The organism is Actinoplanes sp. NBRC 103695 (assembly GCF_030269485.1).
GTDB lineage: Bacteria > Actinomycetota > Actinomycetes > Mycobacteriales > Micromonosporaceae > Actinoplanes.
This window is the reverse complement of record NZ_BSTL01000001.1, coordinates 238,234-295,904: the sequence shown is the minus strand read 5'-3', so window position 1 is coordinate 295,904 and position 57,671 is coordinate 238,234. Positions and strand designations below refer to the sequence as shown.

Here is a 57,671-nt window from a genome sequence, read left to right as displayed (position 1 = left end):
GCTACCCGCGCTACCAGGAGCGGGCGGTGCGCAAGTTCCCGCAGCGCGGCGACATCTCGGCCCGCTCGGCCCTGACCGTCCACCGCGGCACCAGGAACCTCTCGCGGCACGCCCGTCCCGTGCTGGTCCTCGGCGTCGACGCCCCGGGCGCCGGCAACGGCGACAAGCACGACATGGCCGTCACCCGCGCCTACCGGGAGTCGCTGCCCGCCGCCGCACGCGACCACCTGGTCTGCCCGGTGGTCGACAAGCTGGAGCCGATCACCCAGAAGCACACCATCGAGGGCCTGGTCATGGGCGAGGCCTGAGGTCCGGCTCCGGTCGGCGCCGGACTCGATCGACGGCGGGCTCAAGTCGACGGCGGGGCGGCCGATGAGACGGCGGTGACGGGTCGGCGGAGGCAGATGACGGCGCTGGTCGCGCTGTGCCTCGCGGCCGGCGTGCCCGTCGTCCTGCTCTCGCACACCGCGGCCGCGACCTACACGCAGCTCGCCAGCAGCGCGCTCGCCTGCGCGGCCGGGGTGCTCGGCTTCCTCGCCGCGCGGCGCCTCACTGGCAACGCCCGCCACGGCTGGGCGCTGCTCGGCGGCGGCTGCCTCAGCTGGGGCCTGGGCAACTTCTACTGGTCCTGGAACGAGCTGGTCGTGCACGCCGAGGTGCTGTTCCCCTCGCTCGCCGACGCCGGCTACCTGGGCCTCCCGGTGCTCGGCGCGGCCGGCCTGTGGCTGATCTCCGGCTTCAGCTCGGTCCGCGCCCGCACGACGGTGCTGCTCGACGGCCTGATCGTCGGGTGCGCGCTGTTCGTCGTCGGCTGGGTGATCACCGTGCGGTCGGTGTGGGAGGCCGGCGCCGACTCCAAGCTGGCGTTCGTGGTGTCCCTGGCGTACCCGGTCGGCGACATCGTGCTGGCCACCATGGCCGTCCTCGTGGCCGCCCGCGCCCGGGGCGGTGGCCGCGGCATCGCCATCCTGATCATCCTGGGCCTGGCCGGCATGACCGCCTCGGACTCCATGTTCCTGCTGGACACCTCGGCCGGGACCTACTTCACCGGCCAGTCGTCGGATGCCGGCTTCTTCATCTGCTTCACGGCCCTCGGCGCGGCTTCCTGGGCGGCGGCACGATGGCCGGCCGAGCAGAACGACGCCGGCGTGCTGACCCGCTGGCGGATCCTGCTGCCGTACGTGCCGTTCGGGCTGGCCGCGTCCGTCGTGGCCGGGCAGACGATCGGCGGCGGGCGGGTCGGCGCGCCCGAGGTGGTGCCGCTGCTCGCCGGGCTGGTCCTGATCCTGCTGCGGCAGCTGTCCACGCTGCTGCACAACTCGACGCTCACCCGGCGGATGCGGTACCAGGCGTACCACGACCCGCTGACCGGGCTGGGCAACCGCGCGCAGTTCACCGAGCGGCTCGAGGTGACGCTCGCCGCCGGGACTCCGGTCGCGGTCGTGTATCTGGACCTCGACGACTTCAAGCTGGTCAACGACTCCCTCGGCCACGACGCCGGCGACGTCGTCCTGCGTACCGTCGGCGACCGGCTGCGCGCCTGCTTCGAACCGGACGACACCATCGCCCGCCTCGGCGGTGACGAGTTCGCCGTGCTCACCGGCCGGGTCGACGGGCTCCCCGCGCAGGCGCGGCGGCTGCTGGCGGAGTTGCACGCGCCGTTCCAGGTCGGCTCCCGCACGGTCCAGGTCGGCGCCAGCGTCGGCGTCGCGGTCGCCACCGGCCCGATGTACGCCGAGGACCTGCGCAAGAACGTCGACCTCGCGATGTACGCGGCCAAGGCGCAGGGCAAGAACACGTACGCGATGTTCGAGCCGTCGATGCGGCAGGGCTTCGACCGGGAGATGATGTTCCGCGCCGAGCTGCGCCAGGCGCTGGCGCACGACCTGCTGGACGTCGTCTACCAGCCGATCGTGACGCTGGCCGACCGGCAGGTGATCGGCGTCGAGGCGCTCGCGCGCTGGGAGCACCCGTACCTCGGCTCGGTGCCGCCCGAGGTGTTCATCCCGGTCGCCGAGCGGGCCGGCGTGATCGCCGAGGTGGGCGTGTCCGTGCTGCGGCGGGCCCTGGCCGAGTTCGCGGCGTGGCCGGGCGCGGGCGACGCCTACCTGTCGATCAACGTCTCGCCGTCGCAGATGCTCGACCCGTCGTTCCCGGCAACCGTGGCGACCATGCTCGCCCAGGCCGGGCTGCGACCGGAGCAGCTGGTGCTCGAGGTGGCCGAGAGCGCCCTGGCCGATGAGTCCGACGTGATCGGCACGCTGGCGCTGCTGCGGTCCACCGGCGTACGGATCGCGATCGACGACTTCGGCACCGGCTACGCCTCGCTGCGGCACCTGCACCGGTTGCCCGCGGACATCGTCAAGATCGACGGGACGTACGTGCGGGACATCGCCCGCGACCCGGCGGCGGCACGGATCGTCGGCACCCTGTGGCAGCTGTTCGGCGCGATCGGGCTGACCGCGGTGGCCGAGGGCCTCGAGGATCCGGCCCAGGCGCAGATGCTGCTGGAACTCGGCTGCCCCGCGGGCCAGGGCTTCCTGTACGGCTACCCCGCGCCGCTGGCCTCGATCGCCCTGAGGAACCCGCTGACCGCCGCGTAGTACGGCTCGACCGTGGTGACGTCGAGGTACTCGGCCGGCCCGTGCTGACCGTCCCCGCCCGGCCCGAAGATCACCGCGTTGACGCCGCGCGCCGAGTAGAACCGGCCGTCCGCGGCCCCGTGCTTGCGCAGCAGGTCCCCGCGCCGCGAGCCGCCGCCGTGCGCCTCGGCGTCCGGCGGGTCGCTTCGCTGCAGCAGCTTGACCTCGGCGCATTGCGGGTCGGCGTGGTGCGGGGGCGCGACCGAGTCGACGATCACCTCGACGCCGTCGCCGGCCAGCCCGTCCAGGTGCGCGGCGATCTCGGCACCGCTCCGCCCGTCCTCCGGCGGGAACCGCACGTCCAGCCACGCCGTCGCGTCCGCCGGCACCTGGTTGACCGCCGCGTTGCCGGTCACGATCCGGGCCACGTTGACGGTGGTCACCCACTCCTCGGCCGCCGGCACCGGGTAGTGCCGCAGGATCTCCTCGACGGCCCGGGTCACCTTGATCAGCGCGTTGTCGCCGAGCCACGGATAGGCCGCGTGCGCCGCCCGCCCGGTCGCGACGAGCCGGACCTGGAGCAGCCCTTTCGACTCGGCCACCACGCGCAGGCCGCTCTGCTCGCCGATCACCACGAAGCCGGCCGTGACACCCCGCTCGATCTGGTGTGCCGTCCCGTCGAACCCGCCCACCTCCTCGTCACAGACCAACTGCAGACCCAGGGGGTACGGGAGGACGGGCGCGAGTTCGCGGAACACCTCGGCGAGAACGAGCGCGGCGACCTTCATGTCCTGGGCGCCGCGGCCGTACAGGCGGTCGCCCTCGCGTCGCGCCACGAACTGGTCGGGGGAACCGGGCACCACGTCGAGGTGTCCGTTGAGGATCACCCGGAAATCGTTCCGGCCGGGCGTTGTGGACACCAGCGCGCTCGGCTTGCCCCGCGAGGTGAAGCGGCGGACGGCGAACCCCGGACCCACCGAGTCCAGGACCAGGTCGAGGGCCCGTGCCAGGTCGTCGGGGCGGTCCGCGGTGGACGGGATCGCGATCAGGCCGGCGGCACGGTCCAGCAGCGCATCGAGCTCCACCGGCCGAGCCTACCGAGCCGTCACAAAGAGAAAGAACGCTCGTTCCCAGGGGAACGAACGTTCTTTCTCGGGCCGTCAATTGTTACTGCTCGGCCTCAGTACTACTTCTTGGCCTTCGCGGCGCCCTCGTCGGCAGCGCCGGCCTCGTCGCCGGCACCGGCCTCGTCACCAGCACCCGCCTCGTCGCCGGCACCAGCCTCGTCACCGGCCTCATCACCAGCACCAGCCTCATCACCGGCACCCTCTTCGCCGGCACCGGCGCCCGCACCGGCCGCGGCCTTCGCCACGGCCAAGTCCAGGCAGGACTGCAGCAGCGTGGCCCGAGCGGCGTCGACGTCGGCGGCAGCGGCGTCGCCGCCCTCCTCGCCGGCTCCGGCCTCGTCACCAGCACCGGCCTCGTCGCCGGCGCCCTCGTCGCCCGCGCCGGCCTCTTCGCCCTTGCCCTTGCCCTTGCCGGCCTTCTCGGCTTCCTTGGCGGCCTCGCGGGCCGCCTTACGCGCTTCCTTGGCCCGCTTGACGGCGCCACGCAGCGAATTCTTCAGCTCGCCCATCTTCGGCTTCGCCTTCGCGGCCGGCGGCTCCTCCGGCGCGGCGGACGCGTCGCCCGCGCCCTCGGCACCCTCTTCGGCACCTTCCTCGCCCTGGCCGGCGGCCTCCGCGTCGGCGGCGGCCTGGTCGATCGCGAACGTGTCGCAGGCGGTCTCGAGCGCGGCGGCCGAAGCCGCGGCCGCCTCGGCGGCGCCCTGGTTCTCGACCGGCGCCAGTTCCTCGCCGTCACAGAGCACCACGCCACCGTTGATCGCCAGCTCGGCGCACTGCGAGACGTCGAACTGCTGACCGTCCACGACCACGACATCCGCGGCCTTCGTCTCCCCGGCGGACGCGAGCTGCACACCCGTCAAGCCGCCGGCCACCAGCACGCCGGCGATCACAACCGCGCCGATCGCCTTGCGATTGACCCGGGTGCCCCTTCGGTAACGCAGACTCATCATCACTCCTCGTCGCTGGACGTCGATGTCTTCGCTGGGGACTTACGGGGCTGCCCGCACAGTGGTTCACCGATTCCAGAAACGGAAAATCGGCGCCGATCCCGCCCGGCGCCCGCCGGGCGTCACCCGACCGGTTGCATCGTTCCTGCTCAGGAAGGGCGTACGCGGACGCGGCAACACGGGTCGATGGGCGTCGAAATTTCATGGAGAAGAAAGGTTCGCCGGCCACTCGTGGAGCGCCGCCGCCCATTCGGGGAACACTCCCCGGCCGGCCGTAACCGGTTTCCCGCTTTCCGGCCGGCGCGCAATGCGATTCTCCGGACGCAATTCCGTGCAGTTTCCGCTGGTCACGGCGCGATGGCATGTGCACCGATACGGGCCGGTGCTCCCTTTCGTACCCATCTGCGGGTGATCTTGAAGGCTCTCGTCAGGTGGCGACGGTGCGGCGGGACGTGGACCGGCCCCACCGGACGGTGCGGTCGAGCAGGGCGCGGGCGGCGATCGTGATGCAGACGGCGCCGTTGACGAACGAGGCCGTCACGTCACTCGGGTGGTGCATGCCGCGATAGAGGCGGGAGAAGGCCACCGCGACCGGGATCAGGACCAGCAGCCACACCGCCGCCTTGAGCCAGGTCCGGTTGAGCAGCAGAGCCAGAACCAGGGCGAGGCCGGCGTAGAGCGCCACCGCGGCCGAGGTGTGCCCGGACGGGAAACTGCTGGTGGGCGGCGACACGTCCATCTTGGCCACGGCCGGGCGGGCGCGGTCGATGACCAGCGTGGTGAAGAAGAAGACCACCGCCTGGCAGGCCACCGCGAGGCACAGGAAGATCGATTCGTTCCAGCGGCGCAGGCGCCACCGCAGCACGAGGGCCGCGACCACGGTCACCCCGATGATCACCGGGGTGCTGCCGACCAGGCTGAAGAACCCGGTTATCCCGTTCCAGTCGCCGGTGCGGTCCGCGGCGAAGTCACGGTTGACGCCGTCCTCGATCGTGAACGGCCAGTCCCGGTTCAGCACCTTCGTCACCAGCAGACCGATCCCGATCATCACCAGCAACCAGACCGCGATCGGCACGATCACCCGTTTGAGAGCTTGCAGCGCGACTGTCACGCGGCGTTCTTACCCATGAGGATCTTTCGTTACGCGTACGCGTGTGGAAGGCGGCCGTCGTCGCGGTCACCATCGCCAGCCCGAGGAGCCATCCGGCCACCACGTCGCTGGTGAAATGCACGCCCAGCCCGATCCGGGTCAGGCCGGTGACCACGGTGATCACCACGGCCCCGGTCCACAACGCCGGGCGCCACCGGCCGAGCGGCAGCAGCACCAACAGGAAGACGCCGCAGGCCAGCGCGGCGTTGGCGGCATGGCCGGACGGGAAGGAGTACCCGGCCGCGCGCGCCACCGGGTCGAGGAACTCCGGGCGGTCGCGTTCCACGAGCAGTTTGAGCAGGGCGGCGAACACGCCGCCGGCGGTCATCGTGGCGATCACCCACCAGGCGAGCCGGACCGCGCGCCGGCGGAACAGCCAGACGATCAGGACGAGCGCGGCCGCCCGCAGCGCCATCGGCGAGAAGACCAGGCTCCACACCTCCATGGCGTCCACCACGGCGGGGTGACCGACGGCCCACACGTGCACCGCGTTCGAGACCGAGGCGTCGAAGGCGTGCAGCGGGGTCCAGCTCCCGGCCACGAAGATCGCGAGCAGGGCGAACGGGCCGACCAGGAGCACGGTCAGCACGGAGGCGACGCCGAGGCGCAGAGGAAGTCGCACACCCGCCATCTACCCCTTATTCGCCTCTCGTTCACCTTCGGCGACCAGATTGCCGAGAATCCGGGCCAGGTCGGCGCGGTCACCGGGGCTCAGCCGGGCGAAGAACCGGTCGGCCTCGATGATCCTGGCCGCGCGGATGTCGTCGGCGGCCGCCCGGCCACGGTCGGTCAGCACGATCAGCGTGGCGCGGCGGTCGGCCAGGTCGGGCCGGCGCTCCACCAGGCCCCGCCGCTCCAGGTGGTCGACGACCTCGGTGGCCGAGCGCGGCGCGATGCGCAGCCGCTCGGCCAGGTCGCCCAGCCGGTGCGGCTCGTCGTGCAGCAGCACGCCCAGCGCGCGGGACTGAGCGGGCGTGACCGCCCACGGCTCCAAGGCGTCCCGCGTGCGGAAACGCAGCTCCCGGGCCACCGCCCAGAAGAGCTCGCCCATCCCCTCGTCCGACACGGGAATACCGTAGCAGGAGGAATCGCTGTACCCTCATGTTGAGGTAACCTCAGCTTTTTGGAAGGATCCTATGACCAAGACCAAGGACATGACCAGGGTCAAAGAAATCGAAAAGGAGCAGGCCAAGCACGTCTCGCTCCGACGCATCCGGCGGCTGTTCCGGCCGCACCGGGCCCCGCTCGCCGTCGTCACCGCGATCATCGCGGCGTCGTCCGTGATCGCCATGGCCCAGCCCTTCCTCCTGCGCGAGGTCATCGACGTCGCGCTCCCCCACTCCGACGTCCGGCTGCTGAGCTGGCTGGTGGCGGGCATGGTCGCCGTCGCCGCCGTGACCGCCGCGCTGGGTGTCGTGCAGACCTGGATCGCCACCACCGTCGGCCAGCGGGTGATGCACCGGCTGCGCATCGACGTGTTCGCGCACCTGCAACGGCAGTCCGTGGCGTTCTTCACCCGCACCCGCACCGGCGAGGTGCAGTCCCGCATCACCAACGACATCGGCGGCATGCAGTCCGTGGTGACCTCGACGGCCACCTCGCTCGCCTCCAACCTGACCACGGTCGTGGCCACCGTGGTCGCGATGATCGCGCTGTCCTGGCAGCTCACCCTGATCTCGCTGGTGGTGCTCCCGCCGTCGGTGATGCTCTCCCGCCGGGTCGCCCGGATGCGCCGGGCCATCACCGCCCAGCGGCAACGCGAGCTGGCCGACCTCAACGTGACCGTCGAGGAGGGCCTGTCGATCAGCGGCATCCAGCTCAGCAAGACCATGCACACCGGCCCCGAGCTGGTCCGCCGGTTCACCGGCTCGTCCACCCGCCTGATCGACCTCGAGCTGCGCTCGGAGCTGGCCGGCCGCTGGCGGATGGCCACCATGAGCATCATCTTCGCGGCCATCCCCGCCGTCATCTACCTGAGCGCCGGACTGCCGATCGCCGCCGGTGCGATGAGCATCGGCACCCTGGTCGCCTTCACCGCCCTGCAGACGGCGCTGTTCCGGCCGCTCACCCAGCTGCTCAACGTGGGCGTCTCGGTGACCGCGTCGCTGGCGCTGTTCGCCCGCATCTTCGAATACCTGGACCTCCCGGTCGAGGTCGACGACCCCGCCGATCCCGCGGACGTCTCGCACGTCACCGGCCACCTGCGCCTCGAGGACGTGACGCTGACCTACCCCGGCAGCTCCGCGCCCGCCGTGTCGGGCGTCAGCCTGGACGTGCCGGCCGGCACCTCCCTGGCCCTGGTCGGCCAGACCGGTTCCGGCAAGAGCACCATCGCCGGCCTGATCGCCCGCCTGCAGGACCCGACCTCCGGCCGCGTCACCATCGACGGCGTCGACCTACGCGACATCCGTCAGGCCGACCTGGCCGCCATCGTCGGCGTGGTCAGCCAGGAGACCTACCTGTTGCACACCACGGTGCGCGAGAACCTGCGGTACGCCCGGCCCGACGCGGCCGACGCCCAGATCGAGCAGGCGGCCCGAGCCGCGCAGATCCACGACCTGATCACAGACCTGCCGGACGGCTACGACACGGTCGTCGGCTCCCGGGGTCACCGCTTCTCCGGCGGCGAAAAACAACGCATCGCGATCGCGCGCACCCTGCTGCGCGACCCCAAGATTCTGGTGCTCGACGAGGCCACCAGCGCCCTCGACACCACCACCGAGCGAGCCGTGCAGCGCGCGTTCGACGAGCTGGCGAAGGGCCGCACCACGATCACCATCGCCCACCGCCTGTCCACCGTCCGCGACGCCGACCGCATCGCGGTCCTGCACCACGGCCGCATCCTCGAGTCCGGCACCCACGACACCCTGGTCCGAGCCGACGGCCGCTACGCCGCCCTGGCCGCGTAGCGGACACCGCGCGAGCGACACGGCCGCATAGCGGGGTCACCGCGCGAGCGACACGGCCGCATAGCGGTCACCGCGCGAGCGACGCCCGGGCCCGGCTCGTCAGCAGCCCGTTGTATCCGCTGAGAACGGGAAGACGGTCCGGGCTGAACCACCCCAGCTCCGATCCCTCCTGCCCATCAGCCACGGCGGTGCCGGTCACGCCACCCGCCAGAAACGTCACCCCGACGACGAAGACCTGGTCCCCGTTGGGATACGTGAGCCGAAACTCCGGACCCGAGTACACGTCGATCTGACGCAGCGACTCGACGGTCAGGCCACTCTCCTCGAAGAGCTCGCGCCGGGCACCGTCCTCGAAGGACTCCCCGAGCTCCAGAGCTCCACCGAGGAGTCCCCACCGGCCGTCGTCGGCCCGCCGCTGGAGCAGCCAGCGGCCCCCGTCGTCGGCGACGACGACACCGGCCGCGGCGAGCAGCAACGGCCGGTGCCCCACCAGATCGCGCAGTTCACTGACGTACGTCACGGACGCACCCTAGGTTCTGAGTGGCGGGGCTGCGAGACCATCGGGCCATGGAGGTATCTCGATGAAACGGATACTCGCTCTGTCCACCGTGGCCGCCGTTCTCGTGACCCTGGTGCCGGGCACCGCGGGAGCGGCCGATGCTGGACGATCTGAACCCGGTCTGAGCTGGGCGCCCTGCGCCGCCGCTCCCGACTCCGGTCTCGAATGCGCCGACCTGCGCGTGCCGCTCGACTACCGGGCCCCGCGCGGCAGGTCGATCACCGTCGCCGTCTCCCGGCTCCGGGCGGCCGATCCCGCGAAGCGCCGCGGGGTCCTGCTTCTCAACCCGGGCGGTCCGGGCGGCAGCGGCTTGGACATGCCGCTCTTCCTGGCCGAGACCCTGCCCGCCGACGTCCTCGACCGCTACGACCTGATCGGGTTCGACCCTCGGGGCGTCGGCGCCAGCACGCCGATCAGCTGCGGCATCCCGGAGACCACACCGCTCGAGCTGATCCTGCCGTACCCGGCGCCGGACGGCTCGATCGACCGCAACGTCGCCTTCGCCCGGACCACCGCGCGCGACTGCGCCGCCGTCGCCGGCGACCTGCTGCCGCACATCACCACCGCCAACACCGCCCGCGACATGGACAGCATCCGCGCCGCGCTCGGGGAGCCGAAGATCTCGTATCTCGGGTACTCCTACGGCACGTACCTGGGTGCGGTCTACGTCTCGCTGTTCCCTCGGCGCACCGACCGGATCGTGCTGGACAGCGCGGTCGACCCGGCCCGGGTGTGGTCCGGCGTCTGGAGCAGCTGGGGCGAGGCGGTGGCGCTGCGGCTGCCCGACTTCACCAAGTGGGCCGCGGCCCGCGACGACACCTACCACCTCGGCGCCACGCCGCGCGCGGTCGAACGCACCTTCTACCGGATCGCCCGGCGGCTGGACCACTCGCCGGTCGAACTGCCCGACATCACCGTCACCGGCAACCTCTTCCGCGAGGAGACGCGCCGGTCGCTGTACGACGACCGGGCGTTCAGCGGTCTCGCGGAGATCTGGCAGGCGTTCTCCGATCCGGCGGACCCGCCCGCGGCCGAGACCGCCAGAAGAGCCGGACTCGCGGAGCCGACCTGGGACAACTCCCTCGCCGTGCTGTACGGGATCGTCTGCGGTGACGTGAGCTGGCCGCGGGACACCGGCGTGTACGCCCGCAACACGGCCGCCAGCCGCCGCGCCTACCCGGCGACGGCCGGCATGCCCGGCAACATCTGGCCCTGCGCGTTCTGGGCACACCGCCCGGTCGAGCCGCCCGTCAAGGTGACCGACCGGGGCCCGCGCAACATCCTGATCCTGCAGAACCTGCGCGACCCGGCAACATCCTGGCGCAACGGGTACGGCCTGCGCCGGGCCCTCGGTGACCGGGCCGCGTTCGTCACCGTGAACGCCGGCGGGCACGGCATCTACGGCATCCGCTCCGGCCCGTGCACCGACGCCATCGCCACCGGATTCCTGGCGGACGGCCGGCTTCCCGCCCGGGACCAGTTCTGTCAGGGCCCGTCGCCGGAGGACCAGCCGGCCGGCGGCGCCCGATCCGCCACCGGCGACTGGCGGCCCGGCCCCTGGCTGTGACACCCGGGAATGTCGGCCCGGGCGGCGACGTTCCGAGTGCGGTGCCGGCTTTGCGCCGGCCAGGATCGAGGTCAGTGATGAAGGTACGAAACTCACTCAGGTCGCTCAAGAACAAGCCCGGTTCGGTCCTCACCCGCCGGCGTGGCCGCCTCGTGGTGATCAACCGCAAGAATCCCCGCTGGAACGGCCGCCAGGGCTGATCCACGGAAGCACACGAGGGCGCAGCGCGGAGACTCTCCGCGCTGCGCCGCTGCCGGCCCCCTCAGTCCTGCCGGTCGGGGTGCCCGTCCCGGAGATCAGGGGGGCGGCGGAGGGTGGCCAGGACGACCGCCGCGCAGGCGAGTGACAGCGCGGCGAGGACCGCGAGCAGCACCGGATAGCTGACGCCCGTGCCGGCGATCGCCGCCAGCACCACCGGGAACGCGAAGCCCACGTAGGTGATCGACCAGTAGACGCCGGTCAGCGCCGCCAGGTTCCGCGGTGACGCCAGCGCCTGCACCTCGACCAGGCCGGAGACGATGGTGACGCCGTAGGCGATGCCGAACAGCAGCGCCGCGCCGACCACCGCGAGCGGGCCCGTCTCGACCGCCAGCAACGCCGTGGCCAGCGCGAACACGCCGAGGCCGGCGACGCCCTGACGGCCCTTCAGCAGTCGTGCCAGGCGGGGGACCAGTGGCTGCACGCCCGCGCCGGTGAGCAGGGTGAGGACCGCCAGCAACGTGGCGAAGGCGATGCGCAGATCACCTGTTCGGTCGGCCACCAGGGACGGGCCGATCACGAAGGCCAGCGCCGGCGCCCCGAACACCCACGGCGCCATCGGCAGCACCACACCCGCGAATCGCCGCCACCCGCCAGGCGGCAGCCGCAGATCCAGCCGGCTCTGCTTACCCGGAGGAAGCAGGCCACCGGGAGGCGAGGCGATCGGAGACGACCCAACCGGATGCGGGCCGGTGGGGAGCGCCCGGGCGAGAGGCACGGCGGCCACGGCGGACAGGGCGATCTGCACCGCGTACGGCAGAATCGTCGGCGCCGGGCCCCACTGAGCGAGCGCGCCCGAAACGCCCGCGCCGAGCCCGAAGCCCGCGGTGAGCGTCAGCGAAGCGCGCCGAGCCCTCGTGGGCGGGTCGGCGTCGTGCTCGGACAACTCCTTGATCCAGGTCGTGCCCGCGACCATCGCGGCGGCGACACTCACCCCGCACACGAGCCGGCCGGCGCACATCCACAGCACGCTCGCGTGACCAGCCATCAGGATCACGCTGCCCAGCACACCCAGGCCGAGCGCCACGGCGACGGTCCGGCGACGGCCGTACCGGTCGGCGAGCGGGCCGGCCACCAGGAAGCCGGGGATCAGGCCGAGGATGTAGAACGCGAAGAACAGGTTCACCTCGACCGTGCTGTAACCGTCCACCCGCCGGTAGAGCAGCAGCAGCGGCGAGAAGTGGTTGCCGCCCCACGCCGCCATCAGCACCGCGGGGGCGGCGAACCGCCAGATCGCCTTGGTCACCGGGACAGTGTCGCCCAGTCCCTGTCTCGTGGATCGTCCCAGTGCGAGGCGGAGTGATCCACGAGACAGGGCCTACAGGCCGAGGCGGGCGAGCTGTTCGTCGTACCTGATCTCGACGTCACCGAGGTCGGCGTCGGTCTCCCAGATGGCGTCCAGCATGGTTTTGGTCTCCGCGTCCAGCGACTCGTAGCGGTCCCGCCACTTCTCGGCGCCGTCGGTCCAGTAGCCCACCGTCTTGTAGGCGGACGACGGCAGCCCCAGCTCGCGCCGCAGGTATTTGCGGACGCCGCGCAGTTCCTTGGTCTCGCCGGCCACCCAGATGTAGCCGACGCCGCCCGCCGGCCGCGGCAGCGACCGCACCACCTGCTCCAGCCGCGACGGCCCGTGTCCGTTCCCGCCGTGGATCCAGGTCACTTCGACCCCCGGCGCCGCGGCCAGGTCCAGGTGGTGTGCGGGGCCGGGCACTTCCAAGATCGCCCGGGTACGCACGCCCGCCTGCGCGTTCTCGATCAGGCGGGCGGCTGCCGGGATCGCGGCACAGTCGGCGACGAGGAACTGCCAGGTCAGACCGGCCGGCGGGTCGTACATGCCGTCAGGGGTGTTGAGCCCGATGCGGTCACCGGGCCGGGCGGCCCGGGCCCACTCGGCGGCCACTCCGCCGTCGTGGATGACGAAGTCGATGGTCACCTCGCCGGTGGCCGGCTCGAACGCCCGGACCGTGTAGGTGCGCATGGTGGCCAGGTCGATCGAGTTGTAGTCGAGGCAGCCGTTCGTCACGGTCGGCAGGATCGGGTCGCTCGCGCGGTCGACCGGGAAGATCAGCCGGAGGTATTCGTCCCCGACCCCGGTGCTGGCGTAGCCCGCGAGCCCCTCCCCGCCGAACACGACCCGGCGCATGGTCGGCGTGAGGTCCTGGGCGCGCACCACCGTGCCGGTCCAGACCCGCATCGGCAACGTGGTTCCGCTCATCGAAGTACTCCTCCGTCGGGGGCCGTCCCTACGAAGAGTAGGTTAGGCAACCCTAAAGCGCCCCGGCGGACGGGGGCGGCGGGTGATCGTGCATCATCGGCCGGGTGAGCGTGGCCGGCCTGAACCGTTTCGGAGGAAGTGCCGTACTAGGTACGTGCGGCACATGCCCGGCCGTACGAGTGCTCGTACCGAAGGATCTGGTTCTGTGTCTGTCCTGCACGCCGAGCGGTCCGAGGATCGGATGACGCCGGCAGCCGACAAGAAGAAACCCGTCTGGCGCCGCGTCGTCGCGGGCCTGCTCACCGCCCTCGCCGGCGTGCTCGTCTTCCTCGCCCTGGCCACCCCGAACAACGTCAGCCGGCTGCCCGAGGGGTCGAACACGGCTCAGGCGTTCATCCGGATCCCGATCGAGGCGCTGATCGGTGTGGCGGTGCTGCTCGTGCTGCCGGCCCGGATCCGCAGGGCCGCGGCGATCGTCGGTGGTGCGCTGCTCGGCCTGCTGACCATGGTCAAGATCATCGACATGGGCATGTACGCGGCGCTGGCCCGGCCGTTCAACCCGGTCCTCGACTGGGTGCTGGTCGACGACGGGCTGAGCTTCCTCGGCGACTCGATCGGTGACACGCCGGCCAAGGTCGCCGCCGTCGGCGCGGCGCTCGTGCTGCTGGGCGTACCCGTGCTGATGGCCTGGGCCGTGCTCAGAATGACCCGCTTCGCCGAGCGGCACCGACCGGCCACCCAGCGGACCGTGCTCGCGCTCAGCGCGGCCTGGATCGTCCTCGCCCTGCTCGGCACCCACTTCGTCTCGACCGTCTTCATCTCCTCCGACGCCGCGGTCACGCTGGCCCGGGAGACCGCGGAGAAGATCCCCGACGGGATCCGCGACAAGCAGACGTTCGCGGCCGAGGCGTCGGTCGACAAATTCCGCGCCACCCCGCCCGACCAGCTGCTCACCGGCCTGGAGGGCAAGGACGTGATGTTCGCGTTCATCGAGAGCTACGGCCGCAGCGCGGTCGAGGACCCGGACTACGCGGCCGGGATGGACGCCACGCTCAAGGCGGGCACGGACAAGCTGGCCGCGGCCGGGTACAGCGCGCGCAGTGGCTGGCTGACCTCCCCCACGGCGGGCGGCGGCAGCTGGCTGGCCCACTCCACCTTCCAGTCGGGGCTGTGGATCAACAACGAGTCCCGCTACCGTACGCTCACAGCGAGCGACCGCATGACGTTGACCAGCGCATTCGGCCGCGGCGACTGGCGGACCGTCGGCGTCGAGCCCGGCCTGACCTACGCGTGGCCGGAGGGCAGGTTCTACGGGTACGACCAGATCTACGGCGAGCAGTCCCTGAACTACCACGGCCCGAAGTTCAGCTGGGCCACCATGCCCGACCAGTTCACCCTGCAGCAGTTCGAGAAGCTGGAACACAGCAGGACCGACCGGGCGCCGCTGATGGCCGAGATCACGTTCGTCAGCAGCCACACGCCGTGGGCGCCGATCCCGGACCTGGTCGACTGGGACCAGCTGGGCGACGGCTCGATCTTCGGCCCGATGACCGCCGACGACCCGGGTCCGGGCGAGGTGTGGAAGGACGAGAAGCGGGTCAAGGCGGAGTACCTGCGCTCGGTCCAGTACTCGGTGGACAGCCTGGTGTCGTACGTCGAGAAGTACGGCGACGACGACCTGGTGCTGGTCTTCCTCGGCGACCACCAGCCGTCGCCGATCATCACCGGCCAGAACGCCAGCCGGGACGTGCCGATCAGCATCGTCACCAAGGACGAGGCGGTGCTGGCGAAGACCGGCCCGTGGCAGTGGGCGCCCGGGCTCAAGCCGCTGCCCAGCACCCCGGCCTCCCGGATGGACCAGTTCCGCGACCTGTTCCTCGGCACCTACAGCAGCAAGTGACCTCGCCGCAGCCGATCAGGGACCTCATCCTGGCCGTGCCGTCTCCGCTCGAGGAGCTGGCCGACGATCGGCTGCGTGCCGCCGGCCTGCGGATGCTGCTGAAACGCGACGACCTGGTCCACCCCGACCTGCCCGGCAACAAGTGGCGCAAGCTCAAGCACAACCTGGCGGCCGCGGCGGCCGGGAACTTCCACACGCTGCTGACGTTCGGCGGCGCGTTCTCGAAGCAGATCCTGGCCACCGCGGCGGCCGGGCACCACTTCGGCTTCAACACGGTCGGGGTGGTGCGCGGCGAGGAGCACGTGCCGCTCAACCCGCTGCTGGCCCGGGCGGCCGAGCTGGGCATGTCGCTCACCTACGTCGACCGGGACCGCTACCGGCGGCGCACCGAGCCGGCCTTCCTGCGGCGGTTGCGCCGCGAGTTCGGGCCGCACTACGTGATCCCGGCGGGCGGCGCCAACCGCGAGGGGGTGCGGGGGTGCGCCGAGCTGCCGGGTGAGATCACTTCCGCGTACGACGTGATCTGCGTGTCGTCGGGCACCGGCTGCACGCTCGCCGGCGTCGGGATCGGGCTGCCCGCCGGCCGGACCGCGATCGGCTTCGCGTCGCTGCGGGGCGACTTCCTGACCGGTGACGTGACGGCGCTGCAACGCGAGTACGGCCGCACCACCCAGAACTGGACGGTGAACACCGAGTTCCCCTTCGGCGGCTTCGCCCGGCGCCCGCCGGAGCTGCTCGACTTCCTCACCGACTTCCGCGACCGGCACGGCATCACGCTGGACGCGGTGTACGAGGCGAAGATGATGGCCGGCATCGTCGAGCTGGCCGGCCGCGGCCACTGGCAGCCCGGCACCACGCTGGTGGCGGTGCTGGGCTGAGTCGCGGTGCCGGCTGAGCCGCGGGCGCTCGGCGGCGACCCCCTTCATGCGCCCAATCAGGTCAGGCCGGCGTGCTCTCCCGCTCGCCGGACTCGCCGCCGTGAGCGGCCGCCTCCGCCTCGGCGATGATCGACTTCTCCTCCTCGGCGTTCTTGCGGTACTGCAGGAAGGAGTAGACGACCGCGGCCGCCCAGACGACGTAGATGACCGCGTACACCGTGTAACGGGTGGCGTCCGGGGCGTCGATCCAGTCGCTGCGCAGCAGGGTCCGGGTGTTGGTCAGGATGATCACGCCACCGACCAGCGAGCCGAGCACCCGCGGCGGGATGTGCCGGACCAGCCAGGCGGCGATCGGCGCCGCGATGATGCCACCGAGCAGCAGCGCCAGGACCCAGGCGAAGTTCACGCCCTCGGAGCCGATGCCGACGATGAAGCCGATGCTGGCCGCGATCGCGACCAGGAACTCGCTGGTGTCGATCGAGCCGATCGTCTTGCGGGGCTCGAGCCGGCCGCTGGCCAGGATCGCCGGGGTGCCGACCGGGCCCCAGCCGCCGCCACCGGTGGCGTCGACGAAGCCGGCCACGATGCCGAGCGGGGCGAGGAACCGCTTGCGCAGCGGCTGGCCCAGCCGGCCCTTGGGCAGGCCCTGGGTGGTGAACCGGATGAAGACGTAGAGGCCGAGTGCCAGCAGGATGATCGACATCAGCGGCGCCGCGGTGTCGGTCGACAGGCCGGACAGGAACGTGGCGCCGGCGAAGGCGCCGAGCGCGCCCGGCACGCCGATCTTCAGCACGACCTTCCAGTCGACGTTGCCGAAGCGCCAGTGCGACACGCCGGACACCAGCGTGGTGCCGATCTCGGCGAGATGCACGGTCGCCGAGGCGGCGGCCGGGTTCGTGCCGATGGCGAGCAGGAGGGTGGTGGACGTGACGCCGTATGCCATGCCGAGGCTGCCGTCGACCAGCTGTGCGCCCAGGCCGACCAGGGCCAGAAGGATGAGCTTTCTCATGAATCGGTCCCATCGGTACCGTAGGTTTTCTATTTCCTACCCTGCTGGTCGGCATTGTGCAATAGGGCATCCCGGCTGCTGGACATCCGGTGAAGACTTGTTGACAAGCACATGACATCGGGGACGGATCCCGAATCGGCTCATACACTCGCCGCATCATGCATATCGGTCGCGTCGTCATGCTGGTCGACAACGGTGTGCGGGGCGACTCCCGGGTACAGAAGGCGGCGCGGTCCGCCGCCGCTGCCGGGTGGGACGTCACGCTTCTGGGCTGCTCACCCACCTCGGCCGAGGAGCGCTGGCACCTCGGCGAGGCGCGGGTGCGCCTGCTGCCCTTCGGCGGCGGTGGCGCCGGCAGGGCCGGGGTGCGCGGGCGCCTGCTCGCCCGCGGCGGGACGCCCCTGCGCGTCGCCCGCCTCGCCCGCCGCCCGGTCGAGCACGCGCAGGTCCGGTTCTGGGGCGCGGCCCTCGGCGACCGGTCCTGGCGCCGGCTCGAACCCGGGCTGTGGGCGTACGAGAGGGCCTTCGCCCCGGTCATCGACGAGCTCGAGCCCGACCTGATCCACGCGCACGACACCCGGATGCTCGGCGTCGGCGCCCGCGCCAAGGCACGCGCCCGCGCGGCCGGCCGGGATGTGCGGCTGGTGTGGGACGCGCACGAGTTCCTGCCCGGCGCCAAGCCCCGCCGGGACAACGCGCGCTGGCTGCCCGCCCACCGCGCCTACGAGCGGGAGTACGCGCACGCCGCCGACGCCGTGGTCACCGTCTCGGACACCCTGGCCGAGATGCTCCAGCGCGAGCACCACCTGCCGGCCCGGCCCGAGGTGCTGCTGAACGCGCCCGAGTTCGGCGAACCCGGCGACGACCTGCCCGGCCTGCGCGAGCTGTGCGGGGTGGGCCCGGACACTCCCCTGCTCGTCTACAGCGGGTCGGCGTCGCCGCAGCGGGGCATCGCCACCGCCGTCGAGGCGATCGACGAGCTCCCCGGCGTACACCTCGCCCTGGTTGTCGAAGATCCTGCGAAGGCGCCCGTGCACGATCGCGTGCACGCCGTCCCCTACGTGCCCTACGACCAGGTGACCCGCTTCCTGTCCGGCGCCGACGCCGGGCTGATCCCGATCCACCGCTGGCCCAACCACGAGATCGCCCTGATCACCAAGTTCTTCGAGTACGCGCACGCCCGCCTCCCGATCGTCGTCAGCGACGTCCGCACGATGGCCGCGACCGTGCGGGAGACCGGCATCGGCGAGGTGTTCCGGGCCCGCGACGCCGCCGACCTGGCCCGCGCCGTCCGCGACGTGCTGGCCGACCCCGGCGGATACCGCGCCGTGTACGACGGTCCGGACAGTCCGCTGCCCGCCTGGACCTGGGCGGCGCAGGCGGAGAAGCTGGACGCCCTCTACCAGCGGCTGCTCGGGCCGCCGGACGTCAGCGTCGTGCTCGCCGTCCACGACGTGATGCCCTACCTGACCGAGTGCCTGGACTCGCTGGCCGCGCAGACCATCGGGGCCGGCCGGATGGAGATCGTCGCGGTCGACGACGGCTCCACCGACGGCAGCGGCGCCGAGCTCGACCGGTTCGCCCGCCGGTTCCCCGGCCGGATGACGGTGGTGCACCAGCCCAATTCGGGCGGACCCGCGCAGCCGTTCAACCGTGGCCTGGACGCGGCCACCGGCCGGTACGTGTTCTTCGTCGGCGCCGACGACCGGCTCGGCACCGAGGCGCTGGAGCGCATGGTCCGCGCCGCCGACGAGTGGGACTCGGACGTGCTGCTCGGCAAGGTGGTCGGGGTCAACAGCCGGCACATCTTCCAGGACGTCTTCGCCCGCGACGAGCCCGACCTGGACCTCTTCGACTCGCCCCTGCCGCGCTCGCTGGCCAACACCAAGCTGTTCCGCCGGTCGCTGCTGGTCTCCAAGGGCATCCGGTACCGCGAGGACATGCGGATCGGCTCGGATTTCCCGTTCACCCTCGAGGCGTGCTTCCACGCCCGGCGGATCTCGGTGCTGACCGGCTACGACTTCTACTACGCGGTGCGGCGCTTCACCGGCGGCAACATCACCTACCAGAGCCGGCACACGCTGCGGGTGCAGACCGCGGCCAAGATCGTCGGGTACGTGGCGGAGCTGGTGCCCGCCGGCAAGAAGCGGGACGCCCTGATGGTCCGCCGCTTCGACCACGAGCTGGCCCGCCTGCTCGAGGACGACCTGCTCGGCCTGGACCGGGCCACCCAGCAGCAGGTGCACGACACCATCGGCACGATCGCCGCCGACCACCTGACCGACGAGATCGCCGCCCGGCTGGCGCCGGAGACCCGGATCCGCCTGGCCGTGGCCCGCGACGGCGACCTGGACGACCTGCTGGCCGTGATCCGCCAGGACGCCAGGCACGGTCTGCCCCCGACGACCGAGCGCGGCGGGCGGCGCTACGCCGGCTACCCCGGCCTCGGCCGCCTGCCGGACGAGGACTTCGACGTCACCAGCACCCCCGACTGGGACGCGAAGCTGGACGTCACCGCCGCGGCCTGGCACCGCGACGAGCTGATCCTCACCGCCATGGGCAACGGCGCCGCCGATCTGTCGGCCGGCGCCGAGGAGATCGAGGCCCGGGTGTCCCGGGCCGGCCGGCGCGTGGAGATCCGCTTCGACCTGCAGGCCCTGATCGCCGGCGGCGACCCGACCGGCCGGCGCCGCATCCTGTCCGCTCAGCGCGGCGCCTACGACCCGGCGCTGGCGCCTGGCCGGCTCAACGCGACAGGTGCGGCCGGCGGCGCCGCCCTGCGCGCGTCCAAGCTGGAGAAACCCCGCCCGCGCGTGCTGCTGCACGGCGGCCGCCCGACGGTGGTCGCGCTGGTCACGGACGCGTCCGGCCGGCTGATGCTCTCGGTCGTCCCGCTGAACGCCCGGAGGGTCGCGGCGCGGCTACGTTTTTGACTGATTCGAAACTCTCGCCCTAACTGTTGACAAAGTTAAATGTATTGACGTTTCTTGATGGATACAAGGCCCCCCGCCTCCGTGAAGGAGCGTCATGACCCTCAAGAGAAGACTGGCCGCGCTCGCGGCCGCTGTGCTCGCCGCGCCCCTGATCGCGGTCATCGTGCCGGCTTCCCCGGCCAGTGCGCACGGCTGGATCACCTCCCCGCCCAGCCGCCAGGAACAGTGCAAGACCGGAGCCGTCGCCAACTGCGGCGACATCGTGTACGAGCCGCAGAGCGTCGAGGCGCCCAAGGGCTCCATGCAGTGCAACGGCGGCGGCACCCGCTTCGGTGTGCTGAACGACGACAACAAGGGCTGGCGCGTCACGTCGATCAACAGCTCGACGACGTTCTCCTGGTTGAACACCGCCAGGCACAACACGGCCGACTGGCAGTACTACGTGGACGGCCGCCTGCACCAGAGCTTCAACGGCAACGGCGCGCAGCCCGACGAACGGGTGAATCACACGGTCACCGGCCTGCCCGGTGGACGGCACAAGATCCTGGCCGTCTGGAACGTCAGCAACACGGTCAACGCCTTCTACGCCTGCGTCGACGTGAACGTGGGTGGCGGGACCACCCCGCCGCCGGACAACCCCCCGCCGAGCGGCGGCTGCCCCGCGGCCTGGGGCGCTTCCACCGTCTACGTCGCCGGCAACACCGTCTCCTACAACGGACACAAGTGGACGGCGCGCTACTGGACCCAGAGCGAGACGCCCGGAACCGGTGGCGAGTGGGGCCCCTGGCAGGACAACGGTGCCTGCTGACCCACTGTTCGATCGCGGCCGCCGGCCCGGGAGGATTCTCGGGCCGGCGGCCGCCGCCGTCCTCGCGCTCGCCGGATGCTCGGGCCCGCCCGCGGCGGAACCGGCTCCGATCCCGGCGCCCTCGGAGTCCGGGCATCACCATCACCACGCCGGTGGGCCCGCACCTTCCGGGGCGCCCGGCGGGATCGTCGTCGTGCACGCCGCCGACCCGCTGCGCCCGACACTGACCCGGCTCATCCCGATGTTCGAGGAAGGCTTCCCCGGCATCACCGTGGCCGTCTCGTACGGCGCCGGCACCGAACACGTCCAGCACATCAGGGAGGGCGCCCCGATCGACGTGTTCGTGTCCTCCGAGACGGCCGTCACCGAACTGGTCGGCGACGGGCTCACCCGGGACGATCCCGAGGTGATCGCCCGCAATCCGGTGGTCATCGCCGTACCGGAAACCGGCCGCATCGAAGGGGTCGCCGACCTGGCCCGGGCCCGCGTCGCCATGTGCGCCGAGGCGACCGAATGCGGCCGGAGCACCCGCGCCGCCCTGGCCGCGGCGACCGCCGACGTGCGGCCCGCGACCGTCGAGCCGGACCCGGCCGCCGCGCTGAGCCGCGTACGCGCCGGAGCCGCCGACGCCACGCTGGTCCAACGCACCGACCTGGTATCCGACGGCCCGGTGTCCGGCGGCAAGGAACTGCGCGCGGTGGAGTTCCGGGAAGCCAACCGCGTCGCCGACCAGTACGCCGCGATCCGGCCCACGACCGGCGGCAACGCGGTGGGGGCGGACGCGTTCGTGGCCTTCCTCAAGTCTTCCCTGGTGCGTCACGTGCTCGCCGACGCCGGGCTGTCTCCTGGTTCCCGCTGAGTAAAAGACGCCGGGCTGTCCCCCTGATCCCCGCTCAGCAAAGACGCCGGGCTGTCCCCCGCCTGAGACATACTGTCCGCGTGGACGACACCGAGATCGACCCGGTCGCCGTGATCGCCGATCTGAATCGGATCACCAACCCGGGCGGCATCGACGAGACCCGCGTCGTCGAGCTCGGCGGTGTCCCGCAGGTGGTGTCCATCCGCGGCCGGCGACGCGACAACCCCGTGCTCCTCATGGTCCACGGTGGACCGGGCACACCGCTCGCGCCCACGGCCTGGATGTGGCAGCGCCCGGTCGAGGAGTTCTTCACCGTCGTCAACTACGACCAGCGCGCCGCGGGCCGGACCCACGCGCTCACCGACGCCGAGGTCGTCCGGCCGACGTTGCGGGTCGATCGGTACACCGCCGACGCCGTGGAACTCGCCGCCTGGCTGACCGCCGAGCTCGGCGTCGCACAGGTGGCCGTCTGCGGGCACAGCTGGGGTACGGCCGTGGCGACGCTGGCGGTGATCGCCCGGCCGGACCTGTTCAGCGTGTACATCGGCGTCGGCCAGGTGATCTCGGTGGCCGCGGGCGAGCCGGCCAGCTGGCGGTGGACGCGCGACGAAGCCGTACGCCGGGGTCTCTCCGACGCGGTGGCCGAACTGGACGCGCTGCAGCCGTATCCGGGCGACCCGGCCGCCCTGCTGGAGAAGATCATCGTCGAGCGCGGCTGGGTGCAGCGCCTCGGCGGGTTCGGGGCCGGCCGCGACGGGTGCGCCTTCTACATGGACGGCGACGTGCTCTCGCCCGACTACACCACCGCGGAGCGTGCCGCCCTGGCCGCCGGCAACGCGCTGACCTCCGAGGTGATGATCCCGCAGCTCGGCGACCTCGACCTCGGCCGGATCACCTCGTTCCCGGTGCCGATGGTGCAGATCCTGGGCCGCCACGACGCGATGACGCCGCCCGGCCCCGTGCGGGAGTGGGTGTCCCGCCTCGACGCGCCCAGCGTGGTCGTGGAGTGGTTCGAGGACTCGGCACACATGGCCATGTATGAGGAGCCCGGCCACTTCCTTGTCACGCTGCTCGAACACGCGCGTTAGGTCCCAGTCCTGTTCGCGCTGGTCGGCATCCCGCGGACCTGTCTCGTGGATCGCCCACGAGACAGGACCTATGCGAGGCCCGCCACCTTGGCCAGGATCGCGGCCTGCACCCGGGAGGCGCACGAGACAGGACCTATGCAAGGCCCGCCACCTTGGCCAGGATCGCGGCCTGCACCCGGGAGGCGCACGAGACAGGACCTATGCGAGGCCCGCCTCCTTGGCCAGGATCGCGGCCTGCACCCGGGAGGCGCAGCCGAGCTTGGCCAGCACCCGGGAGACGTGTGTCTTCGCGGTCGCCTCGCTGATCGACAGGGCCGCGGCCAGGTCGGCGTTGGACAGGCCCCGGCCGAGCGCGGCGAGGATCTCCCGTTCGCGGGCGGTGAGATCGCCGAGCGCCGGGTGTTCCGGCCTGGCCGAGGGGACGGCCGCGGCGAAGGCGGTCAGCAGGCGGCGGGTCACCTCGGGGGCGAGCACGCCGTCGCCGCCCGCGACGTGCCGCACGGCGTCGACCAGGTCGCCCGGTTCGACGGACTTCAGCAGGAAGCCCGCCGCGCCCGCCTGGAGCGCGCCGTAAACGTACTCGTCGATGTCGAACGTCGTCAGGATCAGCACGTCCGCCAGGCCCGCCGAGGTGATCGCCCGGGTGGCGGTGATGCCGTCGGTGCCGGGCATCCGAATGTCCATGAGCACCACGTCGGGGCGCAACGCGGTCGCCTGCCGGGTGGCGACGGCGCCGTCCGCCGCCTCCCCCACCACCGCGATGTCGGGCGCCTGCTCCAGCATGAGCCGCAGCCCGGCCCGGATCGCGGCGTGGTCGTCGGCCAGCAGCACCCGGATCGTCATCGGCCCTCACGCTTCGTCATCGGGCCTCGCACTTTCGCCATCGGGCCTCTCGGTCCGTCATCGGGCCTCACGGTTTGCCATCGGACCTCACGGTTTGCCATCGAGCCTCACGGTTTGCCATCGGACCTTGCGCTTCGTCATCGGGCATCGTGCAGCGGCAGCGTCGCGTGGACCTGCCACCCGTCGGCGTCGCGGCCCGCCGTCGCCTCGCCGCCGAGCAGCGCCGCGCGCTCGCGCATCGACGGCAGGCCGCTCCCCGCGGTGAGCGCGTCGTGGTCCAGGTGGTCGGATGGATAGGTCAAGGTGTTCGCGACGGTCACCCTCAGACGGTCTCCGACACGCGACACCTCGACGCGTACGCGGGAACCGGGCGCGTGTTTGCGGGCGTTGGTCAGGGCTTCCCGCACGATCCGGTAGACGCCGTGACCCACCACCACCGGGACGTCCTCCCCCGCCGTCAGGCGCGCGTCCACGGTGAGTCCGCCACTCGTGGCCGCCTCCACCAGCTCGGGCAGGCGATCCAGCCCGCCGGGCACGACCGGGTCCTCCGCCGCCCGCAGCAGCATGATCATGGAACGCATCTCCTCCAGGGCGGCCAAGCTGCTGGCGCGGACGGCACCCAGCGCGCTCCGGTCGCGGTCGGTGTCCGGGGGCATCGCCAGAGCGGCGCCCGAGCGCAGGGCAGTCGTGGAAAGGTGCGCGGCGATGACGTCGTGCAGGTCCCGGGCCATCGCCGCGCGCTCGGCGAGGACCGCCTCGCGGGCCGTCCGCTCGGCGGCGAGGGCGCCCAGCTCGCGTTGCTGCCGGATGTTGGCCGACCACCAGAGCGGCACGAACAGCAGCGTGGTCATCTGCAGGCCGACGAAGACGGCGATGCGGAACTCGCCGGTGGCCAGACCGCCCACCACGCTCGCGGTGCCGATGACCACGAACACCGCGGTCGTCACCACGGTCCGGGCCCGGTCCGAGGCGAACTGGCCGGCCGAGAAGATCAGGTCGAACAGGACCAGGACCATGCCCATGCTGCCGCCGAGCAGCAGGTCGGCGGTGGCCACGGCGGCGCCCGCCACGAGCATCGGCACCGGATGAGCCCGCTTGTGCAGCATCGCCACGCAACCCGCCACCAGCAGCACGGAGTGCCACCACCGCGGCGCGGCCGTCATCGGCTCGAGCCAGAGCCCGGTCAGCCCGACGAGGTTGAACGCCAGCCCCGCCGCGAACGTGGCCGCGGCGGTGGACCGATCCTGGAACGACAGGCTGCTCCGCCAGCGCTCCCGCAATGCCGCCCTCCACATGCGCCCATCCCATCACGGGCCCACCTCCACCGGCGTCCGACGAAAGATGTACTCCGCCGGTCATCCTTTGGCGGACGCGGCTTTTCCCAACCCGCGCGAGGCTCGTTCGCATGGACATCGCACTGCTGGGTTCGCTGGCCGTCCTCGCGCTGATCGACTCCACCAGCTTCGGCACCCTGCTGATCCCGATCTGGCTGCTCATGCACCCCGGCGGCGTCCGGGCCGGCCGCATCCTGGTCTTCCTCGGCACGGTCGCCGGCTTCTACCTGGCCGTCGGGGTGGCCGTGGCCCTCGGCGCCGACGCGTTCCTGCCCCAGATCAGCCGCCTGCTCGACACCCGCCCGGTGGCGTGGGCCCAGCTCGTCCTCGGGGTGGCCCTGTTCTTCCTGAGCTTCCGGCTGGAAAAGAAGAAGGGCGGAGGCCTGCGCATGGACCGCTGGCGCGACCGCGCCCTCACCGGAGGCGGCACCGCCGGCCTGGCACTGGCAGCCGCGGCGGCCGAGGTGACGACGATGCTGCCCTACCTCGCCGCGATCGGCCTGCTGACCACGGCGAAGCTGCCGGCGGGCGCGATCGTGCTGACCATGACCGGCTACTGCCTGCTGATGATCGTGCCGGCCCTGCTCCTGCTGACCATCCGCCTGACGGCGGGCGACCGCGTCACCCCGCTACTGACCCGGGCCGGCGACTGGCTGGCCCGCAGCAACGCCCTGGCGTGGATCGTCGGCATCGTCGGCTTCCTGCTGGCCCGCGACGCCGCCGCCCGCCTCTTCACCGACGTGATCCGTTAGCGCACTGGCCACGAGAGTCAACCGGACCGCGACACACCGGGCCGCAACACACCGGACCGCGACACACCGGACCGCAACACACCGGGCCGCAACACACCGGACCGCAACACACCGGACCGCGACACACCGGACCGCGACACACCGGGCCGCGGTCGCGGGTTGTCCGCAGCAGAGACCGAGTATGCCGGAATTATTGATACGCGACATATTGCCCTCGGGGAGGATCTGGAGCGAATTCATCATTGACTATGGTCAGATGGTGCGACGCGACGGGGATGACAAACCGGCAGTGGATGAAGGAACCGATGGCGGCGAGGCGTCGAGCGATCCAAAACGGAGTCTGTCAAGCTCCACCCACAGCCCTGCGCCGCGGCTGCGGTGGCCGTGGTTGCTATCCGACCGCGGGATCATGACTGTGGTCGCAATCGTAGTTGGTGTCGGGACGTTATGCCTGACTGCAATGTTGTTAATTGCCACAGGCATCAGCACAGAACCCGAGCGCGCCAAACTGCAGATCGACGCCATCAAGTACGGGCTTGGCCTTTTCGCTGCGGGCGGCGCCGTAGCGGCGCTCATGCTTGGTGTTCGCCGACAGCAATTGTCCGAACATGCTCATCGCCTCGAAGTTCGGAAGCAGGATCACATCGAGGCGGACGCAGCGGATCGGCGTGTTACCGAAATTTATACCAAAGCTGCAGAGCAGCTCGGTTCGTCCGACGCCGCCGTTCGGCTGGCGGGCCTGTATTCCCTCGAGCGACTGGCGCAAAACCATGCCGACCAGCAGCAGACAATTGTCAACGTTATCTGCGCCTATCTCCGCATGCCGTACCGCATGCCGAAGGCCGGCAGCCGAGACGAGCCGGCTACAGGATCGGGGGTCATCACCGAGCTGCCTGCACGGATCGAGTCGTCGGCGACGTTCACCGGCCGCGACCCGCAACAGGAGTTGCAGGTCCGCCGTGCGGCGCAGCGAATCCTGATCGCTCATCTGTGCACCCCTTTCCCTGATGAGATGCACGTCAACGCCGCAACCCGGGTAACCCCGAAAGACCTGTGGAAGAACATCGACATCGATCTTTCGGGAGCGACTTTGGTTGATTGGTACCTTCGCGGCGCTCAGGTCAGGCACGCGAACTTCGACGAGGCGCAATTCTACGGAAGAGCATCATTCTTATACACAAGATTCTCCGGTCAGGCAACATTCGAGAATGCTCTCTTCATGAACAGCTCCTCTTTTGCAAGCGTTCAGTTTGAATGCAAGAAGACCTACGGCATCAGTTTCTATGGAACAAGGTTTCTGCATGACGCGTCTTTCCATGAGGCAACGTTCTCAGGAGCGGCATACTTCAATAATTCGAAAGCGATGGACGGAATTAGCTTTTCCCGGGTGAAATTTCTCGAACCGGCTTTCTTCAGTTATGTGGACTTCACGGGCAGCGGAGACTTTTCTAGATCAAGCTTTCTCGACGGCGCCAGATTTGACGAGTCGATTTTCCGCGGGCGGGTATCGTTCAACGAGGCGGCATTGAGGGGTGAGGTGTCGTTCAGGAAGTCGCATTTCAGCGAAACCATAAGCTTCCACGAGGCCACACTCGACAGCGATCCAGCATTCGACCAATGTGAAATAGATGTCAAAGATGATCAAAATAGGCGAGGGTGGCCGCAAAGCTTGATCAATCACTTGGCTAAGGAATGAGTATTGATCAATGCACTGAGATGGTTAACTCACCCGACTGCCATGAACGTGCTTACGCAACGAAAGCCGCCTGACTATCTACACCGGGCAAACGTTCATGGACAACGTCCTCACCCGCGACCGGCCAGTTCGTCGTAGAGGTCCTCGAGGCGGGCGGACTGCTTGGTCAGGTCGAAGTTCTCGGCCACGTGGGTGCGGCCGGCCGCGCCGAACTTGGTGCGCAAGGCCTCGTCGGTCAGGAGGCGGGTGATGTTGGTGGCCAGGGCCGGCACGTCGCCCTCGGTGGAGAGCAGGCCGGTCTCGCCGTCGAGGACGGCCTCGGGGATGCCGCTGTGGCGGGTCGCGACGACCGGGATGCCGTGGGCGGCGCCCTCCAGGATGGTGGTGGGCAGGCCCTCCTCGTCGCCGTCGGCGGCGGTGCGGGACGGGGCCGCCAGGATGCGGGCGGCGGCCAGGTGGGCGGCGACCTCGTCCGGTGGCAGCGCGCCGGTGAAGGTCACGTCCAGGTCGGACGCCTGGGCGCGGAGGCTTTCCAGGAGCGGGCCGTCGCCGATCACGACCGCCGAAGCGGGGGTGCGGCGGAGCGCGGAGAGCAGGTCGGCCACGCCCTTCTTCTCGACCAGGCGGCCGACGAAGGCGACGTCCCAGCGCGGGGAGGCCGGCGGCTGGGCGGGCGGGACGGGGATGCCGGTGTGGTGGACGCGGACCTTCGCCGGGTCGGCGCCCAGGGCGACCGCCCGGTCGCGGATGCGGGACGAGACGGCCAGGATCACGGCGGCGCGGCGGAAGACGTCGCGCAGGTTGCGGCGGTAGCGGATGCCGTGCGGGCCGGGGGTGTTCGGCTGGCGGGTCACGTCGTGGCCGTGCACGGTCACCACCAGCGGCGCGCCGACCGCGGCGGCGGCCCGGGCCACCAGCCAGCCGTCGCCGCCGAAGTGGGCGTGCACCACGGCGGGGTTGAGAGTCCGCAGGGCCGCGGTGAGCCGCGGCGACGAGCCGGTCAGCCGCAGCCGCAGGAAGCCCTTGCCGTCGGGGAACGCGATCACGTCGGTGGGCAGGGACAACGCCGAGGTGATCCGGGTGGCGCCCAGGTACGCGGGCGACCACCGGGTCAGGTGGGCGCCGTGGTTGCGTACGAAAGTCTCCGAACCCGGCAGCAGCGCACTGCGCCAGACCACCACCGGCCGGCCGGCCCGGTCAGCCGACATCGACCCGCTGTCGGGAGGCGGGTGCGGAGGCGGGCGCGGCTGTCCGGCCGAGCACCTTGTCGCGCAGCTGGTGCCGGATGCCCGGCGGCAGCGCCCAGATCTGTAGGTAGGTCACGTAGTCGATGATTCCAGGTCTTCCGTGTCCGCGCGCCTCGGCCAGGATCTCCCGGAAGACGCTGAAGCTGCGGGTGGTCGCGGCCATCGAGGACAGCACGCTCATCGCGAAGGCGGCGTACGCGCGGCGGGTGAACAGCGGGCGGCTGGCGCGCAGCCACTCCAGTTGCTCGCGCCAGGGCGAGTGCAGGCTGATCCGGTCACGGTCCTCGTCCTGGTGCCAGAGGACCAGCGGCTCGGAGGCGAAGACCAGCGCGGCGCCTTCTTGTTGCAGCGCCCGTAGCGTCCAGTCGAGCTCCTGCTGGCGGCGCAGCCCGACGGTGAACGGCACCCGCTGGAACAGCGACGCCGGCGCCATGATCGTCGAGGTCTGGATGAATCCGTCGCCGTAGAACAGGCCGCGCCGCACGGTCAGGTACTCGCTGATCGGCTCGCCGGGGCCGGGCAACCGGCGCGGCATGACCGAGTCGGCGCGCGGTGTCCGGTTGATCAGGCGGCTGGCCACGACCGGGACCGTCGCGCCCGAGGCCGCCGCGGCGGCGAGCTGTACCTCCAGTTTGGACGGCAGCCACTCGTCGTCGTCGTCGAGGTACGCCACCCAGGCGCCGCGGGCGGCCTGCGCGCCCCGGTTCCGGGCGTTCGGCGCGCCACCCTTCTCGGGCAGCGTGAGGACCCGGACCCGGTCGTCGGAGAGGGCGGCCAGCGCGTCCTCGGTGGCCTCGTCCGGCCCGTCGACGACCACGATCACCTCGAGGTCGCGATGTGTCTGGGCGAGCGCGCTGCGTACCGCCCGGACGACGAGGCCGGGACGGAACCGCGTGGGGATGACGACGCTTACGTCCGGGTTCGGAGACATCCGCGAAACACTAGGAAACCCGGACGGCGCGGCGGTGACGCCAAGTTGGACGCTGGGCGGGATTTGGCGACGGGAATGTGAACTTCGCGGAAACTGACAACGGATCAAGGGCCGGCGAGCGTCCAGAAGGTGTGAAGAGACCGCGCTGGGGACTGGTACTGGTTTGGGTGGGCGTGTTGCTCGTGCTCGGGAGCGGCGGGGCGGTCGCCGCGATGAGGGTGACGGTCAACCAGGCGACCAAGACGGTGACCCAGCAGAACCTGCTCGGGTCGGTGCGCCGGGCGCCGGAACGCGAGCGGGTGCAGGTCAAGGGCGCCAAGAACATCCTGCTGGTCGGCGTGGACACCCGGAAGAACCAGGATCCGTCGGCGCTGACCAGGTCCGACTCGATCATCATCCTGCACATCCCGGCCGGGCACGAGACGGGCTACCTGGTCTCGTTGCCCCGCGACAGCTACGTGCAGATCCCGAAGTTCGACAACGGCGCGGTCAGGTACCCCGGCGGCAAAGCGAAGATCAACGCCGCGTTCGCGTTCGGCAGCCGTGGCCTGACCGGGGCGAAGGCGCTGTCGGGTGGCTTCGAGCTGCTGGCGCTGACGGTCAGGAAGCTGACCGGCATCACCCCGGACGCCGGGGCGATCATCGACTTCCAGGGCTTCGCCGGCGTGGTGAACGTGCTCGGCCGGGTCTGCATGTACGTCGACGAGACCACGAAATCGGTGCACAAGGGGCGGGACAACAAGACCGGCAAGCCGGCGGTGCCGTACAAGCTGAACTCCGACGGCACGATCCGCCACAAGATCGCGGGCACGACGCCGAACACGTACGCCAAGGGTGATCGCTGTTTCAATCCGACCGAGGCGCTGGACTTCGTGCGGCAGCGGGACCTCCTGGCGAACGGCGACTACGACTACGGCCGGCAGCGGCACCAGCAGCAGTTCCTGCGCGCGGTGCTGAAGCAGGCGGTGGACTCCGGGCTGAGCTCGCCGCAGAAGCTGCCGGGTCTGCTCCGGGCGATCGGCCGCACGATGACCGTGGACGACGGCGGGATCCCGCTGGAGGACTGGGTCTTCGCGATGCGTGGGATCGAACCGGACGAACTCGTGACGCTGAAGACGAACAATGGCGAGTTCCACAGCCGGAACGTGCCAGGCGTGGGTAGCGTGGAGATCTTGACCGAAACGAGTCTTCAGATGCTCAGGGCCGTACGGAACGATGACCTTGCGGCATTCATCCGGTCGCACCCCGAGGTTGTGGCGCAGACCTGACCGACTTGTCAGCTGGAGTTTGCCCGGACGCCAACCAACCTCGGTCAAGATCAACGCCTGATGGCGGCCCAGCCCCTCAGGCCGCCCCGAGGAGGATACAAAGTGCGGACCCTTGCACGTTCGGCTGTCGCCCTGGTGGCGGCCACGGCCTTCGCCGCCACCGCGGCCTGCGCCCCGCCCGAGGACAAGGACGAGGGCGGCACGTCCGGCACCGCCACCGCCGCCACCGCGGCGTCCGCCGCCGACCTGGGCGGCCTGGACGCCCTGATCGCCGAGGCCAAGAAGGAGGGCCAGCTCAACGTCATCGCGCTGCCGCCGGACTGGGCCAACTACGGCGAGATCATCAAGACCTTCGGCACCAAGTACGGCATCAAGGTCAACTCGGCTCAGCCGGACGCGTCCAGCCAGGACGAGATCAACGCCGCCGACCAGCTCAAGGGCCAGGACAAGGCGCCCGACGTGTTCGACCTCGGCGGCGCCGTGGCCAGCGCCAACACGGCCAAGTTCGCGCCGTACAAGCCGGCCACCTGGTCGGAGATCCCGGACGCTCTGAAGGACGCGAACGGCACCTGGACCAACGACTACGGCGGCTACATGGCGATCGGCTACGACAGCGCCAAGGTGCCCGCCCCGGCGACCCTGGCCGATCTGCTGAAGCCGGAGTACAAGGGCAAGGTGGCGCTGAACGGCGACCCGACCCAGGCCGGCGCCGCATTCTCCGGCGTGGTGATGGCCTCGCTCGGCAACGGCGGCTCGGCCGACGACATCGCGCCCGGCGTCGAGTTCTTCAAGAAGCTGAAGGCGGCCGGCAACTTCCTGCCGGTGGACCCGACCCCGGCGACCATCGAGTCCGGTCAGACCCCGGTGGTCATCGACTGGGACTACCTGAACGTCGCGCAGGCCAAGAAGACCCCGGCGTGGAAGACCGTGGTCCCGGCCGGCGCCGTGGTGGGCTCGTACTACGTGCAGGCGATCAGCAAGGACGCCCCGCACCCGGCCGCCGCGCGGCTGTGGCAGGAGTTCCTCTACTCGGACGAGGGTCAGAATCTCTGGCTCAAGGGTGGTGCCCGCCCGGTCCGCGCCGAGGCGATGGACAAGGCCGGCACGATCGACAAGACCGCGTACGGCGCGCTGCCCAAGACCGAGGGCACCCCGGTGTTCCAGACCGAGGACCAGACCAAGAAGGCCAAGGAATACCTGACCGCCAACTGGGCCAAGGCCATCGGCTGACGTGGCAGGCGTACTGAGAAGGGCGCTCGGCACCGTCCCGTTCTTCGCCTACGTCGCGATCTTCCTGGTCACCCCGACTCTCGTCGTGGTGATCGGGGCGTTCGCGGGTGACCGGGGCGGGGTCACCCTGGCCAACGTCCGGGCGCTCGGCGAGAGCTACGTCCTGGACGCGTTCGGGCGCAGCATCCTGTTGTCCGCGAGCACCGCGCTGATCGGTGCGGTGCTCGGGGCGCTACTGGCGTACGCGCTGGTCACCGCCCGGCCGAACGGGCTGCTCCGGCGCGCGGTGACCGCCGCGTCCGGGGTGCTCGCCCAGTTCGGCGGGGTCACGCTGGCGTTCGCGTTCATCGCCACGATCGGGCTGTCCGGCTTCGCCACCGTCTTCCTGCGCGAGCAGGTGGGCGTGGACATCTACGCCGGCGGCGTGTGGCTCTTCGAGCTGCCGGGGCTGATCCTGGTCTACACGTACTTCCAGATCCCGCTGATGGTGATCGTCTTCCTGCCCGCTCTGGACGGCATCCGGCCGCAGTGGCGCGAGGCGGCCGAGAGCCTCGGCGGCAGCACCTGGGTCTACTGGACGAAGGTGGCCGGCCCGCTGCTGGCGCCGTCGTTCCTGGGCAGCGCGCTGCTGCTGTTCGCCAACGCCTTCTCCGCGTACGCGACCGCGGCCGCCCTGGTCAGCCAGGGCAACCCGATCATCCCGCTGCAGATCCGGGGCGCCCTGACCAGCGAGGTCGTGCTCGGTCAGGCCAACCTGGGCAAGGCGATGGCCCTGGGCATGATCGTGGTCGTCGCCGTCGTCATGGCGCTCTACGCGCTGCTCCAGCGAAGGACGGCCAAGTGGCTCGGCTGAGTTTCAGAAGGAAGCAGTCCATCTTCCGGTGGGTGGTACTGACCCTCCTCGGCATCTTCTTCCTGCTGCCGATCGTGGCGATGGTCGAGTTCACCACCCGCGGCGAGCAGAGCACCTGGTCCACGCTGATCAACTGGCCGGAGCTCAGCGCGACCTACCCGGACCTGGCCGAGGGCATCCTGATGTCGCTCGGGCAGGCGGCGCTGACCGCGGTGCTGATGCTGGCGCTGCTGGTGCCGACCGCGATCTGGGTCCGGCTGCGGCTGCCCGGACTGCGGCGGCTGGTCGAGTTCATCTGCCTGCTGCCGCTGACCATCCCGGCGATCGTGCTCGTGGTCGGGCTGGCGCCGGTGTACGCGTGGGTGAACTACCTGATCGGCGGCTCGTCGCTGACGCTGACCTTCGCGTACACGATCCTGGTCCTGCCGTACGCCTACCGCGCGATCGACGCCGGCCTGTCCGCGATCGACGTCAAGACACTCGCCGAGGCGGCCCGCAGCCTGGGTTCGAGCTGGTTCACCGTGATGGCCCGGGTGGTCCTGCCGAACATCCGGTCGGCGGTGCTCTCCGCGGCGTTCCTCACGGTCGCCCTGGTGCTCGGCGAGTTCACCATCGCCTCCCTGCTGAACCGCACCAACCTGCAGGTGGCGATCAACCTCCTGGGCAAGAGCAGCGCCACCATGTCGGTGGCCGTCTCGCTGGCGGCGCTGCTGCTGGCGTTCGTGCTGCTCCTGCTGTTGTCCCTGGTCGGCGATCGACGAAAGAGAAGCGCGTCATGACCGAGCGAAGCGAGTGTCTTGATCGCTGTTCTGTCACTTCTAGGTTCGGAGGAACGGCGTGAACGGCGGCGTCGCCGTACATCTGCAAGGCCTGCGGCGCACGTTCGGCACCGTACACGCGCTCGATGGTCTTGATCTCGAATTGCACCCCGGCGAGCTGATCGCCCTGCTCGGCCCGTCCGGCTGCGGCAAGACCACCGCGCTGCGGGTGCTGGCCGGCCTGGAGGACGCGGACAGCGGCACCGTGGTGGTGGACGGCAAGGACATCACCGGGCTGCCCGCCAACCGCCGCGACATGGGCATGGTGTTCCAGGCGTACAGCCTGTTCCCGCACCTCACGGCCCGGCAGAACGTGGAGTTCGGCCTCCGGCTCCGCAAGCGCGGCGCGGACAAGAACCGGGCCGCGGAGATGCTCGAGCTGGTCGGCATCGCCTCGCACGCGGACCGTTACCCGCATCAGCTCTCCGGCGGTCAGCAGCAGCGGGTCGCGCTGGCCCGGGCGCTCGCGATCCGGCCCACGGTGCTGCTGCTGGACGAGCCGCTCTCCGCGCTGGACGCGAAGGTGCGGGTGCAGTTGCGCGAGGAGATCAAGCGGATCCAGACCGAGGTCGGGACCACCACGCTCTTCGTCACGCACGACCAGGAGGAGGCGCTCGCGGTCGCGGACCGGGTCGGCGTCATGCGGTCGGGCCGGTTGGAGCAGCTCGGCGCCCCCGCGGACGTCTACCTCTCCCCCGCCACGGCGTTCGTCGCCGACTTCGTCGGTCTGAGCAACCGCCTGCCCGGCGTCCTCAAGGGCGACGGCGTCGAGGTCATGGGCACCGCCCTGCCCCTGGTTACGCCGGCATCGGGAGACAAGACCCAGGTCACTGCTCTGGTACGCCCGGAGTCCGTCGATGTGGTGCCGGACACGGACGGTCCCGGCAAGGTGCTCACGGCGAGCTTCCTGGGACCTTTCAGCCGGGTGATCGTGCAGGTCGGCGATGCTCTGGTAACCGCGCAGGTGGCGTCCGGACGGGTCACCGAGCTGGCGCCCGGCACCCGGGTCCGTCTGGAGATCCGGCCCGTGGCGGTAGCGCTGGAGGGCACTTCCTGAGCAATATCAGGTATGCACTCCGAGGACATCACCCAGCAGCGGCTCGACCGCGCCCTCCGTGACCGCATCAACCCGGCAGTGGCCGTGCCCGTGGCCGAGGTCGAGGTGGCGGCGTGGGAGGTGCGCGGCGAGCCGGTCCCGTTCAAGGTCGCCAGGGAGGCCGACTACCAGCCGTTCCCGATCGGCGGCCGGTGGGGCCGGCCGTGGGACACCATCTGGTTCCGGATCACCGGCACGGTCCCGGCGGAGGCCCGCGGCACACGCGTGGAGCTGGAGGTCGACCTCGGCTGGGCGGGCGAGCAGATGCCCGGCTTCCAGTCCGAGGGGCTGGTCTACGACGCCGACGGCACGGTGATCAAGGCCGTCGAGCCGCGCAACACCTGGATCCCGCTGCCGGACGCGGGCTCCTTCGAGCTCTATCTCGAGGCGGCGGCGAACCCGAAGTTCTTCGGCAACGGCGTCTCCCAGTTCGCGCCCTCCCAGCTCGGCGACCGCCGGACCGCGGGCGAGGAGGAGCTGTACACGCTCGACGCGGCCGCCGTCGTCGTCCGGGACCTGGCCCTCGCCGGCCTCGTGCACGACATCGAGCTCGTTGCCGGGCTGCTCAACGAGCCGGGCGTCGACGTGACGCTGCGGGCGCTGGCGGTGCGCGCCCTCGACCGGACGCTCGATCTCGTCGACGCGTACGGGACGAAGGATGTTGAGCTGCTCCGCGAACCGCTCGTGAAGGTGCTGGAGGCGCCGGCGTCGGCCAGCGCGCACACGGTCAGCGCGGTCGGGCACGCGCACATCGACTCGGCCTGGCTGTGGCCGCTGCGCGAGACGCGGCGCAAGGTCGCCCGGACGGTCGCGAACGTGCTGCAGCTGATGGACGAGAACGACGACCTGGTCTACGTGATGTCCGCCGCGCAGCACTGGGCGTGGCTGCGCGAGGACCACCCGGCGCTGTTCGAGCGGGCCAAGCAGCGGGTCGCCGAGGGCCGGTTCGTGCCGGTCGGCGGCCAGTGGGTGGAGTCCGACACGGTGCTGCCCGGCGGCGAGGCGATGGTCCGGCAGTTCACCGAGGGCGCCCGGTTCTTCCGCGAGCACCTCGGCCACGAGACGCGGGTGGCCTGGCTGCCCGACTCGTTCGGCTACTCGGGCGCGCTGCCGCAGATCGTCCGGCAGGCCGGCATCGACTACTTCCTCACCCAGAAGATCTCCTGGAACCGGGTCAACCGCTTCCCGCACCACACGCTCGAGTGGGTGGGCATCGACGGGACCTCGGTGTTCACGCACTTCCCGCCGGCCGACACGTACAACGGCGAGATCACGGTGAAGGAGCTGAACTTCAGCGCGCGCAACTTCAAGGAGAAGGGCGCCGCGACGCGGTCGCTGCTGCCGTTCGGGTTCGGCGACGGCGGTGGCGGCCCGACCCGGGAGATGCTCGCGCGGGCGCGGCGGGCCGCCGGCATGGAGGGGGTGCCCAAGGTACGCCTGGAGGGGCCGGAGGCGTTCTTCGACGCGGCCCGGGCCGAGCTGCCGGAACCACCACAGTGGTACGGCGAGCTGTACCTGGAGCTGCACCGCGGCACGCTCACGTCGCAGGCGGCGATGAAGCGCGGCAACCGGCGCAGCGAGCACCTGATGCGCGAGGCGGAGCTGTGGGCGGCGACCGCGGCGGTGCTCGGCGTGGCCGACTATCCGTACGACGAGCTGCGCGACCACTGGCAGACCGTCCTGCTGCACCAGTTCCACGACATCCTGCCCGGGTCGTCGATCTCCTGGGTGCACCGCGAGGCCCGCGAGACCTACGCGGAGCTTGCGGTGGTTCTGGCCGCACTCATCGAAAAGTCGCAGGAAGCGCTGGCCGGCCCGGGTGACAACGCTGTCGTGTTCGACTCCCGCCCCACCGCCGGCGAGGCCGTCATCCAGTCTCCGGCGTCGGAAGCACGGGCGGAGGTCGACGGCCGGACCCTGCGGTCGGATCGCACCGAGGTCACCCTGGGCGAGGACGGGACGATCGTGTCGCTGGTCGACGTCGCCACCGGCACCGAGGCCATCGCCCCCGGCGGCCGCGGCGGCGTGCTGCAGCTGCACCCGGACTACCCCGCGCACTGGGACGCCTGGGACGTGGACCGGCACTACCGGGCCACCGTCGAGGACGTGACCGGCGTGGAGTCGTCCACTTTCTCCGTCACCGAGGACGGCGCCGCCCAGGCTGTCGTCGAGCGCGCGTTCGGCTCGTCCACCGCGCGGCAGACGTTCACCGTGCGGCCCGGCCAGGCAGGCGTCGAGATCCGCGTCGAGGTGGACTGGCACGAGCAGCACCGGCTGCTCAAGCTGGGCTTCGACGCGGACGTGCACGCCGACCGCGCGCGTTTCGAGACGCAGTTCGGGCACGTCACCCGGGCCACGCACGAGAACACGTCGTGGGACGCCGCCCGCTTCGAGGTGGCCGCGCACCGCTGGGTGCACGTGGGCGAGCCGGTCGGGGTGGCGCTGGCCAACGACGGCACCTACGGGCACGAGGTGCGGCGGGTGGCCCGCGAGGGCGGCGGCATGGCCACCCAGGTCCGGGCGACGCTGGTGCGCGGGCCGAGGTTCCCCGACCCGGACACCGACCAGGGGTCGCACGACCTGCGCTTCCGGTTCGTCCCGGCGGCGACGCCTGCCGACGCGGTGGCCGCGGGCTACGCGCTCAACCTGCCGCCGGTCACCCGTACCGGTGGGCGCGGGGTGCCGGCGCTGGTGCGCCTGGAGGGCTCCCCGGGCGTCCTGATCGAGGCGGTCAAGCTGGCCGACGACCGGTCCGGCGACGTCGTGGTCCGGCTCTACGAGTCCTTGGGTACGCCCGGAAGCACCGTTGTTGACACTTCGTTCGAGGCGACTGGCTTCCAGCGCACCGACCTGCACGAACGTCCGCTGCCGGACCTCCCGGAGAACGAACGTTCCTTGTCGCTGCGGCCTTTCGAGATCGTCACGCTCCGCATCACCCGAGCCGCCTGACGAGAGTGGTAGCTCAGCGCGGCCGGAAAGTCGCGCTGAGCTACCACTGCGCGTGTCCACATGAGATGCTGAGCGCTGTGACCGTTCCCGAGGCCGTGTTCAGCGCACCGGCTCGGTAGGCGCGGCATGCCGGACGACCAGCGGCGGCGCAGGCTGCGCAAGGTCACCTCGGTCGTCTCCGGCGTCTGCATGCTCGTGCTGTTGCCGCTCGCCAGCAACATCGCGACGGGCCTGCCGCTACCCGGCTTCCTGCAACGGCCATGGGTCATCTGGACCGCGGTCGCCCTCCTCGGGGCGATAGCGGTCCTGGCCTATGACCCGCAGGCTCCGGCCGTGCCGGAGGTTGTCCCGCCGAAGGATTACGGCGTCCTGGACGAGCCCTCAGCGGAAGGGCAGACAGCCGGGGCCGAGCCCGACGAGGACGACGAGGACGGCTTCGCACCGCTGTACAGCGCGCCGGTCCGCGTCGAGGGACTGCCGGAACGGGTGCGCGGCCGGAAGAGTCTCCTCGCCACTCTGGCGGAATACCGGCGTCAGGGTGGTCTCGTGGTGCTCGCGGGCGCCGGCGGCACGGGCAAGTCCACGCTGGCGCGGGAACTCGTCCGCAGCGCCGCTGTCCACGGGCAGCAGGACGACCCCGCGTGGGAGGTCTCGGCCGTGACCGCCGGCGGCCTCGTCGACGGGCTGCGCGCCGTCGCAGCCGGGCTCACCTCCGACCAGGCCACGGTGGCCGAGATCGGCGCCGCCACCCCGGAGAGTCCCGATCAGCTGTGGCGGCTGCTGGACGACGCCCCCGCCGGATGGCTGCTGATCGTCGACAACGCCGATGAGCTGGAGATGCTGGGCCGGCCCGGGCGGGACGGGGGCCGAGAGGCCGAGCCGGTGCGCGACGGAACCGGCTGGCTCCGTGTCGCGCGTACCGGGCTGGTCCTGGTGACGAGCCGGCACCGGAGCAGAGACCGATGGCCGGCGAAGGCGTCCGTGATCGACGTCGGGCAACTCGAGGACGACGCCGCCGCCGCGATCCTGCTCGATCTCGCACCGCGGGCCGGCCCGAAATCCGAGGCGCGGGACCTGGCCCGCCGGCTCGGGAAACTCCCGCTGGCCCTGCGGCTGGCCGGTCTCTATCTCAACAGCCCGTACGCCCCCCACAACACCTTCCGGGGCTATCACGCGGCGCTGGACGCCGACCCACGCTTCGTCCGGGCCGCCGAGACGGCCGCGGACAATCCCGCCGCGGTCGAACGCATGATGCTGATGCGGACCTGGGAGCTGTCGCTCGACGCCCTGGCCGCTCGCGGGATGCCGCAGGCGCGCCCGGCTCTGCGGTTGCTCAGCTGCTTCGCCGCGGGTGAGTCGATACCGCTGGCGCTGCTCGGCAACCGGCTCGACTCGTTCCTCGCCGCCTGCGTCAGGGGCGCCGCTCCACCGAGCCTGCGTCAGCTGCTGGAAGGACTTGACAACCTCGGCCTGATCACCTTGGCCGAGCCGGGATCCCGCAGGCGTGGCATCACCGGGCCGGGGATTCGGGTGCATGCCGTGGTCGCCGACACCAACCGGCAGCACCTGCTGGAAACGCGCGCGAAGGCGCACGAGCGCCTCATCCGCATCACCGCGGTCACGCTGATCGCCACCGAACTCGACGGGCTGAGTCCGGACCGGCTCTCCGCCTGGGCGAAGTACCGGCTGCTCACCCCGCACCTGCAAGCCCTTCTGACGCACTCCGCCCCGCGACTGGACGACGCCGCCCTGATCACGCTGGCCACGACGAGCGAACACGCGGCTCAGGCCTATGGATACATGGACCGTGCCCAGGCCGGTATCACGCTCCTACGGTCTCTGCTCGATGCCCGCTCGGCATGGAACGAACCGGTGGCGGAGACCCGCCTGGAAGCCTGGCAGCAACTCGCTCGTCTGCTTGGGTCATCAACCCATCCCGCGGAGGCCGAGCGCATCTGGCTGGAAGTGCTGAAGGTCCGATCGGGCAGCTGGCCCGCTGACAGCGCGGTGGTGCTGGCGGCCCGGCACAACGTTCTGGACGCACGCCGTCGGCAGCTGTCCTGGGAACAGGTCCGCCCGGATTACGAGGAACTACTGGCACAACAACGGCGGGTCCTGGGCGCGGACTTCCGGCTCACCCTGATGACGCGCCAGCTCACGGCCATCGAGGTCGGCTGGCAGGGCGATTGGCCCGCGGCCGAGAGACTGCTCAGAACCGTGGCCGCGGATGCGACAAGGACGTATGGGGAGAACGGGTTCATCACCCTGATCGCGCGGAGCAACCACATCGAGTCGCTGCGGCGATCGCGTCCGGGCGCCGAGGCGGACAACGAGGCGCGCCGGCTGCGCGGCCATCTGGAAGAGACGCTCGGCAAGGATCACGTCTTCACCAAGGGGCGAGTCGCCGCGGGGGGCTTCCTCAGCCAATATCTCCCCAGCTCGCCCTGGTTGCACGAGGATTTCGCCGGATTTCTGTTCGAGAAGGGGATGGCCATGGCGGCTGAGAATGAGATCGAACCGGCGCTCCAGGCGTTCGACGAGCTGATCGCCCGCTTCGGGACCGCCACGTCGCCGCGCATCGCGGAGATCGTCGCGTTGGGCATGTTCAACAAGGGGAACCTGCTGTTCACGTCCGGGCGCAGCAGAAAAGCCGCAGCCGTCTACGACGACCTGATCGCCCGCTACGACGGCCAGGACTCCACCATCGTGCGGAGCATCCTGGCGGACGCTCTCCACAACAGGGCCGTTGCCGCCCGGTGGGATCCCGATCAGCGGATCGACGCCGCGCAGCAGGCACTGAGCCGGTTACAGCAGTTGGCCGAGGAGGCTCCGGAGCAGTTCGCCGAGGCGGCGGCCAAGGCCGCGGTATTTCTGCGGGAGTTGAACGCTTCCGCGCCGGGGGACGCGCTCGCTTACGCGTCCGAGACGGGCCGGAAGAAGGGCGGCCGACGGGAGGCGCTCGGCATCTTCGACCATCTGATCGCCCGCTACCAGAAGGACTCCGCACCGGCGATGCAGGAACTGGTCGCCGACGCGCTGCTGCAGAGGGCGATCCTGCTCAGCCGACCCGACGACGAGACGCCGGGCGAGTCCCGGACCGGTCCGGCGCCGGGCCGCTGATCGAGCCGCGGGCGCGCAGGCTCATGGCGAGCCGGTGCGTCCGCGGGTCGGGCTCGTCGCCGAGCAGGAGTTCGACCGCTCGGCGGCCCATGTCGAAGTACGGCAGGGCCATGCTGGACAGGCCGGGGTCCAGCCAGCGGGCCACGTCGGAGTTGTCGAACGAGATCACCGACAGGTCGTCCGGCACGCGCAGCCCGGCCGCCGCGACCGCCTGGTAGACGCCCATCGCCGCCCGGTCGTTCATCGCGATCACCGCGGTCGGCCGCTCCCGTTCCCGCCAGCCGTCCGCGATCAGCGTCGCGAGCGCGGCCCGGGACTCCCCCGGCCACCAGCCGCACCGCACGTGCCCGGCGAGCTTCAGCCCGTGCGCGCGCAGCCCGGCCCGGATCCCGGCGAGGCGCCTGCCCGCCGCGTACGCCCCGGTCTCGACCTCGCCGACCAGCCAGATGCCGCCGCCGTGCCCGGCCGCGACCAGCGCCTGGGCCGCCTCCCGCCCGGCCCGGTGGTCGTCGGGCAGCACGGCCGGCACCACGGCGGCCGGGTCGACGTTGTTCATCCGCACCACGCGCAGCCCGGCCAGTGCCTCGGGCAGGCGGTACTCGATGGTCCCCAGCGTCGCGTAGATGAACCGGTCGACGCCGCGGGACAGCAGTGCCCGGACGGCGGAGTCCTCGATCTCGTCGACGCCCTCGCTGTCGGTCATCAGCACGACGTGGCCGCGTTCGGTGGCGGCCGAGATGCAGCCGCGGATCATCTCGCCGCCGAAGGCCTCGGTGGCGACCACGTCGGAGATCAGCCCGACGGCCGGCGCGCCGGTGGGCACGGCCGAGCCGGGCACCAGCCGTTTGCGGTAGTCGAGCATGCGCGCGGCCTGGAGCACCCGCTCCTCGGTGGCCGCGGAGATGCGCATGTCGTGCCGCCCGGAGAGCACGAACGACGCCGTCGTGACCGAGACGCCCGCGCGTTCCGCCACGTCCCGCAGCGTCACCCGACCCTGCCTCCGACCAGCCACGTTCACAACCTTGACACATTGACGAAACCAGGCACAGACTCGGCTAAACATTTAGCCGTAGGAGGCCGCCGATGCCCGTCGTCGCGTTGTCCGCTGCCGGGGTGACAGTGCTGATCGACGTCCGCGACGGGCGGCTGCCCGCGATCGTCCACTGGGGCGCCGCGTTACCGGATCTGGACCCGGCCGAGGCCGAGACGCTGACCGACGCCGCCGCACCGGTACTGGGCAGCAACAGCCTCGAGCCGGTGCCACGGCCGGGCGTGCTGCCCGAGCACCACCTCGGCTGGACCGGGCGGCCGGGCATCCGCGGCTCGTACGCGGGCCGCGGCTGGTCTCCGTTCTTCCGGACGACCTCGGTGCTGCTGAACGGGGAGCCGGTGGACGGCTTCCTGGCAAGCGGGCCGGGCGTGCTCGAGGTGACCGCCGCGGACGGCGACCGGCTGGGCCTGACCGTGCTGCTGGAGCTGCTGCCCACCGGGCTGCTCCGGGCCCGCGCCGCCCTCACCAACCACGCCGCCGACACCTACCAGCTGGACGACCTGGTGCTGGCGTTCCCGGTCCCGGCGGAAGCGGCCGAGCTGCTGGACTTCGGCGGCCGGCACAACTTCGAGCGGCGCCCGCAGCGGCGGCCCCTGACCACCGGCACCCACCTGCGGGAGAACCGCAAGGGACGGACCGGGGCGGACAGCGCGTACCTGCTGCACGCCGGAACCCCGGGCTTCGGCTTCGCGGACGGCGCGATCTGGGCGGTGCACACCGCGTGGAGCGGCAACCACACGCACTACGCCGAGCGGGTCTTCACCGGCGAGCAGCTGATCGGCGGCGGCGAGCTGCTGCTGCCCGGCGAGGTCCGGCTGGCCGCCGGCGAGAGCTACCGCGGCCCGTGGCTGTACGGCTCGCACGGCGCCGGGCTGGACGAGGTGGCCCGGCGCTTCCACCGGCACCTGCGCGCCCGCGAGCCCCGGGTGTCCGCCGACCGGCCGGTCACCCTGAACGTCTGGGAGGCCGTCTACTTCGACCACGACCTGGACAAGCTGACCGACCTGGCCGAGCGGGCGGCGGCCGCCGGCGTCGAGCGGTACGTGCTGGACGACGGCTGGTTCGGCTCGCGCCGCAGCGACCGTTCCGGGCTGGGCGACTGGGTGGTGTCGGCGGACGTGTGGCCGCGGGGTCTGCACCCGCTGATCGACCGGGTCCGCAAGCTGGGCATGCAGTTCGGCCTCTGGTTCGAGCCGGAGATGGTGAACCCGGACTCCGACCTGGCCCGCGCCCACCCCGAGTGGATCATGGCGGCCCGCGACGTCTGGCCGGTCGAGTCGCGCACCCAGCAGGTGCTCAACATCGGCATCCCGGAGGCGTACGAGCACGTCAAGTCCCAGATCCTCGCGGTGCTGGCCGAGTACGACATCAGCTACATCAAGTGGGACCACAACCGGGACCTGATCGAGGCCGGCACCCAGAGCGACGGCGGCCGCCCGGGCGTGCACGCGCAGACGCTCGCCTTCTACCGCCTGCTGGACGAGATCCGCGCCGCCCACCCGGGGCTGGAGATCGAGTCGTGCTCGTCCGGCGGCGCGCGGGTCGATCTGGGCGTTCTCGAGCGTACGGATCGCATCTGGGTCTCGGACAACATCGACCCGCACGACCGGCAGTCGATGCTGCGCTGGACCACCCAGCTGATCCCGCCTGAGTTCATGGGCTCGCACATCGCCGACGGCACCTCGCACACCACCGGCCGCCGGCACGACCTGGGTTTCCGCGCCGCTACGGCGATCTTCGGCCACCTCGGCATCGAGTGGGACCTGTCCGAGGCGACGGCGGAGGAGAGCGCCGAGCTGGCGGGGTGGATCGCGTTCTTCAAGGAGCACCGCGGCCTGCTGCTCGGGGGTGACCTGGTGCGGATGGACACCGCCGACCCGAACATTCTCGTGCACGGCGTCGTCTCCCCGGACCGCGAGCACGCGCTGTTCGCCTTGGTGGCGCTGGACAGCGTCGCGCCCGACCCGCCGGGCCGGCTGCGACTGCGCGGCCTGGACCCGGCACGGCGTTACGTCGTCAGCCCCGTTCCCGGCGGAGCCGTGGCCGCCCCTTCCTGGTGGAACGAGAGCGTGACGATCAGCGGCGCCGCCCTGGAACACGTAGGGCTCGCCTTCCCGCGCATCCGGCCCGATCAAGCGGCGCTGTGCCGCGTGGACGCGACGCAGGGACCCGCCTAAGGAGTGAGATGGCCACAACGACGACAAGGAGTCCGGCTGCCACCGGAACGACCACCGCCCCACGAACGCCACGCCGTCGCGACGACTCGCGGCTCGCCCTTCTCTTCATCCTGCCCGCGCTGATCGGCTTCCTGGTCTTCATGGTCTGGCCGACGTTGCGCGGCATCTACCTGAGCTTCACCAGGTTCAACCTGCTCACGCCGCCCGAGTTCAACGGGATGGACAACTACGTCCGGATGGTCCAGGACCCGGTGTTCTGGAACTCGCTCAAGGTCACCATCTGGTACGTCTTCCTCAACATCCTTTTCCAGACCATTCTGGCGCTGATCATCGCGGTGATGATGCAGCGGCTGACCAAGCGGACCTGGCTGCGCGGGATCGTCCTCACGCCGTACCTGGTGTCCAATGTGGTCGCCGCGATGATCTTCCTGTGGGTGCTCGACTTCCAGCTCGGCATCGGCAACAAACTGCTCGAGGTGATCGGGGTCGAGCGGATCGCGTTCTTCTCCTCCGAGGCCTGGGTCATCCCGACCATCGCGGGCGTCAACGTGTGGCGGCACGTCGGATACACCGCGCTGCTGATCTTCGCGGGCCTGCAGACCATCCCGGAGACGGTCTACGAGGCCGGGCGGATCGACGGCGCCGGCGAGCCGCGGATGTTCCGCAGCATCACCGTCCCGCTGCTGCGGCCGATCCTCGGGCTGGTCCTGATCATCACCGTGGTCGGGTCGTTCCAGGTGTTCGACACGGTCGCCATCGCCACCCGCGGCGGGCCGGTCGACTCGTCCCGGGTCCTCCAGTACTACATCTACGACGTCGCGTTCGGCCGGTTCCAGTTCGGCTACGCCTCGGCCATGTCGGTCGCGCTGCTCATCGTATTGATGATCATCACGTTCCTGCAATATCGGCTGACCCGGGCGTCCACATCGGATCTGAACTGAGAGGGGTCGGCGATGCGCTTCACCATCGGCCGCGCCGCGGCCTGGACATTCATGATCATCGTGGTCCTGCTCAGCCTGTTCCCCTTCTACTGGATCCTGCGCACGGCGCTCTCCAGCAACAACGCCCTCTACGCGGGCGGCGACAGCGTGCTGCCGGTGCAGCCCAGCCTGGGCGGTTTCGAGCGGGTCTTCGGCACCCAGACCGGCCAGGAGGCGATCGATCAGGGTGGCGCCGGCCAGGAGATCTTCTTCTGGCGCTACCTGCTGAACTCGATCGTCGTCGCCACCCTGATCACCGTCGGCCAGGTGTTCTTCTCGGCGATGGCGGCGTACGCCTTCGCCCGGCTCAAGTGGCGGCACCGGGAACGGGTGTTCGGCTTCTTCCTGGCCGGCCTGATGATCCCGACGATCTTCACCCTGCTGCCGAACTTCGTCCTGATCAAGCAACTCGGCCTGGTTGACACGCTGCTCGGCATCGCGCTGCCGACCATGCTGATGACCCCGTTCGCGGTGTTCTTCCTCCGCCAGTTCTTCCTCGGCATCTCGTCCGAGGTGGAGGAGGCGGCGCTGATCGACGGCGCCTCGAAGACCCGGGTCTTCTTCCGGCTGATCATGCCGATGTCGTCCGCCCCGATCGTCACCCTGGCGATCCTGACCTACATCGCCGCGTGGAACGAGTACTTCTGGGCGCTGATGGTCAGCTACACCGACAAGTCGCGGGTGCTCACCGTGGCGCTCGGCGTATTCAAGTCGCAAACACCGCAGACCGGGCCGGACTGGGCGGGGCTGATGGCTGCCACGCTGGTCGCGGCGCTCCCGATGCTGCTGCTGTTCATGTTCTTCGCCAGACGCATCGTCAATTCCATCGGCTTCAGCGGGATCAAGTGAGGTGACCATGATGCGACGACTGAAGGTGGGCGCGGCCGCGCTCACGATGGCCCTGCTGACCGCGTGCGGCGGCAGCGGCGCCGGCGGCACGGACGGCGTCATCGAGTACTGGCTGTGGGACTCCGGTCAGCAGCCCGGCTACCAGAAGTGCGCGGACTCCTTCGCGCGGCAGAACCCCGGCCTGAGCGTACGGATCTCGCAGTACGGCTGGGACACGTACTGGCAGAAGCTGACCGCCGGCTTCATCGCCGACGCGGCGCCGGACGTGTTCACCGATCACCTGGCCCGGTTCGCCCAGTTCGCCGACCTGAAGGTGCTCCGGCCGCTGGACGAGCTCGGCCCGACCAAGGACATCCAGGACGGCGACTACCAGGAGGGGCTCGCCGAACTGTGGAAGGGCCAGGACGGCCACCGCTACGGCTCGCCGAAGGACTGGGACACGGTCGCCCTGTTCTACTCGGTGCCCGCGCTGAAGGAGGCCGGCGTCGATCCCGCGGAACTGCGGAACCTGAGCTGGAACCCACAGGACGGCGGCACCTTCGAGAAACTGGTCGCGCACCTGACCGTGGACGCCAACGGCAAGCGCGGCGACGAGCCCGGTTTCGACTCCAACCACGTCAAGGTGCACGGCATGTCGGCCGAGGGCTCTGGCGGCTCCGGCTGGGGGCAGACCCAGTGGTCGGCGTTCACCGGCAGCGCCGGGTGGCAGGCCACCGACAAGAACCCGTGGGGCACCCACTTCAACCTCGACCAGCCGGTCTTCCAGGACACCCTGAAGTGGTACTTCGGGCTGGCCCAGAAGGGCTACATGCCGACGTACGCCGAGATCGGCGGCGCCAACTCGATCGGCACCGACAAACAGATCCAGTCCGGCATCTCGGCGATGGGCATCAGCGGCTCGTGGATGATCTCCACGTTCACGAAGCTCACCGACGAGAACGGCAAGCCGCTGGAGATCGGCATCGCGCCCACCCCGATCGGGCCGACCGGCAAGCGGGCGTCGATGTTCAACGGACTGGCCGACTCGATCACCACGCTGTCGAAGCAGCCGGAGAACGCGGCCAAGTGGGTCAAGTTCCTCTCCGGCGCCGAGTGCCAGAAGATCATCGGTGAGTCGGGGGTGGTGTTCCCGGCCCGGCCGGAGGCCACCGAGCTGGCCATCCAGTACAACAAGAAGGAACGGAACCTGGACGTCACACCCTTCACCGACCAGGTCAAGGAGAAGACGACGTTCCTCTTCCCGGTGACCAGCAACGCGGCCGACATCGTCGCGCTGGTCAACCCGAGGATGGACTCGGTGTACATCGGCAGCGACCCGCCCAGTTCGCTGACCAGGGTGAACGACCAGCTCAACGACCTGTTTAAAGTGGTGGGATGAGAGCCGGCGATGGTCTACCGTGATCGCCATGCGTTACGCGAGTCTCTCCACGACGACGCCGGATCACCCCGGCGCCGCGTAACGACGTAGTTCATCCCAGGCCCGGGGCACTCGCCCCGGGCCTGGCGTCTTTCCCGGGGCGGTCCCCTCCACCAAGGAGATCGTCATGATCGACCACCGCAAGCTCGGCCGTGAGCTCGAGCTCTTCGATTCCGACCCGCTCGCCGGCGCGGGCCTGCCGTTCTGGCTGCCGGCCGGCGCGGCGGCCCGGCACGCCGTCGAGGAGTACCTGCGCGAGCTGGAACGCCGCAACGACTACCAGCACGTCATCTCGCCGCCGATGGGCCGGCGTTCGCTGTTCGAGCTGTCGCGGCACCTCGAGCACTTCGCCGACGACATGTTCCCGCCGCTCGCGATGTCCTCCGACTCCTCCGATTCCCCCGACGACCAGTTGTTCCTGCGGCCGAGCCTGTGTCCGCACCACGCGCTGGTCTACCGCGCCCGCGGCCGGTCCCACCGCGAGCTGCCGTTGCGGATCGCCGAGATCGGGCAGATGTTCCGGGCCGAACGCTCCGGGGTGCTCGGCGGGCTGAGCCGGGTCCGGGTGATCGCGCTCAACGACGGGCACACCTTCTGCGTGCCGGACCAGGTCGTCGGCGAGGTGGGCCGGGAGCTGCTGCTGATCCGGCAGGCGCACGAGGCGCTCGGCGTACAGGTGTCGGGGGTCCGCCTCTCACTCCGCGACGGCAGCGGGAAATTCATCGACGACGACGCGATGTGGGCGCGGGCCGAGGAGGTGCTGCGGGCCGCGCTCAAGACCGCGGGAGTCGAGTACGAGGACGCGCCCGGCGAGGCGGCCTTCTACGGACCCAAGATCGACATTCAGGTACGCGACGACGCCGGCCGCGAGCAGACCCTGTCGACCGTGCAGATCGACTACGACAAACCGGAGCGTTTCGGGCTCACCTACGCGGCTGCGGACGGCTCCCACCCGGTGCCCGTGATGATCCACCGCAGCCTCGCCGGCAGCATGGAACGGCTCTTCGCGCACCTGATCGAGGTGCACGCGGGCGCCTTCCCGGCCTGGTACGCCCCGGTCCAGCTGATGCTCCTGCCGGTGTCGGCCGCGCAGGACGCCGCCGTGCGGGACATCCGGTCCGCGGCCACCGACCTGCGGGTGGAGGTGTCGGCCGAGGGGTCGCTCGGCGCCCGCATCCGGCAGGCGGCGCTGCGGAAGATCCCGTACGTCGGGATCGTCGGCGACCGCGAGGCGGCCGCCGGCCAGATCGCCCTGCGGCTGCGTGACGGGCGAGAACTCCCTGGTCAGCCGGTTTCCGAGGCGCTCGGACTGATTCGACGGATGGTGAATTTCCGGTCACATGATCTTCTCGGGTGAACCGATGCGGGCGGATCGTCCGTAGCAAGGGGGCGTGACCCTCCGCCTCCGCTCGATCATCACCGTATCCCTGACGGTGCTGGCCGCCCTGATCGTGTTCGTCGCCCTGGTCGTGCCCGAGGGCATCGGCCGGTTGAAGCCCGGGTACTGGGTGCCCGGGGCCTTCCTGCGGCTGCCGATCGAGGCCATCGTCGGCGCGGCGGTGCTGCTGATCGTGCCGCAGCGGCTGCGCAAGCCCGCCGCGCTGCTGATCGGCGGCGGGATCGGGGTGCTCGCCATCCTGAAGATCATCAACATCGGGTTCCTCACCGTGCTGGCCCGGCGCTTCGACCCCGTGCTGGACTGGCCACTGCTCGGCGACGGCTACAACTTCGTCACCGAGACCTCGGGCACGCCGGCGGCGGTGGCGGCCGTCGCCGGCGCGATCATCGGGTCGATCGGGCTGGTCGTGCTGCTCGCCTGGGCAGTGCTCCGGCTCTCCGGGCTCGCCGCTCGGCACCGCCGGATCGCCACCCGGGCGGTACCCGCGGTTACCGCGGCGTGGGTGGCGCTGGCGCTGGTCGGGGTGACGCTGTTCCCGTACGCGCCGGTCGCCTCCGACACCACCGCCGTGCTGGCCCGGACCACCCTGGCCAACATCCCCCGCTCCCTGCAGGACCAGCGGTCGTTCGCCGCGGAGGCGGCCGACGACCCGTACGCGACCGTGCCGCCCGCCCAGCTGCTGCGCGCCCTGCGCGGCAAGGACGTGGTGATCGGCGTGGTGGAGAGCTACGGCCGGTCGGCGCTGGAGAACCCGAAGATGGCCGCCATCCTCGACCCGGCCCTGGACGCGGCGAACAGCCGGCTCACGGCCGACGGATTCAAGTCCCGCAGCGGCTACCTCACCTCCTCCACCTACGGCGGCGGAAGCTGGCTCGCGCACGCCTCCTTCCAGTCCGGCATGTGGGTCAACCAGCAGCAGCGTTACCGCCAGCTGACCTCCGGCGCGGGCAACCGGCTCACCCTGACGAAGGCCTTCCACAAGGCCGGGTGGGACACCGTCGCCGTCGAGCCCGGCAACAAGCACGCCTGGCCGGAGAAGGACTTCTACGGGTACGAGGAGGTCTATGACTCCCGGAACCTCGGCTACAAGGGCCCCCAGTTCGGCTGGTCCTCGATGCCGGACCAGTTCACCCTGGCGTCCTTCCAGCGCACCGTCTACTCCCGCCCGCACCGCGGCCCGCTGATGGCCGAGGTCACCCTGACCTCCAGCCACACGCCGTGGGCGCCGCAGCCCAAGATGGTCGACTGGGACCAGGTCGGCGACGGCTCGATCTTCGGCCCGATGGTGAACAACATGACGGAGGACGAGGTCTGGAAGTCGACCGGCAAGGTGCGCTCCGCGTACGCGACCGCCGTCGGCTACTCGATCACCGCGCTCACCGAGTGGGCGACCCGCTACGGCAGCGACGACCTGGTGATGATCATCTTCGGCGACCACCAGGCGGCCCCCCGGGTGAGCGGCGTCGACGCCAGCCACGACGTGCCGATCTCGATCGTCGCCAAGGACCCGGCCGTCCTCGACCGCATCGCCGGTTGGGGCTGGCAGGACGGCATGCGCCCGGACGAGGAGGCCCCGGTCACGAAGATGGACGCCTTCCGAGACAAGTTCCTTACCGCCTACGCCGCCCCGCTCGGCACCAAGTCCCCGCACTGACCCCGTCCCGCATCCCGCGCAAACCCGCTCGGCAATGAGCCTCCGTATCGGGAATCGCCTGCCGATGATGAGGATGGACCCTGTGTCAGCCAGCGCGGGAGGGGACTGTGAAACGGCTGAGCCGATTGCCGTCGCTGTGGGCGAACCCAGGCTCCATGCTGGGGCAGGTCCGCCTGTTGTTCCTGCTGTTCTCCCTGATCTGGTCGGTGATCGGCTTCCTGGGCATCGGCGACGAGATGGGCCCACCGTGGCTCGTCGCGACGGCCGTCGTGATCGTTCAGACCAGTCTGTGCGTGGCCTACCGTCGCGGCCGAATCGCCTGGTGGACGTGGCTGCTCGAGGCGCCCTGCGTGTGGCTCGTCGCCGCTTCCTCCGGCTACGGCATCACCTTCGGCCTGCTCTTCGTCTGGATCAACTTCCGGGCTCTGTACGGCACGCTCAGGACCCAGCTGTTCGGTGCGGGCGCGGTCGTCGCCATCGTGGTTTCGGGTGCCGCCTTCGCCGACGTGCCGGCCTCGGATGCCGCCTCGCTCGGCGTCACGGCACTGATCGGACTGGCGATCAACCACACTCTGGCGCAAGGCATGCGGGCGCGCGACCGCACCTCGGCCCGGGAGCAGGTGATCGCGACCGCCGGTGCGACGTTCGCCGCGGTGACCGACCGCCGGCAGGCCGCGAGGGCCGCTGCGGAGGCGGCGCTCAGCCTCGACGCGAGGGTCACCGGAGCGCTGGTGACGACGATGGTTGCCGGGGCCGTCCGGGTGATCGGGCACGCCGGCGCGTCCGGACCGGAGACCGCCGGCCGTCGGATGGACCTCGATGAGCTGGGTCCGGAGGTGCGCACAGCCCTGCGACCGAACGGCTCGGCGCTGATCACCGGCAGCGCCGCCGCCCGTTTCACCACGCTCGCGGGCATGCCGTCTCGGGATCGTCTGCTGGCCGTTCCGCTGGCCGTACGCGGTGAGGTGTTCGGCCTGCTGGTCGCGGTGTTCGACCGGCGTCCGGCGGACGACCTGACGGCCGCGCTGTCGACCCTGGCCGACGAGGCGGCACTGACGCTGGATCAACTGCTGACCCGGTCGCGGCTCAGCATCGTGGTGGAGAACTCGCCGGACGCCCTCATCCTGGCCGGCGAACGCGGCGTGATCCGCTTCGCCAACCGGGCCGCGGAAAAGCTCCTGGCCTGCCCGGTCGCGGATCTCGTCGGCGGTGATCTGCGCCGGCTCATCCACCCCGAACAGGTCGGCCGGTTGCTCGGGCCGGAAGCGAGCGGCCCCCAGGTGTGCCTCATGCGGGGTCGTGAGGCAGACCCGTGGACGGAATTCGAGGTGCTGGTGGAGTACGTCACCGAGAACGACGGCACCCGCAGTCTCATCCTGAACGCACGGGACGTCTCGGAACGCCGACGGCTGGAACTCGAGCTGCGGCACGCACAGAAGCTGGAGTCGGTCGGCCGCCTCGCAGCGGGAATCGCCCACGAGATCAACACTCCGATCCAGTTCGTCTCGGACAACGTCCGCTTCGTCGAGGAGTCGGTCGCCGATCTGCTCACCCTGGTCACCGCCGTGCAGGAGCAGTTCGGCGACATGGGCGGACAGATCACCGACCTGCTGCGCGACATCGACGCGGACTTCATGCTCACCGAGGTGCCGAAGGCGCTGAGCGAGTCACTCGAGGGATTGGACCGGGTGGCCACGATCGTCCGGGCGATGAAGGCGTTCGGCCACCCCGGCGTCGAAGCCATGACCGCGGCCGATCTCAACGAGATGGTCCGGAACACGCTTCTCGTCGCGGACAACGAGCTCAGGTACGTGGCAGACGTCGAGATGGACCTGGCGGACCTGCCACCGGTGCGGTGCCACATCGGTGACATCAACCAGACGGTGCTCAATCTCGTGGTGAACGCCGCGCACGCCATCGAGGCGGCAGACCGGGGACGCGGAACGATCCGGGTGAGCACCGAGCTCGACGGCGACGCGGTCGTCCTGCGCGTGGCGGACACCGGGAACGGGGTGCCGCCGGAGATCGCCGACAAGGTCTTCGATCCGTTCTTCACCACCAAGGAGGTCGGTCGCGGCACCGGCCAGGGCCTGGCATTGGCCCGGAACCTCGTGGTGGACCGTCATCGGGGATCGATCGACTTCCACAGCGAACCGGGCGCGGGAACCGTCTTCACCGTCCGCCTGCCGATCGAGGAGCAGGGTTCGGCGCCTGAACCGGCAACCGAGCTGGAGGCAGTGGTATGACCGGGAAACCGCATGTCGTCTTCGTCGACGACGAGCCACGCATCCTCGACGGTCTCCGCCGCATGCTGCGCCGCGAGGGCGCACGCTGGGACATGTCCTTCGCCGCGGGCGGAGCCGAAGCGCTGGCCTTGATGGAGTCGCGCGGTTGCAACGTCGTGGTGTCCGACTTCCGCATGCCGAACATGGATGGCGGCCAACTTCTGAGCAAGGTGCAGACGCTGTACCCGGCCACCGCTCGGGTGATCCTGTCCGGGCAGACCGGCGAGAAGGACGTGCTGCGCGTCATCTCGCTGGCGCATCAGTTCCTGACCAAGCCGGCGGCCCGGGATCAGTTGGTGCAGACCGTGGACCGGCTCATCGCCGCGCAGGCCGCCTCCGGCGACGAGTCGGCGCGCCGGGACGTCTCGATGGTCGACTCGTTGCCGAGCCCGCCGGGACTGGTGGTGCAGCTGATCTCGGCGCTGAACGAGGAGGATCCCTCCCCCGAGTCGGTCGGCGCGATCATCGAGCAGGATCCGGCGGCTGCCGCCAAGGTGCTTCATCTGGTGAACTCGTCGGCCTCCATGGTGAGCAACGTGGTCAGCGATGTGGTGCAGGCGGTGGTCATGCTCGGCACGCACACGGTGCGTGGGCTCGTACTCATGCATGCTGTGGTTCGCGGCCTGGATCCGGGCGGTGTGCTGTCCACCACATGGATTCAGGAGGTGACCGACCACTCGGTGCACACGTCCCGTCTGGCGCGCCAGCTCGCCGGTGCCGCGCCATGGGCGGATGCGGCCTTCACGGCAGGCCTCCTGCACGAGGTGGGGCAGTTGGTGCTGGCGTCGTCACGGCCGGAGTCCTATCCGGATGTCCTGCGCTCCTGGCGGGACAAGAGCGCGCCCGGCACCGAGGACGGCCCGAACCCGGCCCTCGACGATGTCGAGCGCGCCGGCTGCGGGACGTGCCACAGCGAGGCCGGAGCGAACCTGCTCACCCTCTGGGGCCTCACTCCCGCCGTGGTCGACGCGGTTGCTCGCCACGCGGGCCTGGAGGCATCACCCACGGTCGTCGACCCGAGTTCCGCGGTGGCTCTGGCGCATCACGTGGTGGAGGCCGAGCTGGGACCGATCTGCGGCGGCTCCGTGGAGAGTTCCGCGGAGGTGGAGATCGGCCCGCGCGAGCGAGAGGTCATCGAGCGCTGGCGAGCGACCGCGCGGCGCTGAACTCGGTGCCGGGCGGATAGACGATGAGCGGCTCGGCGATGCCCCCCTCCAGCGCCGCGAAGTTGCGCAGGCGGCTCATCAGGCTCACGGTCATCTCCTGTCCGGCATTGACCAGGAGAGTGCCGTTTCCGCTGCACACGTCGGCCGCGAGCACCATGCCGATCGCCACGTCGCCGAGGGTGACGGCGCTGGCCTCGATGTCTCCGTCGTCCTGCGCCGCGGCGGCGAGCGCATCCAGCATGGCCGGGTCGTAGTGACCCGGCCGGGATCGCAACGTCAGCTGCACGACCTGGGTAGGCTTTCCCTCACCGACCAGCCCGTCATAGTCCTGGACGACACGCAGCAGGCGGGCGCCGAAGGGAATGTCCTCGCCGTCGGCCGTGTCGTCGAAGTTCTTCCGCGCGTGCCGGATGGCGGCGGCGACCGACTCCAGCCGGGGAATCGAGCTGATCAGCCGCTCGGCCACCTCCGGCGTCTCGTCCACCATGCGCTGCTCGGCATCGCTGAGCTGTTCGCCGGCGTCGAGCTTCGCCGCCACCGCCGGGGGCAGGGAGACGGCGCCGAGTTGCGACATCAGCACCGCCAGCTCGACGGCCCACCGATCCGGGACCGGGACCGCGTCCAGGATGACGGCAGCCGTGCGCCGCATCCGGGTGGCCCGGGCGAAGGCCGCCGGGTTCGCCAGCGACAGCACGTCCATCAGGGCGTCGACGCTGCCTCGCAACGTCCTCTCCAGCAGCTCCCGCTCGCCGATGACGAGGCGGTGCTGCGCCACGCAGTCGTTCAGCGCCTCGGTGATCGTCTCCTGGTCGACCGGCTTGAGGAGCATCCGGAAGATGCCACCCTGGTTGACCGTGATCGCGGCGTCGGCCAGATTGGTGTGTCCGGTGAGCAGCATCCGAGTGGCGTCCGGCGCCGCCTTGCGTACCTGGGTCAGGAACTCCGCCCCGTTGATGCCCGGCATGAGGAAGTCCGAGACGATGACCTCGAACGGATCCTCCCGCCCGAGCGAGAACAACCCGTTGGCCGCGCCGACGGCGGTGACCACGTCGAAGTCGCGGCGAAGCTGGCGGCGCAGGCCGTTGAGCAGGTTGGGCTCGTCGTCGACGAACAGAACCCGGGGCAGCCGTCCGGCCGGTTGTGTGGTCACGCGTTCTCCCCTTCCGTTTCCACCCGTACGGGCAGGGTGATCGTGAACGTCGTCCCGGCGCCGAGGCTGGAGTCCACCCGGATCGCGCCGCCGTGCTTCTGCACGATGCTCGAGTACGCCATGCTCAGTCCCTGGCCGGTGCCCTTGCCGACCTCCTTGGTGGTGAAGAACGGATCGAAGATCCGGTGCTGTGTCGTCTCGTCCATGCCGGTGCCGTCATCGCTCACCGCCACCTCGATGACGTCGCCCACCCGGGCGGTGCGGATCCCGATGTGCCCCAGCGTTCCGTCCGGACGCGGGCCGGCGGCCTCGATGGCATGTGCGGCGTTGACGATGAGATTGAGCACGACCTGCTTGAACTCGCCCTCGTAGCACGGCACGAGACCGACGTCGCCGGCCAGGTCCAGGCTGAGCTCGGCGTGATACTTCCATTCGTTGCGGGCGACCTGGGCGGTGCTCTCGACGGCCCGGTTGAGGTCGACGTCGCTGCGGCCCTGCCCGGGATGGGAGAAGTCCTTCATCGCACGGACGATCTGAGCCACCCGTTCCAGACCCTCGAGAGACTCACCCAGCGCCTTCGGCACCTCGCCGAGCATGAAGTCCGCGTCGATGTCGCGCAGCAGGTCGGTGATCTGTTCGTCCTTGTCGCCGAACCGTTCCTGCACGGCGGTGACCAGCCTGAGCAGATCGGTGAAGGACTGCTCGATGAACCTGGTGTTGTCCGAGACGAACTGGATCGGCGTGTTGATCTCGTGCGCGATCCCGGCGGCCAGCTGACCGATGGCCTCCAGCCGGTTGTGCTGGTTGAGCTGACGTTCCAGGTCGCCGATGTGGGTGACGTCGGCCCCGATGCCGATCACCCCGCCCGCGCCGGGCTGGGGAAGGACGCTGAGCAGGAAGCTGCGGGGCGAGTCCCCCGAACCGATGACGGTGACGTGATGGTCGATGACCGGTGCGCCGTTGCCCTGGACCCGGTCCTCGAGATCGGTGAGCACCGGCGTGAGGTCGTCCACGACGCCGATCTCGCCCTCCGCCTTCCAGTTCAGGTCCACCTCGGCATCGAGGCCCCGCATGGCCAGGAAGGCGCCGTTGTGGCCCAGGTAACGGCCCTGGGCGTCCTTCCAGTAGATGAGCTGCGGGATGGTCGAGATGACCCCGGTCAGGACGGCCTTCTCGACCGACAGTTCATTCGCCAGCGCCTCGGCACGCGCCTTGGCCGCCAGGCGCGCCCGCTCCGCCTTGATGCGCGCGGTGACGTCCCGCTCCACCCCTACCCGCCGCACGACGCCATCGTCGTCGACGACCCGGTAGAGCTCGACACTCAGCCAGCATCGTCGCCCGTCCTTCGTGCGGGCCTCGAAATCCGGAAGGACCATGGCGCCCTTCGTGCCCGCGACGTTCTCCTCGGTGCCGGGAAGCAGATCGACGCCCAGCAGGTCGGTACGCCGGCGGCCGAGCACCTCCTCGAGGGTGTAGCCGTTCAGCTCGGTGAAGGCGTTGTTGATCCACTCGATGCGGCCCGATTCGTCGGTGATCACGACCGCGTCGTTCATATGCTGGGCCACCAGCGCGAGAAGCGACGCGTCGCGGGTCGCCTGGCGCAGTTCGTCCTGCGTACGCTCGGCGGCGGTCTCGTCGGTGATGGTGAGGACCGCGCGCGCCACGCCGTGCCCGTGAACGGGATCCACCCGCAGCCGCCACCACCGCGGTCCCTCGTCGGTCTCCACCTGGTGCGTGCCGGCTGATTCCACCGATCGGCCCGTCAGGACCTCCCGGACCGCTGTGGAAGCGTCGCGGAGCAGGTCACCGAGTCCCTCGGCGGGGCCGTCGGCGAGGGTGGAGAAGCATCCGTCGCCGATGGCCATGCCGTTGACCCGTGCCAGCATGGTGTCCCACATCTGGTTGGTGTCGACGATGTAGCCGGCGCCGTCGAGGATGCAAAGACCCGCGTCCATGGAATCGATCACCGCGCGGAGGATCTGCTCAGCCACCCTGGCCCGGTCGGACCGTTCGGCGAGCCGCCGTTGCAGTGCCTGATTCCGCTGCCACGTGGCGAGCGCCGCGCTGTCCGGTTCGGCCGTCGTGCGCCGTTCGGCGGCGATCACCAGCGCGGCGATCGTGCGGCGCTGCTCCTCGACCGTCCGCCGCAGCGCCACGATCTCGTCGTCGCTGGTCACCGCCAGCACCGGCACGTCCATCTCAGGGCTCCTCCGAGCAGGTCAGGCGAAGGCCACGGCCACCAGGGTCTGATTCATGTGCATGCCGTTGAACTGCTCGCCGTACGTGCTGAAACCCACCGCGCCGCAGCGGGCGAGCACCTCGCCGACGCGCCCCGACAAACCCAGGTTCTCCGACTCCAGCCTGCGCAGGACGCAGTCGAAGGCCAGCATGCCGCTGAGCGAGCCCAGTTCGGTCTCCACGGAGCCGAGCCGCTGTTGCAGCTTTTCCATGATCCCCGCCGAGTAGCCCACGCGGAGCACATCACCGAGTTCGACCCGGGCGAACATGATCAGCGTATTATCGGGCCCCACCTGGGCGACGCTACGGATCCAGCTCGAGCCCGCCGCGCTCAGCAGCAGGGGGTGTTCCGAGAACGTCGCCGCGGTGATCGTCTCGA

At 70.5% G+C, this 57,671-nt stretch carries 45 protein-coding genes and 1 pseudogene (2 of these 46 only partly in view); 29 read left to right on the top strand and 17 right to left on the bottom strand.

Annotated elements, in window-relative coordinates:
- Positions 1 to 308 carry the end of a phytanoyl-CoA dioxygenase family protein gene (locus tag QSK31_RS01215; protein ID WP_285680135.1) on the top strand. 502 nt of this gene lie to the left of the window's left edge, so only the last 308 of its 810 coding nucleotides appear in the window; its start codon lies off the left edge, out of view; it ends in the stop codon at positions 306 to 308.
- 96 nt (positions 309 to 404) lie between these two features.
- Entirely contained in the window at positions 405 to 2,603 is a 2,199-nt protein-coding gene (locus QSK31_RS01210; RefSeq protein WP_285680133.1) for a putative bifunctional diguanylate cyclase/phosphodiesterase, read from the top strand.
- On the opposite strand, the gene QSK31_RS01205 is transcribed toward QSK31_RS01210, so the two are convergent.
- The 5 genes from QSK31_RS01205 to QSK31_RS01185 form a co-directional block, all read right to left on the bottom strand.
- Positions 2,549 to 3,667: a M20 family metallopeptidase gene (locus QSK31_RS01205; protein ID WP_285680131.1), complete on the bottom strand. Its 1,119-nt coding sequence runs from the start codon at positions 3,665 to 3,667 to the stop codon at positions 2,549 to 2,551. The genes QSK31_RS01210 and QSK31_RS01205 overlap by 55 nt on opposite strands.
- A 101-nt stretch (positions 3,668 to 3,768) precedes the next feature.
- Entirely contained in the window at positions 3,769 to 4,656 is an 888-nt protein-coding gene (locus tag QSK31_RS01200) for a hypothetical protein (protein WP_285680129.1), read from the bottom strand.
- Between the two features lie 427 nt (positions 4,657 to 5,083).
- Positions 5,084 to 5,683 carry a phosphatase PAP2 family protein gene (locus QSK31_RS01195; RefSeq protein WP_285680127.1) on the bottom strand — a complete coding sequence of 200 codons (600 nt, stop codon included), beginning with the start codon at positions 5,681 to 5,683 and terminating at the stop codon, positions 5,084 to 5,086.
- Positions 5,625 to 6,428, bottom strand: coding sequence for a phosphatase PAP2 family protein (locus QSK31_RS01190; protein ID WP_285680126.1), 804 nt, complete (start codon positions 6,426 to 6,428; stop codon positions 5,625 to 5,627). The genes QSK31_RS01195 and QSK31_RS01190 overlap by 59 nt, the downstream gene beginning before the upstream one ends.
- Positions 6,429 to 6,437: 9 nt before the next feature.
- Entirely contained in the window at positions 6,438 to 6,872 is a 435-nt protein-coding gene (locus QSK31_RS01185) for a MarR family winged helix-turn-helix transcriptional regulator (RefSeq protein WP_285680124.1), read from the bottom strand.
- Positions 6,873 to 6,942: 70 nt separating this feature from the next.
- On the opposite strand from QSK31_RS01185, the gene QSK31_RS01180 reads away from it, so the two are divergent.
- Positions 6,943 to 8,715 carry an ABC transporter ATP-binding protein gene (locus QSK31_RS01180; protein WP_285680122.1) on the top strand — a complete coding sequence of 591 codons (1,773 nt, stop codon included), beginning with the start codon at positions 6,943 to 6,945 and terminating at the stop codon, positions 8,713 to 8,715.
- A gap of 67 nt (positions 8,716 to 8,782) precedes the next feature.
- On the opposite strand, the gene QSK31_RS01175 is transcribed toward QSK31_RS01180, so the two are convergent.
- On the bottom strand, positions 8,783 to 9,235 hold the full coding sequence (locus QSK31_RS01175) for an NUDIX domain-containing protein (RefSeq protein ID WP_285680120.1): 453 nt from the start codon (positions 9,233 to 9,235) through the stop codon (positions 8,783 to 8,785).
- Between the two features lie 61 nt (positions 9,236 to 9,296).
- Here QSK31_RS01175 and QSK31_RS01170 point away from each other — a divergent pair, with 61 nt between their 5' ends.
- The gene (locus QSK31_RS01170; RefSeq protein ID WP_285680118.1) at positions 9,297 to 10,841 is read left to right on the top strand and encodes an alpha/beta hydrolase; all 1,545 of its coding nucleotides are present in this window, start codon (positions 9,297 to 9,299) and stop codon (positions 10,839 to 10,841) included.
- A gap of 77 nt (positions 10,842 to 10,918) precedes the next feature.
- On the top strand, positions 10,919 to 11,041 hold the full coding sequence (locus tag QSK31_RS01165; protein ID WP_285680117.1) for a ribosomal protein bL36: 123 nt from the start codon (positions 10,919 to 10,921) through the stop codon (positions 11,039 to 11,041).
- 62 nt (positions 11,042 to 11,103) lie between these two features.
- Here the strand turns inward: QSK31_RS01165 and QSK31_RS01160 are convergent, their stop codons facing one another.
- Entirely contained in the window at positions 11,104 to 12,345 is a 1,242-nt protein-coding gene (locus QSK31_RS01160; protein ID WP_285680116.1) for an MFS transporter, read from the bottom strand.
- 72 nt (positions 12,346 to 12,417) lie between these two features.
- Positions 12,418 to 13,314, bottom strand: coding sequence for a siderophore-interacting protein (locus tag QSK31_RS01155; RefSeq protein ID WP_285680113.1), 897 nt, complete (start codon positions 13,312 to 13,314; stop codon positions 12,418 to 12,420).
- A gap of 205 nt (positions 13,315 to 13,519) precedes the next feature.
- On the opposite strand from QSK31_RS01155, the gene QSK31_RS01150 reads away from it, so the two are divergent.
- Complete coding sequence (locus tag QSK31_RS01150; RefSeq protein ID WP_285680111.1) at positions 13,520 to 15,214, top strand: LTA synthase family protein; 1,695 nt, start codon at positions 13,520 to 13,522, stop codon at positions 15,212 to 15,214.
- A 35-nt stretch (positions 15,215 to 15,249) separates the two neighbouring features.
- The gene (locus QSK31_RS01145) at positions 15,250 to 16,092 is read left to right on the top strand and encodes a 1-aminocyclopropane-1-carboxylate deaminase/D-cysteine desulfhydrase (protein WP_285680109.1); all 843 of its coding nucleotides are present in this window, start codon (positions 15,250 to 15,252) and stop codon (positions 16,090 to 16,092) included.
- A gap of 61 nt (positions 16,093 to 16,153) precedes the next feature.
- On the opposite strand, the gene QSK31_RS01140 is transcribed toward QSK31_RS01145, so the two are convergent.
- Positions 16,154 to 17,101: a sulfite exporter TauE/SafE family protein gene (locus QSK31_RS01140; protein ID WP_285680108.1), complete on the bottom strand. Its 948-nt coding sequence runs from the start codon at positions 17,099 to 17,101 to the stop codon at positions 16,154 to 16,156.
- A 158-nt stretch (positions 17,102 to 17,259) separates the two neighbouring features.
- Here QSK31_RS01140 and QSK31_RS49170 point away from each other — a divergent pair.
- From QSK31_RS49170 to QSK31_RS01120, 5 genes and pseudogenes are all read left to right on the top strand, one after another.
- Positions 17,260 to 18,402, top strand: a pseudogene (locus QSK31_RS49170) (glycosyltransferase); the annotation flags it as partial.
- Between the two features lie 108 nt (positions 18,403 to 18,510).
- Positions 18,511 to 20,034: a glycosyltransferase family 2 protein gene (locus tag QSK31_RS49165; protein ID WP_502872885.1), complete on the top strand. Its 1,524-nt coding sequence runs from the start codon at positions 18,511 to 18,513 to the stop codon at positions 20,032 to 20,034.
- Between the two features lie 94 nt (positions 20,035 to 20,128).
- Positions 20,129 to 20,842, top strand: a complete 714-nt coding sequence (locus tag QSK31_RS01130) for a lytic polysaccharide monooxygenase (protein WP_285680107.1) — start codon at positions 20,129 to 20,131, stop codon at positions 20,840 to 20,842.
- On the top strand, positions 20,832 to 21,701 hold the full coding sequence (locus QSK31_RS01125) for a molybdate ABC transporter substrate-binding protein (RefSeq protein ID WP_285680105.1): 870 nt from the start codon (positions 20,832 to 20,834) through the stop codon (positions 21,699 to 21,701). The genes QSK31_RS01130 and QSK31_RS01125 overlap by 11 nt, the downstream gene beginning before the upstream one ends.
- 80 nt (positions 21,702 to 21,781) lie before the next feature.
- Positions 21,782 to 22,789, top strand: coding sequence for an alpha/beta fold hydrolase (locus QSK31_RS01120; protein ID WP_285680104.1), 1,008 nt, complete (start codon positions 21,782 to 21,784; stop codon positions 22,787 to 22,789).
- 198 nt (positions 22,790 to 22,987) lie between these two features.
- On the opposite strand, the gene QSK31_RS01115 is transcribed toward QSK31_RS01120, so the two are convergent.
- Both QSK31_RS01115 and QSK31_RS01110 read right to left on the bottom strand, forming a co-directional pair.
- Positions 22,988 to 23,632, bottom strand: a complete 645-nt coding sequence (locus tag QSK31_RS01115; RefSeq protein ID WP_285680103.1) for a response regulator — start codon at positions 23,630 to 23,632, stop codon at positions 22,988 to 22,990.
- Between the two features lie 137 nt (positions 23,633 to 23,769).
- The gene (locus tag QSK31_RS01110) at positions 23,770 to 24,927 is read right to left on the bottom strand and encodes a sensor histidine kinase (RefSeq protein ID WP_285680102.1); all 1,158 of its coding nucleotides are present in this window, start codon (positions 24,925 to 24,927) and stop codon (positions 23,770 to 23,772) included.
- 110 nt (positions 24,928 to 25,037) lie between these two features.
- Here QSK31_RS01110 and QSK31_RS01105 point away from each other — a divergent pair, with 110 nt between their 5' ends.
- On the top strand, positions 25,038 to 25,718 hold the full coding sequence (locus tag QSK31_RS01105; protein ID WP_285680100.1) for a GAP family protein: 681 nt from the start codon (positions 25,038 to 25,040) through the stop codon (positions 25,716 to 25,718).
- A 256-nt stretch (positions 25,719 to 25,974) separates the two neighbouring features.
- On the top strand, positions 25,975 to 27,414 hold the full coding sequence (locus QSK31_RS01100) for a pentapeptide repeat-containing protein (protein ID WP_285680098.1): 1,440 nt from the start codon (positions 25,975 to 25,977) through the stop codon (positions 27,412 to 27,414).
- A 110-nt stretch (positions 27,415 to 27,524) separates the two neighbouring features.
- Here the strand turns inward: QSK31_RS01100 and QSK31_RS01095 are convergent, their stop codons facing one another.
- Positions 27,525 to 28,622 (bottom strand): glycosyltransferase, encoded by a 1,098-nt coding sequence (locus QSK31_RS01095; RefSeq protein WP_285680096.1) that lies wholly within the window; start codon positions 28,620 to 28,622, stop codon positions 27,525 to 27,527.
- A complete protein-coding gene (locus QSK31_RS01090) occupies positions 28,612 to 29,592 on the bottom strand; it encodes a glycosyltransferase family 2 protein (protein WP_285680093.1) in 981 nt (326 codons plus the stop codon). Before QSK31_RS01090 ends, QSK31_RS01095 begins: the two co-directional genes overlap by 11 nt.
- A 167-nt stretch (positions 29,593 to 29,759) precedes the next feature.
- On the opposite strand from QSK31_RS01090, the gene QSK31_RS01085 reads away from it, so the two are divergent.
- From QSK31_RS01085 to QSK31_RS01055, 7 genes are all read left to right on the top strand, one after another.
- Positions 29,760 to 30,860 (top strand): LCP family protein, encoded by a 1,101-nt coding sequence (locus tag QSK31_RS01085; RefSeq protein WP_285680091.1) that lies wholly within the window; start codon positions 29,760 to 29,762, stop codon positions 30,858 to 30,860.
- A gap of 102 nt (positions 30,861 to 30,962) precedes the next feature.
- Complete coding sequence (locus tag QSK31_RS01080; protein WP_285680089.1) at positions 30,963 to 32,090, top strand: ABC transporter substrate-binding protein; 1,128 nt, start codon at positions 30,963 to 30,965, stop codon at positions 32,088 to 32,090.
- Position 32,091: 1 nt separating this feature from the next.
- Positions 32,092 to 32,943 (top strand): ABC transporter permease, encoded by an 852-nt coding sequence (locus tag QSK31_RS01075; protein ID WP_285680087.1) that lies wholly within the window; start codon positions 32,092 to 32,094, stop codon positions 32,941 to 32,943.
- A 32-nt stretch (positions 32,944 to 32,975) separates the two neighbouring features.
- Entirely contained in the window at positions 32,976 to 33,722 is a 747-nt protein-coding gene (locus QSK31_RS01070; RefSeq protein WP_285680085.1) for an ABC transporter permease, read from the top strand.
- Positions 33,723 to 33,780: 58 nt separating this feature from the next.
- Positions 33,781 to 34,818: an ABC transporter ATP-binding protein gene (locus QSK31_RS01065; protein WP_285680083.1), complete on the top strand. Its 1,038-nt coding sequence runs from the start codon at positions 33,781 to 33,783 to the stop codon at positions 34,816 to 34,818.
- Positions 34,819 to 34,830: 12 nt separating this feature from the next.
- Complete coding sequence (locus QSK31_RS01060) at positions 34,831 to 37,806, top strand: alpha-mannosidase (protein WP_285680081.1); 2,976 nt, start codon at positions 34,831 to 34,833, stop codon at positions 37,804 to 37,806.
- A 126-nt stretch (positions 37,807 to 37,932) separates the two neighbouring features.
- Positions 37,933 to 40,926, top strand: coding sequence for an ATP-binding protein (locus tag QSK31_RS01055; protein ID WP_285680080.1), 2,994 nt, complete (start codon positions 37,933 to 37,935; stop codon positions 40,924 to 40,926).
- Here QSK31_RS01055 and QSK31_RS01050 read toward each other — a convergent pair.
- Positions 40,865 to 41,938 carry a LacI family DNA-binding transcriptional regulator gene (locus tag QSK31_RS01050; RefSeq protein ID WP_285680079.1) on the bottom strand — a complete coding sequence of 358 codons (1,074 nt, stop codon included), beginning with the start codon at positions 41,936 to 41,938 and terminating at the stop codon, positions 40,865 to 40,867. The genes QSK31_RS01055 and QSK31_RS01050 overlap by 62 nt on opposite strands.
- 71 nt (positions 41,939 to 42,009) lie before the next feature.
- Here QSK31_RS01050 and QSK31_RS01045 point away from each other — a divergent pair, with 71 nt between their 5' ends.
- The 8 genes from QSK31_RS01045 to QSK31_RS01010 all read left to right on the top strand — a co-directional run bounded on the left by QSK31_RS01045 (position 42,010) and on the right by QSK31_RS01010 (position 53,904).
- Entirely contained in the window at positions 42,010 to 44,154 is a 2,145-nt protein-coding gene (locus tag QSK31_RS01045; RefSeq protein ID WP_285680077.1) for an alpha-galactosidase, read from the top strand.
- An 8-nt stretch (positions 44,155 to 44,162) separates the two neighbouring features.
- On the top strand, positions 44,163 to 45,095 hold the full coding sequence (locus tag QSK31_RS01040) for a carbohydrate ABC transporter permease (RefSeq protein WP_285680075.1): 933 nt from the start codon (positions 44,163 to 44,165) through the stop codon (positions 45,093 to 45,095).
- A gap of 12 nt (positions 45,096 to 45,107) precedes the next feature.
- On the top strand, positions 45,108 to 45,983 hold the full coding sequence (locus QSK31_RS01035) for a carbohydrate ABC transporter permease (RefSeq protein WP_285680073.1): 876 nt from the start codon (positions 45,108 to 45,110) through the stop codon (positions 45,981 to 45,983).
- A gap of 10 nt (positions 45,984 to 45,993) precedes the next feature.
- On the top strand, positions 45,994 to 47,361 hold the full coding sequence (locus QSK31_RS01030) for an ABC transporter substrate-binding protein (RefSeq protein WP_285680071.1): 1,368 nt from the start codon (positions 45,994 to 45,996) through the stop codon (positions 47,359 to 47,361).
- 166 nt (positions 47,362 to 47,527) lie between these two features.
- Positions 47,528 to 48,757: a threonine--tRNA ligase gene (gene thrS / locus QSK31_RS01025; RefSeq protein ID WP_285680069.1), complete on the top strand. Its 1,230-nt coding sequence runs from the start codon at positions 47,528 to 47,530 to the stop codon at positions 48,755 to 48,757.
- A gap of 34 nt (positions 48,758 to 48,791) precedes the next feature.
- Positions 48,792 to 50,453, top strand: coding sequence for an LTA synthase family protein (locus QSK31_RS01020; RefSeq protein WP_285680067.1), 1,662 nt, complete (start codon positions 48,792 to 48,794; stop codon positions 50,451 to 50,453).
- 107 nt (positions 50,454 to 50,560) lie between these two features.
- Positions 50,561 to 52,699: a sensor histidine kinase gene (locus tag QSK31_RS01015; RefSeq protein WP_285680065.1), complete on the top strand. Its 2,139-nt coding sequence runs from the start codon at positions 50,561 to 50,563 to the stop codon at positions 52,697 to 52,699.
- A complete protein-coding gene (locus QSK31_RS01010; protein WP_285680063.1) occupies positions 52,696 to 53,904 on the top strand; it encodes an HDOD domain-containing protein in 1,209 nt (402 codons plus the stop codon). The genes QSK31_RS01015 and QSK31_RS01010 overlap by 4 nt, the downstream gene beginning before the upstream one ends.
- Here the strand turns inward: QSK31_RS01010 and QSK31_RS01005 are convergent.
- The 3 genes in view from QSK31_RS01005 to QSK31_RS00995 are tightly spaced (at most 21 nt apart) and all read right to left on the bottom strand, a layout consistent with a single transcriptional unit that may run on beyond the window.
- A complete protein-coding gene (locus tag QSK31_RS01005) occupies positions 53,870 to 55,054 on the bottom strand; it encodes an HD domain-containing phosphohydrolase (RefSeq protein ID WP_285680061.1) in 1,185 nt (394 codons plus the stop codon). The two genes, QSK31_RS01010 and QSK31_RS01005, sit on opposite strands and share 35 nt — an antisense overlap.
- On the bottom strand, positions 55,051 to 57,252 hold the full coding sequence (locus QSK31_RS01000; protein WP_285680059.1) for a PAS domain-containing sensor histidine kinase: 2,202 nt from the start codon (positions 57,250 to 57,252) through the stop codon (positions 55,051 to 55,053). Before QSK31_RS01000 ends, QSK31_RS01005 begins: the two co-directional genes overlap by 4 nt.
- A 21-nt stretch (positions 57,253 to 57,273) precedes the next feature.
- Positions 57,274 to 57,671: the end of an FIST N-terminal domain-containing protein gene (locus tag QSK31_RS00995; RefSeq protein ID WP_285680057.1), read on the bottom strand. Its footprint extends 697 nt past the window's final position; only the last 398 of its 1,095 coding nucleotides appear in the window; the start codon falls outside the window, past its right edge — the gene reads right to left on this strand; the stop codon is at positions 57,274 to 57,276.

Coding starts and splice junctions, on each gene's coding strand:
- QSK31_RS01210 (WP_285680133.1), top strand. CDS start 405: ATGACGGCGCTGGTCGCGCTGTGCCTCGCGGCCGGCGTGCCCGTCGTC.
- QSK31_RS01200 (WP_285680129.1), bottom strand. CDS start 4,656: ATGAGTCTGCGTTACCGAAGGGGCACCCGGGTCAATCGCAAGGCGATC.
- QSK31_RS01180 (WP_285680122.1), top strand. CDS start 6,943: ATGACCAAGACCAAGGACATGACCAGGGTCAAAGAAATCGAAAAGGAG.
- QSK31_RS01170 (WP_285680118.1), top strand. CDS start 9,297: ATGAAACGGATACTCGCTCTGTCCACCGTGGCCGCCGTTCTCGTGACC.
- QSK31_RS01165 (WP_285680117.1), top strand. CDS start 10,919: ATGAAGGTACGAAACTCACTCAGGTCGCTCAAGAACAAGCCCGGTTCG.
- QSK31_RS01155 (WP_285680113.1), bottom strand. CDS start 13,314: ATGAGCGGAACCACGTTGCCGATGCGGGTCTGGACCGGCACGGTGGTG.
- QSK31_RS01140 (WP_285680108.1), bottom strand. CDS start 17,101: ATGAGAAAGCTCATCCTTCTGGCCCTGGTCGGCCTGGGCGCACAGCTG.
- QSK31_RS01130 (WP_285680107.1), top strand. CDS start 20,129: ATGACCCTCAAGAGAAGACTGGCCGCGCTCGCGGCCGCTGTGCTCGCC.
- QSK31_RS01115 (WP_285680103.1), bottom strand. CDS start 23,632: ATGACGATCCGGGTGCTGCTGGCCGACGACCACGCCGCGATCCGGGCC.
- QSK31_RS01110 (WP_285680102.1), bottom strand. CDS start 24,927: ATGTGGAGGGCGGCATTGCGGGAGCGCTGGCGGAGCAGCCTGTCGTTC.
- QSK31_RS01105 (WP_285680100.1), top strand. CDS start 25,038: ATGGACATCGCACTGCTGGGTTCGCTGGCCGTCCTCGCGCTGATCGAC.
- QSK31_RS01100 (WP_285680098.1), top strand. CDS start 25,975: ATGGTGCGACGCGACGGGGATGACAAACCGGCAGTGGATGAAGGAACC.
- QSK31_RS01095 (WP_285680096.1), bottom strand. CDS start 28,622: ATGTCGGCTGACCGGGCCGGCCGGCCGGTGGTGGTCTGGCGCAGTGCG.
- QSK31_RS01090 (WP_285680093.1), bottom strand. CDS start 29,592: ATGTCTCCGAACCCGGACGTAAGCGTCGTCATCCCCACGCGGTTCCGT.
- QSK31_RS01060 (WP_285680081.1), top strand. CDS start 34,831: ATGCACTCCGAGGACATCACCCAGCAGCGGCTCGACCGCGCCCTCCGT.
- QSK31_RS01055 (WP_285680080.1), top strand. CDS start 37,933: ATGCCGGACGACCAGCGGCGGCGCAGGCTGCGCAAGGTCACCTCGGTC.
- QSK31_RS01045 (WP_285680077.1), top strand. CDS start 42,010: ATGCCCGTCGTCGCGTTGTCCGCTGCCGGGGTGACAGTGCTGATCGAC.
- QSK31_RS01040 (WP_285680075.1), top strand. CDS start 44,163: ATGGCCACAACGACGACAAGGAGTCCGGCTGCCACCGGAACGACCACC.
- QSK31_RS01035 (WP_285680073.1), top strand. CDS start 45,108: ATGCGCTTCACCATCGGCCGCGCCGCGGCCTGGACATTCATGATCATC.
- QSK31_RS01030 (WP_285680071.1), top strand. CDS start 45,994: ATGCGACGACTGAAGGTGGGCGCGGCCGCGCTCACGATGGCCCTGCTG.
- thrS (WP_285680069.1), top strand. CDS start 47,528: ATGATCGACCACCGCAAGCTCGGCCGTGAGCTCGAGCTCTTCGATTCC.
- QSK31_RS01010 (WP_285680063.1), top strand. CDS start 52,696: ATGACCGGGAAACCGCATGTCGTCTTCGTCGACGACGAGCCACGCATC.
- QSK31_RS01000 (WP_285680059.1), bottom strand. CDS start 57,252: ATGGACGTGCCGGTGCTGGCGGTGACCAGCGACGACGAGATCGTGGCG.